General features: G+C 73.9%; 43 protein-coding genes and 1 pseudogene (1 of these 44 running past the window's edge). 10 read left to right on the forward strand and 34 right to left on the reverse strand.

The genetic code is table 11. From position 1 onward, the window contains the following. Positions 1–133: 133 nt before the first annotated feature. The 14 genes from FB454_RS30350 to FB454_RS30415 form a co-directional block, all read right to left on the reverse strand. Positions 134–550, reverse strand: coding sequence for an acyl-CoA thioesterase (locus FB454_RS30350; protein ID WP_013477245.1), 417 nt, complete (start codon positions 548–550; stop codon positions 134–136). Further along, the gene (locus tag FB454_RS30355; protein ID WP_145823995.1) at positions 547–6,396 is read right to left on the reverse strand and encodes a type I polyketide synthase; all 5,850 of its coding nucleotides are present in this window, start codon (positions 6,394–6,396) and stop codon (positions 547–549) included. The genes FB454_RS30350 and FB454_RS30355 overlap by 4 nt, the downstream gene beginning before the upstream one ends. Continuing rightward, on the reverse strand, positions 6,393–7,295 hold the full coding sequence (locus FB454_RS30360; RefSeq protein WP_013285681.1) for a hypothetical protein: 903 nt from the start codon (positions 7,293–7,295) through the stop codon (positions 6,393–6,395). The genes FB454_RS30355 and FB454_RS30360 overlap by 4 nt, the downstream gene beginning before the upstream one ends. 96 nt (positions 7,296–7,391) lie before the next feature. Next, positions 7,392–8,915, reverse strand: a complete 1,524-nt coding sequence (locus FB454_RS30365) for a phosphatase PAP2 family protein (protein WP_071095602.1) — start codon at positions 8,913–8,915, stop codon at positions 7,392–7,394. 51 nt (positions 8,916–8,966) lie between these two features. Next, positions 8,967–9,542 carry a nuclear transport factor 2 family protein gene (locus tag FB454_RS30370; protein WP_013285679.1) on the reverse strand — a complete coding sequence of 192 codons (576 nt, stop codon included), beginning with the start codon at positions 9,540–9,542 and terminating at the stop codon, positions 8,967–8,969. Between the two features lie 187 nt (positions 9,543–9,729). Then, complete coding sequence (locus tag FB454_RS30375) at positions 9,730–10,176, reverse strand: hypothetical protein (RefSeq protein ID WP_013285678.1); 447 nt, start codon at positions 10,174–10,176, stop codon at positions 9,730–9,732. 3 nt (positions 10,177–10,179) lie between these two features. Continuing rightward, positions 10,180–10,650: a hypothetical protein gene (locus FB454_RS30380; protein WP_013477247.1), complete on the reverse strand. Its 471-nt coding sequence runs from the start codon at positions 10,648–10,650 to the stop codon at positions 10,180–10,182. 96 nt (positions 10,651–10,746) lie between these two features. Next, positions 10,747–11,394 carry a hypothetical protein gene (locus tag FB454_RS30385; RefSeq protein WP_013285676.1) on the reverse strand — a complete coding sequence of 216 codons (648 nt, stop codon included), beginning with the start codon at positions 11,392–11,394 and terminating at the stop codon, positions 10,747–10,749. Positions 11,395–11,480: 86 nt separating this feature from the next. Then, positions 11,481–12,704 (reverse strand): aminotransferase class V-fold PLP-dependent enzyme, encoded by a 1,224-nt coding sequence (locus FB454_RS30390; RefSeq protein WP_145823996.1) that lies wholly within the window; start codon positions 12,702–12,704, stop codon positions 11,481–11,483. Continuing rightward, positions 12,701–14,566, reverse strand: a complete 1,866-nt coding sequence (locus FB454_RS30395) for an FG-GAP repeat domain-containing protein (protein WP_071095606.1) — start codon at positions 14,564–14,566, stop codon at positions 12,701–12,703. The genes FB454_RS30390 and FB454_RS30395 overlap by 4 nt, the downstream gene beginning before the upstream one ends. A gap of 69 nt (positions 14,567–14,635) precedes the next feature. Beyond that, positions 14,636–15,613: a DUF1702 family protein gene (locus tag FB454_RS30400; protein WP_030268734.1), complete on the reverse strand. Its 978-nt coding sequence runs from the start codon at positions 15,611–15,613 to the stop codon at positions 14,636–14,638. Further along, the gene (locus FB454_RS30405; protein WP_013285672.1) at positions 15,610–15,855 is read right to left on the reverse strand and encodes a hypothetical protein; all 246 of its coding nucleotides are present in this window, start codon (positions 15,853–15,855) and stop codon (positions 15,610–15,612) included. The genes FB454_RS30400 and FB454_RS30405 overlap by 4 nt, the downstream gene beginning before the upstream one ends. A 28-nt stretch (positions 15,856–15,883) precedes the next feature. Then, positions 15,884–16,747, reverse strand: coding sequence for a class I SAM-dependent methyltransferase (locus tag FB454_RS30410; RefSeq protein WP_071095608.1), 864 nt, complete (start codon positions 16,745–16,747; stop codon positions 15,884–15,886). Positions 16,748–16,826: 79 nt separating this feature from the next. Then, positions 16,827–18,599, reverse strand: a complete 1,773-nt coding sequence (locus FB454_RS30415; protein WP_013285670.1) for a DPP IV N-terminal domain-containing protein — start codon at positions 18,597–18,599, stop codon at positions 16,827–16,829. A 283-nt stretch (positions 18,600–18,882) separates the two neighbouring features. Between FB454_RS30415 and FB454_RS30420 the strand changes: the two genes are divergently transcribed. Together FB454_RS30420 and FB454_RS30425 are read left to right on the forward strand one after the other, a co-directional pair. Next, the gene (locus tag FB454_RS30420; protein ID WP_013285669.1) at positions 18,883–19,464 is read left to right on the forward strand and encodes a nitroreductase family protein; all 582 of its coding nucleotides are present in this window, start codon (positions 18,883–18,885) and stop codon (positions 19,462–19,464) included. Next, complete coding sequence (locus FB454_RS30425) at positions 19,461–20,279, forward strand: class I SAM-dependent methyltransferase (protein WP_071095610.1); 819 nt, start codon at positions 19,461–19,463, stop codon at positions 20,277–20,279. The genes FB454_RS30420 and FB454_RS30425 overlap by 4 nt, the downstream gene beginning before the upstream one ends. Before the next feature lie 27 nt (positions 20,280–20,306). Here the strand turns inward: FB454_RS30425 and FB454_RS30430 are convergent, their stop codons facing one another. Then, positions 20,307–21,161 carry an SRPBCC family protein gene (locus tag FB454_RS30430; RefSeq protein WP_013285667.1) on the reverse strand — a complete coding sequence of 285 codons (855 nt, stop codon included), beginning with the start codon at positions 21,159–21,161 and terminating at the stop codon, positions 20,307–20,309. Between the two features lie 131 nt (positions 21,162–21,292). Between FB454_RS30430 and FB454_RS30435 the strand changes: the two genes are divergently transcribed. Next, positions 21,293–21,904: a PadR family transcriptional regulator gene (locus tag FB454_RS30435; RefSeq protein ID WP_013285666.1), complete on the forward strand. Its 612-nt coding sequence runs from the start codon at positions 21,293–21,295 to the stop codon at positions 21,902–21,904. Between the two features lie 57 nt (positions 21,905–21,961). Here the strand turns inward: FB454_RS30435 and FB454_RS30440 are convergent, their stop codons facing one another. Then, entirely contained in the window at positions 21,962–22,582 is a 621-nt protein-coding gene (locus FB454_RS30440; protein ID WP_013285665.1) for a nuclear transport factor 2 family protein, read from the reverse strand. A 293-nt stretch (positions 22,583–22,875) separates the two neighbouring features. On the opposite strand from FB454_RS30440, the gene FB454_RS30445 reads away from it, so the two are divergent. Next, entirely contained in the window at positions 22,876–23,520 is a 645-nt protein-coding gene (locus tag FB454_RS30445) for a hypothetical protein (RefSeq protein WP_145823997.1), read from the forward strand. Positions 23,521–23,534: 14 nt separating this feature from the next. Further along, on the forward strand, positions 23,535–24,566 hold the full coding sequence (locus FB454_RS30450) for a hypothetical protein (RefSeq protein ID WP_145823998.1): 1,032 nt from the start codon (positions 23,535–23,537) through the stop codon (positions 24,564–24,566). 78 nt (positions 24,567–24,644) lie between these two features. On the opposite strand, the gene FB454_RS30455 is transcribed toward FB454_RS30450, so the two are convergent. From FB454_RS30455 to FB454_RS30485, 7 genes are all read right to left on the reverse strand, one after another. After that, positions 24,645–25,028 carry a VOC family protein gene (locus FB454_RS30455; RefSeq protein WP_013285662.1) on the reverse strand — a complete coding sequence of 128 codons (384 nt, stop codon included), beginning with the start codon at positions 25,026–25,028 and terminating at the stop codon, positions 24,645–24,647. A gap of 127 nt (positions 25,029–25,155) precedes the next feature. Continuing rightward, entirely contained in the window at positions 25,156–26,565 is a 1,410-nt protein-coding gene (locus FB454_RS30460) for a peroxidase family protein (protein ID WP_225319672.1), read from the reverse strand. 215 nt (positions 26,566–26,780) lie between these two features. After that, complete coding sequence (locus FB454_RS30465; RefSeq protein ID WP_013285660.1) at positions 26,781–27,530, reverse strand: SDR family NAD(P)-dependent oxidoreductase; 750 nt, start codon at positions 27,528–27,530, stop codon at positions 26,781–26,783. Next, complete coding sequence (locus FB454_RS30470; protein WP_013285659.1) at positions 27,527–28,999, reverse strand: MFS transporter; 1,473 nt, start codon at positions 28,997–28,999, stop codon at positions 27,527–27,529. Before FB454_RS30470 ends, FB454_RS30465 begins: the two co-directional genes overlap by 4 nt. A 28-nt stretch (positions 29,000–29,027) precedes the next feature. Then, positions 29,028–30,377: a cytochrome P450 gene (locus FB454_RS30475; RefSeq protein ID WP_013477256.1), complete on the reverse strand. Its 1,350-nt coding sequence runs from the start codon at positions 30,375–30,377 to the stop codon at positions 29,028–29,030. A gap of 181 nt (positions 30,378–30,558) precedes the next feature. Next, positions 30,559–31,146 (reverse strand): copper resistance CopC family protein, encoded by a 588-nt coding sequence (locus tag FB454_RS30480; protein ID WP_013477257.1) that lies wholly within the window; start codon positions 31,144–31,146, stop codon positions 30,559–30,561. A gap of 1 nt (position 31,147) precedes the next feature. Further along, positions 31,148–31,726, reverse strand: coding sequence for a hypothetical protein (locus FB454_RS30485; RefSeq protein WP_071095617.1), 579 nt, complete (start codon positions 31,724–31,726; stop codon positions 31,148–31,150). Between the two features lie 240 nt (positions 31,727–31,966). On the opposite strand from FB454_RS30485, the gene FB454_RS30490 reads away from it, so the two are divergent. Continuing rightward, the gene (locus FB454_RS30490) at positions 31,967–33,121 is read left to right on the forward strand and encodes a carboxypeptidase-like regulatory domain-containing protein (protein ID WP_145752205.1); all 1,155 of its coding nucleotides are present in this window, start codon (positions 31,967–31,969) and stop codon (positions 33,119–33,121) included. On the opposite strand, the gene FB454_RS30495 is transcribed toward FB454_RS30490, so the two are convergent. The 5 genes from FB454_RS30495 to FB454_RS30515 form a co-directional block, all read right to left on the reverse strand. Continuing rightward, the gene (locus FB454_RS30495) at positions 33,060–33,440 is read right to left on the reverse strand and encodes a VOC family protein (RefSeq protein WP_013285654.1); all 381 of its coding nucleotides are present in this window, start codon (positions 33,438–33,440) and stop codon (positions 33,060–33,062) included. The genes FB454_RS30490 and FB454_RS30495 overlap by 62 nt on opposite strands. 18 nt (positions 33,441–33,458) lie before the next feature. Beyond that, the gene (locus FB454_RS30500) at positions 33,459–33,701 is read right to left on the reverse strand and encodes a DUF5988 family protein (protein ID WP_013477259.1); all 243 of its coding nucleotides are present in this window, start codon (positions 33,699–33,701) and stop codon (positions 33,459–33,461) included. A 199-nt stretch (positions 33,702–33,900) separates the two neighbouring features. After that, positions 33,901–34,638, reverse strand: a complete 738-nt coding sequence (locus FB454_RS30505; RefSeq protein ID WP_145752202.1) for an ABC transporter permease — start codon at positions 34,636–34,638, stop codon at positions 33,901–33,903. Next, entirely contained in the window at positions 34,635–35,576 is a 942-nt protein-coding gene (locus FB454_RS30510) for an ABC transporter ATP-binding protein (protein WP_013285651.1), read from the reverse strand. The genes FB454_RS30505 and FB454_RS30510 overlap by 4 nt, the downstream gene beginning before the upstream one ends. A 304-nt stretch (positions 35,577–35,880) precedes the next feature. Then, entirely contained in the window at positions 35,881–36,546 is a 666-nt protein-coding gene (locus FB454_RS30515) for an HAD-IA family hydrolase (protein WP_091328771.1), read from the reverse strand. A gap of 199 nt (positions 36,547–36,745) precedes the next feature. Here FB454_RS30515 and FB454_RS30520 point away from each other — a divergent pair, with 199 nt between their 5' ends. Continuing rightward, positions 36,746–38,158 carry an acyl-CoA synthetase gene (locus tag FB454_RS30520; RefSeq protein ID WP_013285649.1) on the forward strand — a complete coding sequence of 471 codons (1,413 nt, stop codon included), beginning with the start codon at positions 36,746–36,748 and terminating at the stop codon, positions 38,156–38,158. On the opposite strand, the gene FB454_RS30525 is transcribed toward FB454_RS30520, so the two are convergent. Continuing rightward, the gene (locus tag FB454_RS30525) at positions 38,155–38,817 is read right to left on the reverse strand and encodes a 4'-phosphopantetheinyl transferase superfamily protein (protein WP_145823999.1); all 663 of its coding nucleotides are present in this window, start codon (positions 38,815–38,817) and stop codon (positions 38,155–38,157) included. The two genes, FB454_RS30520 and FB454_RS30525, sit on opposite strands and share 4 nt — an antisense overlap. Positions 38,818–38,973: 156 nt before the next feature. On the opposite strand from FB454_RS30525, the gene FB454_RS30530 reads away from it, so the two are divergent. Then, positions 38,974–39,471 carry a cold-shock protein gene (locus tag FB454_RS30530; RefSeq protein ID WP_030268717.1) on the forward strand — a complete coding sequence of 166 codons (498 nt, stop codon included), beginning with the start codon at positions 38,974–38,976 and terminating at the stop codon, positions 39,469–39,471. Between the two features lie 42 nt (positions 39,472–39,513). On the opposite strand, the gene FB454_RS30535 is transcribed toward FB454_RS30530, so the two are convergent. After that, entirely contained in the window at positions 39,514–40,890 is a 1,377-nt protein-coding gene (locus tag FB454_RS30535) for an AMP-binding protein (protein WP_013285646.1), read from the reverse strand. Between the two features lie 1,273 nt (positions 40,891–42,163). Here FB454_RS30535 and FB454_RS30540 point away from each other — a divergent pair. Together FB454_RS30540 and FB454_RS30545 are read left to right on the forward strand one after the other, a co-directional pair. Next, a complete protein-coding gene (locus FB454_RS30540; protein WP_013477266.1) occupies positions 42,164–45,019 on the forward strand; it encodes an AAA family ATPase in 2,856 nt (951 codons plus the stop codon). Between the two features lie 513 nt (positions 45,020–45,532). Then, on the forward strand, positions 45,533–48,355 hold the full coding sequence (locus FB454_RS30545) for a helix-turn-helix transcriptional regulator (RefSeq protein WP_030268713.1): 2,823 nt from the start codon (positions 45,533–45,535) through the stop codon (positions 48,353–48,355). A gap of 121 nt (positions 48,356–48,476) precedes the next feature. Here FB454_RS30545 and FB454_RS30550 read toward each other — a convergent pair whose 3' ends face one another. The 4 genes and pseudogenes from FB454_RS30550 to FB454_RS30565 form a co-directional block, all read right to left on the reverse strand. Further along, positions 48,477–49,316 carry an ABC transporter permease gene (locus FB454_RS30550; RefSeq protein WP_013285643.1) on the reverse strand — a complete coding sequence of 280 codons (840 nt, stop codon included), beginning with the start codon at positions 49,314–49,316 and terminating at the stop codon, positions 48,477–48,479. After that, a complete protein-coding gene (locus FB454_RS30555) occupies positions 49,313–50,365 on the reverse strand; it encodes an ABC transporter ATP-binding protein (RefSeq protein ID WP_013285642.1) in 1,053 nt (350 codons plus the stop codon). Before FB454_RS30555 ends, FB454_RS30550 begins: the two co-directional genes overlap by 4 nt. A gap of 87 nt (positions 50,366–50,452) precedes the next feature. Next, positions 50,453–55,933 (reverse strand): annotated as a pseudogene (locus FB454_RS30560) (type I polyketide synthase); the annotation flags it as partial. A gap of 25 nt (positions 55,934–55,958) precedes the next feature. Next, positions 55,959–57,671, reverse strand: partial view of a type I polyketide synthase gene (locus tag FB454_RS30565; RefSeq protein ID WP_145824001.1) — the end only. It continues 7,785 nt past the right edge of the window; 1,713 of the gene's 9,498 nt are visible here — the last part of the coding sequence; its start codon lies beyond the right edge, outside the window; its stop codon occupies positions 55,959–55,961.

The raw sequence follows: 57,671 nt of genomic DNA on the forward strand, positions 1-57,671 counted from the left end.
CGCCCGGCCCGGGGGGGGGCCCGGGGGGCGGTGGCCCCGGCGTGGCTTGGGCGGCGGGGGGGGGCGCGGCGGCGGGGGGGGGCCGCGCCGGGCCCCCCCCCCCCCGCCCGCGCCCCCCCCCCCCGCGACTGTGTCAGGCGGTGAAGGCCGCCAGGGCCGCCCGCAGGTCGACCGGCGGATCGACGGGAACCGGCCCGGCCGGGGTGGGGCGCAGACAGGCCACCGTCTGCCGGCCCCGGGCCACCTCCCGCCCCGCCCGGAGGAACTCGAAGTGCATGCTCAGCCGGTGGCCCTCCCGGCCGTCGGCGCTCATCCGCACCTCGATCTCCTCCAGGCCGAAGCACTCCTCGTAGTAGTCCATCGCGCACGACACTGTCACCAGCGTCAGCTCACCTCGACGGAGCTGGTCCAGGACGGCCGGTGCGTGGTCGGCGAGGAAGCGCTCCCGGCAGTGCCCCTGCCAGTGCAGGAAGTGGGCGAAGTAGACGTTGCCCACCATGTTGGTCTCGTCCAGGGTGACCACGTGCCGGTAGACGTACCAGCCGGTCATGACGCCACCGGCCGGGTCGCCACCGCCACGGCCACCCGCGTCGCCCCGTCGGCCCAGGCCGGCACTGTCACCACGGTCAGGTCCCGGCCGGTCGAGACGAGCAGGCCGTCCGGCTCCGGCTCCCCGTGCGCCAGCACCTGGTCCGGGTCGGCGCCGAGCTTGACCAGCGCCTCGCGGGCGGCCCACAGCCGGGTGGCGGCCACCGCCGGGTCGTCACCGGTCCGCCGGCCGAGCTCCTCGGCGCTCGCCCGCGCGCCGTCGTCCAGCAACCCGGCCGGCGGCCGGTCGGTCACCGGTTCCCAGTCCACCCCGACCGGACGATCGGCCAGCGCGACGAGCACCTGCCCGTCGGCGTAGCTCGCCGAGGCGTACCGGCCCGGCACGTGGAGCGCGCCGGACGGCTGGTGGTCCACGTCCGCCTCGGGCACGGCGAGATGCCGGGCCAGCAGCCGGCGGGCGCCGTCCGCCTCGCGCCGGCCGGGCCCCACCACGAGTTCGACCGCGTCGACCGCGCCGGCCTCGATCAGCCGGCGGGTCAGCCACGGGCCCACCAGCTCCGCGCCGAGCCGGCCGCCGGACCTGGCCACCGCGAACTCCCGGTTGTCGCCGACCGCCCGCAGCCGTAGACCCCGCCAACGGGCCACCGGTACGCCGGCGTGCGCGACGTCCACGTCGAAGACGTACTCGTCGGCACTGTGCCGCACCTCCCGGGCCTCGACGGTGAGCCGCCCCCGCAGCGGCCGCCAGACGACCACCTCCGCCGCGCCCACCGGCAGCACCCTGCGGTGCGGCGCGCAGGCGAGCAGCGCGTGGATCGCCGCGTCGTGCCCTCCCGGGCTGCCCAGCAGCAGCTCCTGCCCGAGGAAGGAGGCGAACCAGCGGTCCCGGTCGTCGGCGTCGACGGTGGCGCGCACCGCGAACGCCGAGACCGGTCCGGCGTGCGTCAGGCGGCGCATCCGTCCCTCGTGGAAGAGCACCGGGCCGTACCACGGATGCGGGGTGGTGGCCTCCCGCCCGCTGTCCACGGGTGACTCCGGCCGGTGCGCGGCATCGTCCGCCGTGGCGGCGGCCGGCGGTGCCGGCGGGTCGGTGACCGTCCCGGCGAACCGGTCCGTGGCGAAGCCGTCGGTGTCCGCGCGGATCGCCACCGCCACGTCCCCGCCGGTCTCCGCGGCCAGTGCCGCCACCCGGATCCGCCTCGTCCGGCGCTCGGGGACGTCGATCGGCGCGGCGAAGCTCGCGTCGCGGACCGCCCAGCCGGCCCGGCTTCCGGTGGTCAACGCCGCCACCTGCGCCATCGCCTCCAGTCCGAGCACGGCGGGCAGCAGCGGCGCGTCGCCGACCCGGTGCTCCCGCAGGTACGGGTCCGCCCCGACGGACAACACCGCCTCGGTCACCGTGGCGACCTGCCCGACCCGGCCGACCACCGACTCGGCGAAGCGCAGCCGGCCCGGCTCGGGGGTGCCGGGCGCGGGCGCCGGGCTCAGGGTGCCGGACTCGGGGAAGGCAGCAGTGCAGAGCACTGTCACCGGAGCGGTCGGATCGGTGAGGATCCGCCACAGCGCCGCGACGCCGTCGTCGGGTGCGATCCCGGCCACCCCCCGGCGGCGCAGCGAGTCGAGCACGTCGAGCCGCACCCCCATGCCGATCCCGGACCAGACCGACCACTCGACGAGGTGCACCCGGGTCTCCGGGTGATCGCCGGCCCACCGTTCCACGTCGTGCCGCAGCCACTCGTTACCGATGCAGTAGGCGGCCTGCCCGGCGAGCCCCTGCCGGCCGATGATGGAACCGAACGCGAGCACCAGCCGCAGGTCCGGTCCGACCGCGTCGAGCACCGACCGGAGTCCGGTCACCTTCCCGCCCAGGTGCTCGCGGAGGTCCCCGGCAGTGACGTCGGTCAGCTGGGCCGGCCGGTTGATCCCCGCCCCGTGCACCACCGCCCGGACCGGACCCAGCCGGCCGGCGCCGAGCACCTCCCGTACCGCGTCGGGATCGGTCAGGTCGACCCGCTCGTAGCGCAACCGGTCGCCGCCGAGGACCGTGCGTAGCCGGCGCAGCGCCTCCCCGGTCTCGGCGTCCTCGGCGGGACGCCGGCCGAGGACCACCAGCCGGCACCCGGTCCGCTCGGCGACGGCCGCCGCGGCGAAGGCGGTGATTCCGGTGGCGCCACCGGTGACGACGCAGACGTCGCCGGGCCCCAGCGGCACCTCCCGGGTCTCCTCGGCGGGCCGGTGCACGGAGGTCACCAGCCGCTGGACGCCGCCGGGCCCGGCCCGCAGCTCCGCGTACCCGGCCGGCACCGCCAGCCCGGCCAGCAGGCCCACGTCCCCGTCCGCGGACACGTCGAGCACCGTCACGGCGCAGCCGGAGATCTCCGCCGCCGCCGACCGGCCCACGGCGGCGGCGGCCGGGTGGTCGTCGTGCACGATCGCCAGCCGGGCCGGCCGCTGCCCGGCGATGCGGGCCAGCAGCGCGGCCACCTGCTCCGGGCCGTCGTCCGGGCCGAGCGCGACGGCGAGACCGTGCGACGTCGCCGTCCCGTCGGGTACGGCGGGGAAGACCGTGTGCAGAGGGTGTCCGGCCGGCGCCTCGACCCGCCACCGCACGGAGCCGGCGGCCGGCGGCCCGGACAGCGGTCCCCGCAGCGGAACCCAGTCGTGCCGGAACAGCCGCACCCACGGCGCGAGGCCCTGCGCCGGCGCCTCGTCGTCGCTGGCGGCGGGCAGTTGCGCGAGCACCTCGGCCGCCTCGGCGACTGTCGCGTCGGCCAGTGACAGGGGCGCGGCCGGGGGTTGCCGGCCCAGGGCCGCGGCGACCGCGGCGACGGTGCGGGCCACCTGCAGCGAGTTCAGGTGCAGGTCGCCGAGCAGCCGGCTGGCCGGGGTGATGCCCGCCACCGGCAGTTCCAGCTCGGCGGCGAGGTGGGCGCGCAACCGGCCGAGCGGGTCGTCGGGACGGGGAGCGGACCCGGCCGGGTCTACCGACCCGGCCGGGTCCGCCTCGGGCGGGGTCGGCGCCGGTCGAGCGGAGGCGGTCCTCACCACCGCTGCTGCGACACTCGACGGCTGCTCGACCCGGCCCGGAGGGGAGTCGCGCTCCGCGTCGGCGGACGTGGAGCGCGACCCCGGCAGCCCGGCGCGAGAGATGCCGGCTCCGCACGGGCTGCTGAGGAACGTCATGGCCGCCCCGGGCCGGAGCGGGCGGTAGGGCCGCCCGTCGTACCAGGCGGCGAGGTCGCCCGCGCCGGCGACCACGACCGCGGCGGTGGCGAGGGCGAGCGAGCGCGGCGGACCGCCGCAGTCCAGGCTGACCGCCGGTACCGGCAGGAACCGGGTGACCAGCCGCGACAGCACGGTCCCCGGGCCCGCCTCGACCAGCAGGTCGCACCGCTGGCCGAGGTCGCGGGCGGCGGCGGCGAAGCGCACCGGGGCGATGAGCTGACGGGTGAGCAGTGCCGCCAGGTCGTCGACCGTCCGCACGTCCGCACCCGTCACGGTGGACGTCACGGACCGCGCCGGCGGGGCGAACTCGACAGTGTTCAGCTCGGCGGCCCACGCCGGCAGCGCGGGTTCCATCGCAGGGCTGTGGAAGGCGTGCGACACCGGCAACCGGATCGCCTCGACCTCGCTGTCGCGCAGCGCCGCCGCCAGCCGGGTGAGGTTCTCGTCGGCCCCGGCGAGCACCGTACGGTCGGGGGCGTTGAGCGCCGCGACCACGAGTCCGTGCTCGTCCGCCAGCCGGATCGCCCGCGTCTCGTCGACGGAGAGGCTCACCATCCCGGTGCCGGGCACACCACTGTGCTCCATCACCCGTCCGCGGGCGGCAGCCAGCGCGACGAGCCGGCCCGGGTCCAGCGCACCGGCCCAGGCGAGGGCGGTCAGCTCGCCGAGGCTGTGCCCGACTGCGCCGACCGGGGCGCAGCCGAGCCGGTCCAGCCAGGCGAGCCCGAGCAGCGACTGCCACACGACAGCCGGCTGTGCGGCCTCGGTGCCGGTGGCGCCGGTGGCCGCCGGCCCCTCGGGCAGGTCGCCGAGCAGCCGGGCCAGCGGGCCGGCGTCGTACCGCACCGGTGCTCCCTGGCCGGGCAGGAGCAGGCCCACCCGGGCGGGCGGTCCGCCACCCAACGCCACCCCCGCCGCCTCGTCCACCACGACGCGCCCGTCCCAGGTGGCGAGCAGGCCGGTCGCCGCGCGGGCCGCCGCCGACAGCTCGTCGGCGTCCCCGGCGACCAGGGCACAGCGGATCCCGGCCGTGCCGCCGGCACCGGCGGCGAGCGTCGCCGCCACGTCGCCGACCTCGGCGTCGCTGAGCGTCGCGCCCCAGCTGCCCAGCAGGTCGAGCCGTTCGGCCAGCTCCGCCGTGGTGGCCGCCTCGATCAGCAGGATCTCCGGTCGTACCGGACGGCGGGACCAGGACCGCACCGAGGGCGGGAGGCGACGGCGACCCACGGCGGCGGGATCGGCGTTCTCCACCACCACGTGGCTGTTGATCCCGCCGAAGCCCATCGCGGACACCCCGGCGGCCAGCCGCCCGCCCGGCCACGGTTCCGGCTCGTCGAGCACCCGCAGGGTGGCGTCCGGCGCACGCAGCAGAGGATGCGGCGTCTCGCAGCCGGTGGTCGGCGGAAGGACCCGGTGGTACGCGGCCAGGACCGTCTTGATCAGTGCGGCCGCTCCGGCGGCCGCCTTCGTGTGCCCGATGTTCGCCTTCACCGAGCCGAGCGCCGCCGCCCCGGGCGCGTGCCGCCGGATCCCGGCCAGCGTCTCCAGCTCGACCCGGTCGCCGACGGCGGTTCCGGTGCCGTGCCCCTCGATCAGGGCGATCTGCTCCGGCGCCAGTCCGGCCATCCGGTACGCGCGCCGCAGCGCCAGCGCCTGTCCCCCGGCGTCGGGGCGGGTCAGGCCCCCGGACCCGTCGGAGGACGTCGCCCATCCGGTCAGCCGCGCGTAGACTCGCAGGCCGCGCCGTTCCGCCTCGTCGGCGCGCATCAGGGCGACGATCCCGCACCCCTCCCCGGGCAGGAACCCGGTGGGCCGCTCGTCGTACACCCGCATCTCGCCGTCGGCGAGCGCGCCGAGGCGGGCGAAGCCGATCATCTCCAGCGGGTCCAGAGACAGGTCGACGCCTCCGGCGAGGGCGAAGTTCAGCTCGCCGGAGAGCAGCGCGTTGGCGGCTGTGACGACGGCCAGCAGACTCGACGCGCAGGCGCCGTCCACCGTGTACCCGGTGCCGTGGAAGTCGAAGTGGTTGCAGATCCGGCCGGCGATGGTGTTGCTCAGGGCCCCGGCCAGCGATTCGTCGCCCGGCTCGGGGAACGCCGCCGCGATGCCGCGCCGGGCCTGGTCGAGAACCTGCGCGGCGACGGCGGGGTCCACTCCGGTCTGCCGCAGCGCCGCCTCGACCGAGCGGCGTACGAACGGCCAGTGCAGCCGTACCAGGCCGGCCCGGGTGAACTCGCCGGTGAGCGAGTTGCCGAGGATCACGCCGACCCGGTCGGCGTCCAGGCCGGCGCCCGAGGGGAAGCCGGCGTCGGACAGGGCGGCCGCCGCCGTCTCCAGTGCCAGCCAGTGCGTGTGGTCGGCCGCCCGCCAGCTCGACCCGGACACGCGGAAGGCTTCACGGTCGAAGTGCCAGTCGCGCAGCAGCCCGGCCCGGCGGACGTACGTGGACTCCGGCGCGTGCGGCGCGCCGAGCCGGTGCTCGGGGTCCAGGCGCGTGGCCGGGATGGCCCGGAACGCGCGGCGGCGGGCCAGCACCGACCGCCACAGCTGTGCCGGGTCGTCGGCATCCGGGTAGCGGCAGGCCAGGCCGACGACCGCGATCTGCCGTTCGCCCGGCCTCATGCCGCCTCCCGCAGCCGGACCCGCCGGGCCCGGGCCGGCCGGCGACGGCCGATCAGGAGCAGACCCGCGCGCAGGGCGCAGGTGATGACCAGGGCGAGGAACAGCCCGTACGACACGTGCGCGAGCACCAGCAGTCCGTAGACCGCCGCGGTGCACAGCCCGAACGCCCACTGGTTGGCGCGGGCACGGGGGGTGGTCCCCGGGTCGGTGATCATGTAGTTGGTGAAGAGGATGAAGGCCAGGCCGGTCATCGGCAGCAGCGCGGCGACGAAGTCGTGGTCGAAGAGGAGGGCACGCAGCAGCGCCTGCGCGACGAACCCGGTCAGCCAGCCGAGGATGAGCGGCATCTTCCCGGTGAGCTTGCCGTTGAGCAGCGTGCCGGCCATCAGGACACCGAGCGGCAGCAGCCAGTCCAGCGCACCGGAGACCCCGGCGGTGAACTGGTAGGGCGGCGCGATGCTGACCCACGGGAAGAGCACGAGGGTCAGCGCGATGCCCGCGTTGGACGGGTTGAGCACGTGCCGGGCACGGCCGTCGATCCGGATCCGCAGGACGTGGCGGGAGCCCACAGCGGCCGCAACGGCGAACAGGTACGGCCAGGGTGAGGAGTTGCCGTACAACAGCATGGCGCAGGCCAGCGCGCCGATGTGCGTGGGCAGGAGATGGTCCACCAGCCGCCGGAAGCCACCGGCGAAGGCGGGCGCGCGGCCCTCGGCCCGGGCGGCGAGCGTCTCCAGTGTCAGGTCGAGGGCGTAGCCCAGCAGGAGGGTCAGCACCGGCGTCACCGGGGCCTGCTCGAACCCGAGGAAGAGGTGACCGAGCACCGTGAGGATCGTGATGGACAGGGCGAAGCGGCGCAGGGCCGTCAGGCGGAGGTCTCTCGCGGCAGCGGACGTCACAGCGGTCACCGTTTCCGTCGGTGGGTGGTCGGGTTGGAGGGCCGTCGCGCCGGCCGGCGCGCTGAGGGGAACAGCAACCGGCCGGCGCGACGGGGCTCAGATGGTGACGGACGTGCCGTCGAACCGGGTCAGGGTCAACGAGTGGTCCTCGTTGAACCAGGACTTCTGGCGCCGCAGGATCTCGATGGCCAGCGCCTCACCGAGCCGGCTGGACGCCGAGTAGTCACTGCGGTAGTGGACGCCGGCGATGTTGCGGCCGACGGCGATGTTCGCGGCGAGCTTGTTCAACTCGCCGCCGACGGTGAGCTGCCCGGCGTCCGCGCCCTCGTACGGCACCAGCGCGGTGCCGGTCGCGTCCGCCTGGACCGGGTCGGCCAGCGGGGCCGTCTCGTCGAACCACGCCTTCAGCACAGTCGCGGTGGCGGCCGCCACTGTGGCGTGACCGGCCGTGTACGAGGGGTGGGTCGGTGCCCCCTCCGGGTACGCCTGCGGGAGCAGGTGGCTCTGGTTGCGGTCGAAGACGCGCTGCACCGCCTCGGACTCCAGCAGTTCCCGGTCGAGGAAGTCGTACCGGTGCAGACCGGTCAGGTGGGCGTGGACCCGCCCGCCGACCGCCTCCGGCCGCAGCCTGCGGTGCACGTACCACTTCTGCCACCAGGCGGTTCGTAGCGCGCGGGCGGCGACCGAGGTGATCAGGTCGAACAGGTGCGGCATGCCGAAGGTCGCGAAGCCGTCCTGGTTCGAGGACCAGTGGTACGGCAGGTTCGCGTCCAGCGGCGCCCGCTCCCGCAGCAGGATCAGCCCGGCGTTCAGGAAGGGCTGGAACGGGCTGGCATCCGCGTCGAAGTGGACGTAGTGGCTCAGGTCGCGGGGCGTACGCAGGTACCGGGTCTCGGTCCGGTTCCGGTCGCCGGGGGCCAGTCCCCGGGACAACCCCCGCTGCACCGCGAGCCAGGTGGGGAACGTGGTGACGTAGTCCCGCCCCGGCTGCACGGTGTCCTGCCGCTGGGAGTAGTGATGGGTGCCGAACTGCACGTCGCGCAGGAGGAACTGCGAGATGTACGGCCCGATCCGGTCCTGCGGGGTGTCACCGCGGAAGAGCGTGCGGGTGGTCACCACCCCGCCTTCCTTCGGGCCGCGGAAGTCCGACATCCGGGACAGGTCGGCGGCGGCCGACGCGACCAGCGGATCGGTGTCGAACTGGTCGAACGGCACGTCCCGGGTCAGCGCCATCCAGTAGAGCTCGGCCATGTCGCCGGAGTTCTCCGGACTGTCGAGCCGGGGCGCCGGCGGCGCGGTGAAGGAGGTGGCGTCGATGCCGTCGGCGTTCGCCGCCAGCCCGCCCTGGGGATTGGTCAGCTTGCGGGCACCGGCCGGGTCCAGCGGGATCGACTCGAAGTCCGCCGGGTCGGCGCTGTTGACCGCCCGCAGCAGCCGCCGGTACGCCTCCGGGTCCACCTCACCCGTGTCGTCGTGCGGCAGCCCCTTGCTGTAGCAGGCGACGTATCCCGGGTAGATGTTCTCCTCTCCGTTGTTGACGTGCTCGGTCGGATCCGGGCCGGCGGTGCGGCCGCCGGTCACCGGCGGCTGCCGTCGCGAACTTCCTGACGAGGTACTCACTGCACACACCTTTCTGCTGCGGCTTCGGACGAACAGCCGCCGGCGGACACGTCAGTCCGCGACCGGGGTGCCGGTCGCCGGGGCGCCATCGAGCGGGATCCGCACGCCGTTGGCGTTGACCCGGAAGCGCGGGGCGGCGGCCGACATGTGCCAGTGCAGCCACTTCCAGCCCTCGGCCGTGCGGATGGCCACGGCCGAGGCGCGCAGCGGCTGGTGCTCGAAGGTGCCGTCGGTTCGGGCGATGACGACGTCGCCGTCCTCGCGGGTCAGACCGATGGTGGAACTGGCCAGCACCTGGCTCACCGAGACCGACTTGTTCTGCGTCTCGCCGTCGGCCGGGAACAGCGTGTCGAGGTACTCACGCATGGCGGCCTTCTCGGTGATGGTCACCGCGTGTCCCTCGGCGGAGGTGAGTTCGTAGGTGGTGAATTCCTCGGCCAGGCTGTCGACGATGGCGTCCGCGTTCTTCTCCGCGAAGGCGGTCTGGAGGTCGTTGAGAAGCTGCCGGACCTCGATCTCGGCCTGCGGGTCGGGCCGGAAGACACCGGCTCCGCCACCCGCGGCGTCGGCGAAGACACCGCCGAGGAAGTCGCCGAGCTGGCGGCCGAAGTTCTGTACCTCTGTCATTTCTGCGCCATTCCTCTCTGGATGTTCTCGGGACGGATACCGCCCGCCCGTGAACAGTGGGAAACAATCGGTCCGGTGCGACCGTTCTCGTGCGGCGATCGGTACGTCTGTTGTAGATCGCGCGGGTGGTGGGGAACTTCTTCCGCCTTGCGGTGCGCCGGGACCGGCGCCCGGGCGGGCCGGCCGGTCAGTCCCCGGCGGACGGGCCGGGACGGTGCCGGTCCCGGACGGCCTGCACCTCGGCCCGCAACTGCACGATCTGCCCGCGCAGGTCGGCGATGACCAGCTGGGCGCTCTCCCGGACGCCGGCCACCTCGTCCCGCGTCTCCTGGCGGACCCGGGCGAGCTCGGACCGGTGTTCCTGGAGCAGGCGCTGACGGTCGTCACGGGCCTCGTCGAGGGTGCGCTGCCAGCGCTCCAGCAGCTCGTTGCGCTCCATGATGATCGCGGCCTGGGCCTGTTCGTGGGCCGTGGACAGGGCCTGCTCGACGACGAGGGCCTCGTCCCGTGCCGCCTCGGCGAGACGTGCCTCCTCGCGGCTGCGTTCGACCCGGGCGATGTGCCGGGTGCCCAGGTAGGTCAGGATCGCGGTGCAGACGGCGGCGATCGGTGTCCCCACGGACTGCCAGTCCACCGGTCACCTCCCTCGCGCCACGCTCGACAGGCCCGTGGCCTCCGCGCGGGCGACGATCCGCAGGCAGTTCATCGCCAGCCAGGCGAGGGCCAGCTCGGTGAGCCAGACGGAGGACCGCCAGTCGGCGAGCATCGACTCGACCGCGGCGAACACCCACCAGGCGGCCGCCGCGGCCACGATCCGCCGCTGATGCCGGCGTAGTCGGCCGAACAGATTCATGACCTGCGCGGCGAGCAGGAGGGTGGCGAGGCCCGGGGCGAGCACACGGAACACCTCCCGCAGTCGCTGTGGCATCGCCCCGAGTTCTGCGATCACCAGCCCGGGTTCGGCCCAGAGCACGGCGGCCTGCACGGCGACGGCGACGGCCAGCACCAGGCCACCGGGCAGCCGGCGGAGGTGGTCACCACCCCGGGCGGTCCGTGGTTCGCGCTCCGGTGCGAAGCGGCGGCGGTCTCGGACGTGTGAGGTGGACATCGGTGCCTACCACGATCCGTGGTCATCGGAACTCGACCGCCCGGACGGGCACGGCAGGGTTGCATACATGGTGGATCCCTCTCTCTGGCTGCGTTGTCACGCGTACGGCCGGATCTCCCACCTCCCGACGGACTCCGCCTCCCGGACCCCGACCACCTCTCGCGCGCTCAGGTCGACCGACGCCTGGCCGAGTCGTACCGGCCGGTCGGTCGCCGACCAGAAGAAGAACGTGTAGAGGCGGTGGCCCCGGCGCGGGTGGCCCGCGCCGATCGCCGCCCGGGAGATCCTCGGCACCACGACCCATCGGCTCGCCTCGGCGAGCGGGCCGAGCCGGCCGGCCGCACGGAGCAGGTCGAGCGCCTCGGCCCGCTCGGACCGGGTCAGTGGCGGACGGGCCCGGGCCCGTCCGGTGACCGCCGTGAGGCGGCCGGACGGCAGGTCGAGGAAGAACTCCAGCAGCAGGTCCGAGTCGTAGTCGTAGAGCCGGATCCGGGCCGTGCCGGCGTGCCGCCGGGACGTCCGGAACCACGAACGGGCCGGCGCCGGCACCACCTCCACGTCGAGCAGGTGGTGCCGGACGCCGGCCAGTCTGGTCCGGGCCGCCGGGTGGGCGTACAGCAGACGCACCAGGCGGGTCTTGAGCCGGTCGGCGGCGGCGAGCAGGTCCTGTTGGTCCCGCTCACTCGTCCGTACGCCCGCGAGCAGATGCCGGGCGCAACGGCCGAGACGTGCCGAACCGGTCATGGGCTTCCTCCGTCATCGGGGGGGTGGGTTCCTCCTTTCTATGCGTCGGCGTGCCGGGGCGACTTCTCGCGGATTGCCCTACCTGATCAAGGGCGGGACGCCGCCGCGAGCACCGCCACGACCAGGTCGGTGTCGTTGCCGGCGGGCACCGGGCGCAGGTCGAGCAACAGGTGTCCGTCCCGCAGCTCGCCCACCACGGCCGGGTCTCCCACGCGCAACCGGCCGGCGAGCCGCTGGTCGACCGCCACCGCGAAGCTGTGCAGCCGGGTGCTGGCGCCGCTGAGCACCGTGACGTGGGACTCGACCAGCTCGGCGGGGACTCCCCCGGCCCGCAGCGCGCCGACGAGCGACTCGCCCCGGGCCCGCAGGTCGTCGGGGGCGGCCCGGACGGCGGCGAGCGTCGGTGTGCCGCCGTTAGCGACCGTCGCACGGAGCGCGGCCAGGGCCAGTTTGTCCGCCTGCATCGCCCGGGCGAGCGGATGTCGCCGCACCTGTTCGATCACCGCCCGGTCGCCGAGCAGCAGCCCGGTCTGCGGACCGCCCAGCAACTTGTCGCCGCCGGCGGTGACCAGCGTGGCGCCCTGCCGCAGGGCGGTCTCCGCGTCCGGCTCACCGGGCAGCGCGGGCTCGGGACGCAGGAGGCCGGAGCTGATGTCCGCGATCACCGGGACGTGCAGGCCGGCCAGGGCCGCCACGTCCGGCCGGTCCGCCGGGGCGTCTGTGGCGGAGCGGCCCGGCACCAGGGTGAGCACGCACCCGGTGCCGGACCACACCGCCTGCCGGTAGTCCTCCAGCACCGCACCGTCCGCCGTACCGACCGGGCAGAGCCGGGCACCGGTCGAGGTGAGCAGTTCGGGCAGGCGGAAGCCGTCCCGGATCTCGTACAGCTCCCGCCGGCTGATCACCAGTTCCCGGCCGGGCGCGAGCACCGTCGCGGCGAGCACCAGCGCGGCCGGGTTGCTGTTGACCACGTAGGCCGCCGCGGCCGTCGGCACCGCGGCGAGCAGGGCGGCGACCGTCTCCCGGCCGCGCCGCCCCCGCTGCCCGTTGTGCAGGTCGTACTCCAGGTCGGTGCAGCCGGAGGCCACCGCCACCGCGCGCCGGGCCGAACCGGAGAGGACGGCCCGGCCGAGGCCGGGGTGCACCAGGACGCTCGTCGCGTTGATGACGTGGCGGGGCGTGTCCCCCGCGGCCGGCGGCCCGCACGGCAGCGGGTCCTGGTTCCGTTCGCCGGGTGGGCGGGCGGCGGCGGTCCGCGGCGGGTCGAGGAGGGCCGGTGTCGCGACGGGCCGGCTCGTCCGGGCCCTCATCGCGTTGTCACCCGGCCGTCGTCGTGCATCACCAGTTCGTGCCGGCCCGGCGCCAGCCGCACCTCCGCCGTCCGCACCCCGCCGGCCGTACGCCAGGACAGCGTGAACGGGGCTTCCCGGTCGACGGCGAAGAAGAGTTCCGTGCTGGAGGCGCCGGCGTGACCGTTGCTGGGGTAGAGCTGAGCGCGAAGGGCCGGCCGGCCCTCGCCGGGCCGCACGACCACCGAGGCGCCGAGCGCGGGAGTGGGCTGCCGTCCGTCCGCGCCGGCGCGCAGCAGGACCAGCGTGGCCCGGCCGACCGACCGGGACCGGTTCATCAGCAGCCGGCTGTCCTGCCACTGGTTCGCCACCAGCGCGTCCGGGCGGCCGTCCGCGTCCACGTCTCCGACGGCGATGCCACGGCTGACGTCGAGGTGACCGAGACCGCTCCGGGCGGCCACGTCGACGTACCGTCCGTCGGGCCCCCGCGTCCAGAGCACGTTCGCCTGGTGGCCCGACACGTCGTCACCCGGGCGGAAGTGTGGCCAGGCCCACGGGTGCTGGAGCACCTGGTCGTTGGCCATCGCGAGTTCCTGGAGTTCGGGCCAGCGCCACCGGTCCCCGGCCATGAAGCCGGTCGCCTGGAACAACTCGTCGGTGCCGTCGCCGTCGAAGTCGACGGCCTTGACGTCCCAGCCCCAGCCGCTGCGGGACAGGCCCAGGGGTTCACTGCGGTCCCGGTACGGCAGCCGGCCGTCGAGCAGGTCGGAGCCCTTACCGGTCGGGGTGAAGGCGAAGTTGCTCTCCTGCAGCCCCCAGGGTGTCGTGATGTTGCTGACCACGATGGTCGGCAGGTCGGCGCCGTCCGGGTAGGTGTAGGCCACGCCCATGCCCTTGAACGAGTCCCGGCCCAGCACCTTCGACTTCGGCGTCGACGCGGTCCGCTCGCCCCGGACCGGGCGCAGGTCGAGCCGCCCCGGCCGGGAGTGGTTCACCAGGAGGTGGTCCGGGCCGAAGTCGTTGGCGAGGTATACCTCGGGCCGCAGGTCCCCGGTCAGGTCCTGCATCCCGATGGCGAGCGTCCAGGAACGAGCGACCCGGTCGGGCACTCCGGTGGACGCGTCGAGCCAGGCCGGCGCCGTGTCGGGGGCACCGGGGCGGGAGAGGAAGGCCCGGTTCGTGCCGCCGTTGCCGGCGTCCGCCATGCCCGCCTGCATCCGCATCCGCCCGTCCCCGGCGGCCTCCGGATCGAGCACCCGGGCACCGTCCGGGAAGTAGTTGCCGACCAGGATGTCGGCCGCGCCGTCACCGTCCAGGTCGCCCACCGCGAGCGCGGTGGTGTTCCACACCTGCGGCGGCTGGACCAGTTCCACCGGGCGCCATCCCTCGGCGACCCGCAGGAACTGCACCGGGGAACGGCCCCAGTAGTAGACGACGAGATCGCTGTCGCCGTCCGCGTCGAGGTCCGCCGGGACGCAGCCCATCGGCGCGACGCGGTCGATCGGGCCCGGCGGCGCGACGAGCGACGCCGGCGGATAGCGCTCCCCGGTGCCTGGTGCCGGGAAGACCCGCGCCGAGTCGTCCCGCGGATCGACGAGGCACACGTCGTCCTGGCGCCGGTTGCCGTCGGCGTCGAGGAGCGCGACCGCGGCGCCCACCGCGGAGATCCAGGACCGGATGCCCGACAGCTCGGGCGCGACGTCACGAACGTTCCTGGCCCCGGCAGGGGCGGTGTTCAGCGGGCGTACGTCGAAAGCGAAGCGGGCGGCCAGCACGGCGGCCTCGCGAGGGCTCGGCGACGGCCGGACGGTGAGCACGCCGAGGACGGCGACCAGCACGATCACCAGTGCTCCGGGCAGCATGCGACGCGGTGACAAGGACATGGGGTTTCTCCCTGCTCGTGGCGGCGGGCGCCGCCGGCGGGTGCGGATCGGGACCGGTGGAGCCGAGGCTCAGCCGGCCGCCGCGGTTGCCCGGCGGCGGATCTCCCGCTGCCACCACCGGTAGGAGTCGATCTCGGGGCCGAGGGCGAGGGCGGAATCTCGGGAGTCCCGTGCCCAGTTGGCGGCCGTGTCGGCCGGTACGCCGGTGAGCGCGGCCACGGCCGCCGCCGTGTGCGCAGGCACATGACCGGCGGTGCGCCGGGCCTCGGCCGCGAAGGCGGCGCCCTGGGCCAGCGCGGCGCGCTCCTTGCCGTCCAGCGTCTGGAGGTGTTCGAACTGGCGGTCCGAGCAGCCGCCCGCGTAGCAGACGGCAAGGCCGACACCGGCCCACAACTCGGGCCGCAGGCCCGGTGGGAACCCTTCTATCTGCCGGCCGATCGCCGGGACGTCACCACACTCGACGAACCACAGGCTGCGGCCCAGCCCTTGCCGGAGCACCGTCTGGACGGGATCGTCGCGGTCCGGCCGGCGGGCCAGCCGGCGGATCGCGCCCGGCCCGCCGAAGAAGCCGCGGGCGAACCCGGCGCCGTCCAGGGCGAGCCAGCGCAGCAGCGGGTCGAGCGGCAGCCGGCGGTGGACGGTCCGCCAGGGCAGCACGGCGGCCGCCCAGCCGGCCCCGACGTGGACGAGGTGGACGAAGCCCGCGCCGGGGCCGTCGAGCAGGTGCCCCAGCCGGGTCTGCCGGCCGTCCCGGCTCCCCGGTGCCGGGGCCCGGCGCGGCGTGGCGAGGTCGGCCAGGGCCGCGGCCAGCGCGGCCCCCTCGTACGCGAACCCGCGGTTGACGGGTTCGATCAGTGCCAGTTCCTCGTGGATGTCGCGGCGTCCGGCACGCCGCAGCCGGTAGCCCTCGACGAAGGCGAGCGCGCGGGTCTGCAGGAGCAGCCGGCTGGTCACCTCCCCGCGCCGGTGTCGCCGCCCGGCGAGTTCGACGAGCGCCGGCGACAGGGGCGGCACGAGCAGACGCCCCTGTCCCCTGCCGCTTGTCACCGGTAGGACCGATCGTCGTCCGGCCCTCCGCCGGCGGGGGCGAGCCGCCGGCCGTGCGCGTCCCGGGGGTCGCTCAGGGGCGTCACCAGCCGGCGGGTGATCACCCCGAAGGCGGCGGCGACAGCGGCGTTCACGGCGGCGATCTGGGCGCAGGACCACCCGATCACCCCGAACGCGGCCAGGAGGTTGAACAGGGCGAAGAGTGCCACCTGGAGGATGACGGGCTCACGCTTGAAGATCATGTCTGCTCCGTTCGTTGTCGAGGGCAGGTCAGGCCGCCTGGCGGGCGGTGGCCCGACGGGGCCGACGGGCGAGCCCGTGCCAGTACGTGAGCTGCCCGCTCCGATAGGCGTCGAGGTAGAAGTCGGTGGCCGTGCGCCACTCCGCGAGTTCCTCCGCCGTCACCACTGCGGCGAGTTCGCCGGCCCGCTCGGTGGTCGCGTCGGCGATGGTCTGGAAGCAGGCGACGGCGGTGTCGGTCGCGTCGACCAGGTGCACGTCCACCAGGCCCGCCGCGGTGAACAGGTCGTCCGACCGCGAACCGCCGGGCAGCGGGCGCAGCCCGTCGAGGTCCCAGGCGCGGCGTTGCGTCGCCGCGGTCATCTCCGGCCCCGCCAGGGTGTCCGCGAAGACCAGCCACCCGGCCGAGCACAACGCCCGGCGGGCGTTGCGCAGTGCCGCCACCGGGTCCGACAGCAGGGACAGCGAGTCGACTACCAGCGCCAGGTCGTAGAGCCGGTCCGGTTGCCACCTGGTCACGTCGCCCTCCACGAACGACACCCGGGCCATCCCCGGGCCCGCGTCGGCGCGTGCCCGGCGGGCGCAGGCGAGCTGGGCGGCGTTCAGCTCCACGCCGGTGACGGCGCACCCGGTCCGCTGGTTGAGGTACCGTGCGACCGCGCCGGTGCCGGAGCAGAGTTCGAGCACATGGGTCAGCGGGCCGACCCGGAAGGTCGCCGCGACGTCGTCGAGCAGGCGTGCCCCGGCGATGTTGGTGAACTCCCACCCGGCGTGGACCGGCTCGTAGACGGTCGTCCGCCAGAGCGGGCCGGTCACGGTGTCGTAGATGCGGTTCTTGTCGTCCTCGTCCGGGGCGGCGTTCTCCCGCGACGCCCCCGGCGGTGCTCCGGTCATCTCCTGCTCCTCCTGTCACACGCGTCGGCTGATCGCGCGGTCATCGCCCACCCGACCGGATGGGACGGCGTCACATCCGTCATCTGCGGCGGGTGTCGACGGGGCTGCGCACCGGACCGAGCGGCGGCTGCTCGATCACCCCCGCCGGCGCGGTCGCGGCGACCAGCGGGCGGCCGAGCGGCGCGAGCGGCGAGTCGGCGGCCCAGACGTTCTCCGCGAGCCAGTACTCGACTGTGGTGCGGGTACGGGTGAAGAGCACCTGCTCGCCGTCGGCGGACGGCACGGGGTAGCGGACGCCCGGCCCCGCCTCGGTCACCACCCGGCCGGTGCCGTCGGGTAGCTGCTCGTACAGTTCCTCGACCTTCGAGGCGACCATCGTCGACAGGATCCGGCCGTCCGCCGTGGACCGCGGGTTGTTCCGCTCCACGTAGTCCGGACCGGCCAGCGTCAGCAGTTCGCCGCTGTCCAGGTCGATGCGGTAGAAGCCCCAGGTCCAGTTCCCTCCCCGGGTGGACATGAAGACGACGCCGCGCCCGTCGGGGGTGAAGGCCGGCGCCTCGTCCCACCAGCTGTCCTCGGTGAGGTTGGTGATCCGGCCGCTGTCGAGGTCGAGGACGAGCAGGTTCGCCTCGAACGGCTCCGTCTCGCTGCGGAACACCAGGCGCCGCCCGTCCGGCGCGAAGGAGACGGGCGCGTGCAGTCCCCGCAGGTCGTCACGGTCGGCCGTCCAGACGCGCGGCTGCCCGCCCGCCACGTCGACCGTCGCGATCTCCCATCGCGAGGTGGGGTCGGGCCGGAGCGCGCAGGCGATCGTCCGGCCGTCCGGGGACCACGAGGGGAAGGCGGCCTCGCCGGCCGGCACCGGCTGGGACACCCCGGTCGCCAGGTCCAGGATGCGCAGCGCCGAGCGGCCGTCCGCCTCGGTGCCGTACACGATCCGGCGGCCGTCCGGCGCGAAGGACGCGTACCGGGGCTTCTCCTCGGCCGGCACGAGTTCCCGTACCGCCTTCGTCCGCCGGTCCCACACCGCGATGCCCGCGCCCTCGTCGACCAGCCGGTGGAAGAAGAGGTGGTTCCCGTCCCGGGTCCAGGTGGGCCACCGGTCGTCCGCGCCGGTGACGACGAGCGGCCGGCCCACCCCGTCGGCGAGCCGCTGCACCCAGATGACGGACCGCCCCTCGTCGCTGCGGGAGAAGGCGACCGCCGGCCGGGTCGGGCAGATGGTCGGCTTGTAGTCCCACGAGGAGCCGTCGGTGACCGGGATCGCCTCCCCGGTCCGGCTGTCCAGCAACCACACCGCTCCCGCGCCGGTGTCGTACGAGTGGCAGACCAGCCAGCGTCCGTCCGGCGCCCAGGAGCAGGCGCCGGCGCGGCCGGGCTCGGTGGTCACCCGGCGAGGCGCGCCGCCGTCGGCGGACACCACCAGGAAGTGCCGCCTGCCCCAGGGCCCGCCGACGTAGGCGACGGTCCGGCCGTCCGGTGACCAGGAGGGGTACTCCTCCTCGTGTCCGGCCGAGGTCAGCTGGCGGGTCTGGCCGTCGCTGAGCCGGTACAGCCAGATCGCCTTGTGACCACCGCGGGAGGAGGTGAAGGCCAGCTGCTCGTTGTCCGGCGACCACTGCGCCTCGATGTCGTCACCGGTACCCCAGGTGCCCTGCTGCCATTTCCCCGTACGCAGATCGAAGAACCACAGATTGACCGATCCGTTTCGCTTGGAGGAGGCGACGAATCTGGTTCCGTCGGGCGATATCGCCCCGTCCCCGGAACCGTTCGGATCGGCGGCGAGAAGCCGGAGGCGGAATCCGTCCGTTCCCGCTCCGGCGATTCCTGCGCCCCGGGCCGCCCGCTTCACGACACCGGCCGGTCACGACGGACCGAACCATCGGATCGGCGACGGGCCGCTGAACTGAATCGCACGCCAAACCTCCCTGAATCACACGTCACTGGCTTGCGGCGGCATCCCGGCGCAGCGATCAATTCGTACCGGGGCGACGCGAGCCCGAACTTCTCGGATCTTGCTCGTATCGACGGACGACGCTTGAGCAAGATGCGAGTGGAACGCCGTTGTCCGGCGGCCTTGAATGGTGCGGAACCGCCGGGCGTCCGGCCGGCCGACCAGGGAGGGATCTCCACGCGTGAATGGACTTTCGGCCACGAACGGCGTGGTGCACCCGTTACTCACGCCCCCGGCCAGCACGCAGATCTTCGACGGTTCGGCGCTGCCCTGGACCCGGTTGGCGGGACTGCTGGAGGCCGCCCGGTGGACCGCCTCCAGCTGGAACCGGCAGCCCTGGCGCTTCGTCGTCGGGCGCAACGGCGACCGCACCTTCCAGGAGATGCACGGCGCGCTCACCCCGGCGAACCGCACGATCGCCGGCGACGCCGGGGCGCTGGTCCTGGCCCTGCGTCAGGTCCGCGGCGTCGACGGCGCTCCGCTGATCGGCACCGAGTACGAGCTGGGCCTCGCGGTCGCCCGGCTCAGCGTGCAGGCACGGGCCACCGGCTGGCACACCGTGCAGCTCGGCGGCTTCCGCCGTCGTGCCCTGGTGGCGGCGTTCGAGGTGCCTGCGGAGTTCGAGCCGTTCGTCGTACTCGCCGTGGGGCGGGCCACCGCCGACCCCTCCCGGACTCCCGTGCCCCGCTCCCGGCTGCCGCTGGCGGACATCGTCTTCACCGGCAGCTGGGGCGCGCCGTCGGACGGAGAGGGGCTCTCGTGACCGGCACGCCCGACCCGGCCGCACCGGCCACCGCCACCCCGGCCGCCTGCGCGCCGGCCTGGCCCGGCGACTGGGCCACCGACGGCCTGTGGCGGCTGGTCTGGTTCGGGCCGGCCCACCAGGGCTGGGAGTTCGGCTCGTACGCCGGTCCGGCACTGCTCGACCGGGCGGTCGAGGAGCTGCCGCTGCACGCCTCGGACCGGGTCCTGCACCTCGGCTCCGACGGCGGGGAGACGTCCCGGTACCTCGCCCTGGGGACGGGCTGTGCGGTGACCGCTGTGGAGCCGGACCCGGTCCGGCGCGGTCACGCCCGGCGCCGCGCCCGGGCGTTGCCGCCCGACGTCGCCGCGCGCGTACGGATCGCCGGATCCACGTCGGAGGGCGCCTCCGGCCCACCCTTCGACCGGGTGCTGGTGCTGCAACCGGCCCGCACCGGGGACGACCTGGGGGCAGTGCTTCGTCAGGCCGCCCTCGCGGCGCGCCCCGGGGGACGGATCCTGCTCGGCGAGCTGGTCCACCATCGTCCCGGCCGGCCCCGCGGCGCCGCCCCGAACGGGTTGGAGGTCCGGCTGCGGCAGGCCGGCTTCGCCGGACCGCGGTCGGTCGACATCACGGACGAAGCGGTGGACGCGCTGCGCACGGCGCAACTGACCCTGATCCGGCGCCGCCACGAGGTGCTGCGTCACCTCCCGCCCGCCGCCGCCGACCAGTTCCTCGCACTGATCCTCACCGCGCAGGCCGACCTGCGCGAGGGCCGGTCCCGGTTCTGGGCGGTGAGCGCGACCCGGACGTCCCCGGTACCCGGCCGGGTGTGACCCGTCGCCGTGCGGGCGGGCGCCGCGTCAGCCGACCGGCTCGTCCTGCCACACGCTGCGCTGCCAGTCCTGGCCGGACGCGAGCATCCGTTGCAGGTCGATGAGGAAGTTCTCCCAGCCGATCTGGTGTCGATCGGCCGGGCGGCCGCCCAGGTCGTGCTGCACCCGCACGGTGGTGCCGCGCCCGCAGGGACGCAGCGTCCACCTCACGACGCTGTCCCGGTGCCCACGTTCCCGCCAGGTGTACGCCAGCGACCGGGAGGGCTCCAGGTCGACGATGGACCGGGGACCGAGGTCGTCCCCCCAGCCGAAGTCGTACCGGCCGCCGACCCTGGGCGAGACCACCGCGGTGGCGGCGATCCACCGCTCCAGCTCCGCCGGCACCGTCAGCGCCGCGTACACCCGCCGGGCGGGGACGGCCAGTGTCGCCTCTGCCCGGGCCGTGCCGCGCCGGGGCCGCGCGAAGTCGTGCCGGACGACCGGGCGGCCCTCCAGGTGGTTGGCGAGGTTGCCGGCGGCCAGGCACCAGAAGTCCAGGGCGGAGGGGTCGTCGGGGCCGCCGCCCGGAGGCGACCACTGGACGAACCGGACGCCGGTGCGCCCGGTCGGCACCGACACCAGCTCGATCTCCACCGGCGAACCGGCGCCGGCCTCCCAGCAGAGCGCCAGCCGCCGGCCCGGTTGCGCATCGATCGTCCGCAGGGCGCCGCTGGCCCATCTCGGGGTGAAGCTTCCATCGGTACGGAAGCAGCCCGCGTCGGGCTGCGTCTCCACCCGCTCGGCGAACCAGCCGGCCAGCGCCTCGTGATCGGTCAGCGCGGCGTAGACGGCCGACCGGCGGGCGTTGACGGTCGTGGACACCATCAGACGTGCCGGTGCCATGGCAGCTCCCTCCACCGAGCGGTCCGACACGAGGTGGGAAGATCCTCCGGCAACTTCGCATCCCGCCGAGCGCCGCACTAGGACTAATAGTCATAGTGGAAGCCGCAGCCGCCCACCGCAAGGAGGACATCGTGGCAGATCCCCATCGGCCCGGGGCGCCCGGCCTGCCGGCCACCGCGTACGCGGTTCTCGGTCTGCTCTCCTTCGGGCGCGAACTGACCGGTTACGACCTGCGCAAGTGGTCCATGAACATGCGCTTCTTCTACTGGAGCCCGGCGCAGAGCCAGGTCTACAGCGAGCTGCGCCGGCTGCTGGCCCAGGGCTACATCAGCGAGCGGCAGGAGACGCAGCGCGGCTCGCAGACCAAGCGCCACTACCGGATCACCGACACCGGGGTGGCGGCCCTGCGGGCATGGCTGAGCCGGGACGAGGTGGATCCGCCGGTGATCAAGCACAGCGTGATGCTGCGCCTGTTCTTCGGTCACCAGGCGGACCCGGAGGAACTGCACCGCGCGCTGCACGGCTACCTGTCCTGGCTCCGGGAGCAGCGTGCCGACCTGGGCGAGGTCGGGCGTGGGCTGCTGCCCGACTTCCGGTACCCGCATCTGGTGGCCGTGTGGGGCCAGGCCTACTACGCCGCGGAGACCGCGGCGGTCGAAGCGGTGCTGGCCGAACTCGAACGTCTCCGGCCGCCGGCGACGCCGGCCGGGCCCCCTGCACCGCCGGGACCGCAGGACCACTGAGACCCTGGGCGCGCGACCGGGGCCCGTCCGTCCGGACGGGCCCCGGCGGGTCCGGCGTCAGTCCCGGGCGGATGCGCCACCCGATGCCGGCCGGGAGGCCGCCGCGCCGGCGGACGAGCCGGCGGTGCCCGACGTCGGCGGCGCAGTGGCCGGGCCCCCGGCGGGCGCGGAGGACCCGCCCGCCTCGGGGCCCAGCAGCTGCGCGGCGAGCGCCGCACCGTCGTAGTAGACGCGCCACCGGAAGATCCGCCCGTCCCGGAACTCGAAGGTCTCGGCCACCTCGGCCTTCACCAGCCGGTTGGTCGGCGGGACAGTGCCGCCCGGCACCTCCAGCGGGCCGGTCTGCAGACCTCCGCCGGCGTGCTCACTGGCCACCTTCTCGCCGTCGGCGATCAGGTTGGTGATGAACAGCCGCGCCTCGGGCAGCGCGGTCTTGGAGATCGAGAACCAGCGGCGCAGTCCGTCCGGCCCGCGGTAGATCTGCCCGGCCGGCACGTCGTGCAGTTCGAAATCGTCGGTGACGCTCTCCACGATGGAGTCGAGGTCACCCTGGTTGTACCACTCGAAAATCTGGTGGATGAGTCGGCTGTTGCGCTCCGGTGCGCCGGGGTCCCCGAATCCCAGCAGCCCACTGAGCAACGTCCGGAGTTGTTCGCCGAACACGCGCAGGTCATTCACGTGGCTCTCCTATTCTGCTGTGCCGCTCCTCCATTCGTACGGCCGCCGCGGTCATCGAACTTCTCGCAGCTTGCCGCGCTTTCCGGGCCGGACGCGGACGGCCGGCGGACGGCCGCGCAGCAAGGGGGAAGAAGCCGCACGGGCGGTGCGCACCTACCAATGGATGGAGATCGGTGTGCCACGTCTCCGAACGGAGATCGGTAAACGATTCTTCAAGTCGGCTGAGGAGCGGCCCCGCCGATCTTCCTGGGGAAGCGCCCGCCCACGGCCGCACAACTGTGAGGAAGGACAGAATGCCTGCACTGCTGCATTCCCACGAAGTCAGCCAACTTCTCGAACTGGTCCAGGACCAGCCTGGTTCCACCTCCGTCTTCCTCGACCTGCTCGGCCAGATCAAGGACCGGGTGGCCGCCGCCATCGACGCCGACCCCCTGGTCGCCGAGCGTCTGGGCGGCAACCGGCACCGGCTGATCGACATCGAGTTCCGCGAGGAGGAGCAGAAGGTCGCCGACGCCCAGGTGTCGGTCCGCCTCGCCGAGGCGGTCATCTACGACTACGACCGCAGCGTCCTCATCATCGCCGTGCTGGACCTGCGGGCCGGCGTGGTGGAGGCGATCGTCGAACGGCCGGGCATCCAGCCCGCGCTGACCGCGGAGGAGCGGGAGGAGGCGTACGAGCTGGTCGTGACCGACGACCGGTACGAGGCGCTGCGTGCCCGCGGCCCGGTCGACATGGTGGCCCTGCCGGCCCGGGCGGCCCAGATCGAGGAGAACCCCCGCTTCGGCCACCGGCTCTTCCAGCTCTACTTCTGGTCCCGCGGTGACGCGCCGACCCGGGTCGGGCAGGCGGCGGTCGACCTGAGCACCCGCGAGGTCGTCCCGACCGACGAGGCGCGGGGCACCGCGTCGGGGCCGCAGACCCAGGCTCCCCACAACTGACGAGGAGACAACCAATGCCTGGCGGTTACATCACCCACGCCAACTGGACCTTCGGATACTCGATCAACACGATGCAGGGCACCGGGCTGCGGCTCGCCCACGCCCACTTCGACGGCCGACCCGTCCTGTTCCGGGGCGAGCTGGCCTTCACCCTGGTCGACCACGGCCCGACCCACGGCGTGGCCAAGAACGGCCTCGGCGCCCGGGGCGGCGGGTCGCCCCTGGTGCCGCTGCTGCCCACGGCGCCCAACGCGGCCGGGAGCGACCTGCCCCCGACGGCGATCGCCACCAACGACAGCCAGTACGACGCCGCCGCCAATCCGACCGGCGCGGTCCACGTCGAGCGGTACGGCCCCAGCGGCATCGAGCCGGCGAAGGTCGCCTTCTGGGCGAAGTTCCAGGCCGGTGACTACCAGTACGTGCACCGCTGGGAGCTCTTCGAGGACGGCGTCATCGCCGCCTCGGTGGGTGTCGGCGGGCGGCCGGCCGCCGGCCCGGTGGCGGGTCTGCCGCACACCCATCACCACTACTACCGGCTCGACCCGGACGTGGCGACGATCGGCGGGAACACCGTCCAGCTCGGCACCCGGGGCGGGGCCGCCGCGACCCAGTGGAAGAACGTGGCGCGTGGCGCCCACACCCTGGAGCCCGGCTCCCGGCTGCGAGTGGCGAGCGAGGCGCCCAAGCCCAACGGCCTGCTCCGTTCCTACGAGCTGCTGCCGGGGTCGAACATCGGCCCGGACGGCCGCACCAGCAGCGCCGACCTCTGGGTCGCGCCCTACCGGGGCAACCTGGACGACGGCTACGAGGTCGGCACCGACGACAGCGTTCTGACCTCGAGGTACGCGGCTGAGACGGGCGCCTCGGTGGGCGAGGAGAACGACGTCAGCCTGTGGTACGCGCTGCGGCAGCACGTCGAGCCGCGGACGGCGGGCGAGGAACACCGGATCGTGCCCTACCGCTTCACGGGCTTCCGGCTGGACCCGCGCGACTTCCTCGACGACACTCCGAACCGGCTGTACCGGACCTCACCGCCCTCGCCGTGAGGCGGGCGGCCTGATCCGAGGTCGAAAACAGGGGTGGGGCCCTCGGCGGCCCCACCCCGTCGTCGCGTCCCCGGACGGTCAGCCCGTCGGCGGCTTGAGCCGGTCGGGGGCCGGCTCCCACAGCTCGATCCGGTTGCCTTCGGGGTCGATCGCCCAGCCGAACCGGCCTTCCGGATAGTCCTCGGGCTCGGGGCTGACCTCCACGCCGGCGGCCCGCAGCTGCGCGAGCATCGCCGCCATGTCCCGGACGCGGAAGTTGAGCCGCACCGCCTGCCCGGTCTCCTCCTCGACGTCGGCGCCGTACGGCGCGAAGACGGTGGGGCCCTGCTCCTGCCACCAGTCCCGGTCCTCGTCCGGAGTGGGCGGTGGCGTGAGGCCGAGGTGGTCGACGTACCACTTCGTCATCGCCGTCGGGTCCTTGACCCGGAAGAAGAGACCACCGATGCCCGTCACACGTTCCACAGGGAACCTCCGTCTGATCCGCCCCGCACCCGGCGGGGCCGGGCGCTCACGTCTCGTGCACTATGACTGTCAGTCATAGTGCACGAGACGCACGATCCACGCCAGCCGGACACGGGTGGGCGGGCCGTCAATCTCCGGAGCCGCGCCCAGCCGGCACCAGACCGGCGAACCGGAGCAGTTCCACCATGCCGAAGACACCGTTCTGACCGGCCAGAGTGGGTCGCCAGGCGGGGTAGGCGGAGCAGTACGACATCGGGTCTCCCTTCAGGATTCCCAGCAACACCTCCGCCACCAGCCGCCCGCCGACCGGGCCGAGCCGGTGCCCGCCGGTGAGCACCTCCGCCTCCTTCAGGATGTAGTACCAGAGGTAGGCGGGACCGTCGAAGTCCAGCAGCTCGTCGGAGAGCGGCACCTCTCCCATGGCGCGTGCGACGTCCTGGCCCGACGGCAGCTGCTGCGCCTCGCTGCGCAGCATGTTCCGCACGGCCAGCGAGCCGAGCGACTTCGCGAGCGCGCCCTCCTTCGCTCCCGGCACCGCGCTCACCGGCAGGTTGAGCAGCGCCGACGTGAGCGAGGCGCCGAACGCCTTGGCCCGCTGGGGTACCCGGTTCGGGTCGGTCCGGAAGAACAGCGACCAGTCGATCGAGTGCTCGGGCAGGATCCGCCCGCCCCGCAGGTCCGCCCGCGGGCTCGGGGGCGCGTTCCGATCGGCCGGGAACAACGGCGCGCTGAACTTCTCGTTGATCTGGTAGCGGGGCAGGATCGTCGAGTGCATCACCCGGAACGCGGCGACCGCGAACTCCACCGGGATGTACGGCACCGGACGGGGGTCGTAGAAGCGCAGGCCGTTCTCGAAGATGTCGTCGACGATGTGCTGCCCGACGAAGAGCGGCAGGTACTCGTGCACCACGATCCACTGGAAGTGCCAGCGGACCAGCTGCTGTGCCTTGTAGGTGAGTTCGTTGTAGTAGTTGTCGAGGGAGAGCAGATCGTCGAGCCGGCCGGCCGGCGCGTCACCCGGGGCCGCCGGTCGTGACCGGACCCGGTCGCCGACCGCGTCGGTGAGGCTGCCGTCGGCCAGCCCGTCCACCACGCGGTTGTGGAACTTGATGAACGCGAGGTGGATGTGGGCGATCAGCATGTTCTCGTCGTTGCGCGGATCCCCGATCAGCGGCACCCCCTCGGCGGTTCGCGCGAAGTCGGTACCGCCCGGCCCGAGTACCAGTTTGGTGCCGTGCGACGCCTGGTCGTAGAGGTAGGGGTCGACTGTCGGCCCGGCGCCGTAGAGCGCGTCGAGGTCGAGCCGCGGCGGCCGGAACGCCTGGATGGCCTCCGGGTCGACCTGCTGGTTCAGGACGGTGGTGGGGTCGAAGGTGATGTTGTGGTCGATGAACTGGGCGAGGTAGACGAAGCCGGTGTCGACCGGGCCGAGCTTGTCCGGGGTGATCTCCCCCGCGTCCAGCCGGCCTCCCGGAAGCCCGTACTCCTCGGCCAGCGGCAGGCCGGTCGGGCGACGGGGCGGCAGGTTGGGAAACATCCGGCCGAACCGGCCGTGCTGTGCGGTGTTCCCCGGGGGAACGTGGAGGCCGCGGTGCTGTGTGACGCCGTGACGCATGGCAGTCCCTTCATGAGGCTGACGCGAAGGGGCGCGACACCTGGTCGCGCCCCTTCGCCATTGATAGCCACCGTCGGGTGCCGGGGTCTTCTCCCGGCTTGCGGATCCGCCACGCAGCCGCGGACGCGCCCGGCCGCTCAGCCGGCGAGGAAGCCGCCGTCCACGGCGAGCACCGCGCCGGTCACGTAGCTCGCCTCGGCCGAGGCGAGGAAGACGGCCGCGCCGACCAGGTCCTCCGGCTCCGCCACCCGGCCGATCGGGATCCGCTGGGCCAGCATGGCCTGGACCTCGGGGGCCTGCAGGAGCGGCTCCATCATCGGCGTCCGGGTCGCTCCGGGGATCAGCTCGTTGACCCGTACGCCCTGCGGGGCGAACTCGGCGGCCCAGCTCACCGTCAGCATGTGCAGCGCCGCCTTCGCGGCGGCGTACACCGCACCGCCCGGAGAGCCCCGGTGGGCGCCCGCGGTGGTCACGTTGACGACCGACCCGCCGCGCTCCACGAGGGACGGCAGAGCGGCCCGGGTGACGAACAGCGGCGCCTTGAAATTGATCGCCAGGACCTCGTCGACGTTCTCCTCGGTCACCTGGCCGGCGGTGCCCATGCTCATCACGCCGGCGTTGTTCACGACGACGTCGACCCCGCCGTGGCTGTCCAGCACCGCCCGCACCAGCCGGCCGGCCTCACCGGGCCGGGACAGGTCCGCGAGGACCGCCTCGGCCCGCCCTCCGGCGGCCGAGATCCGCTCGACCACGGCGTCGGCGCGTTCCTTGTCCCGGCCGTGCACGACCACAGTGGCGCCCTCGGCCGCGTATCCCGCGGCGATGGCCCGGCCGATGCCGGAGGTGGAGCCGGTGACCAGCGCTACTCTTCCCTCGAGACGGTTCATGACGGCACTCCGATCGACGTGTGGTCCGGGCTGTCGGTCCGGTCCGGCGACGCAGCGGGTCGCGGCGGCCGGATGACGAGGGTGAGCAGCGCGGCGGCGACGAGGATCACGGCCGCGACCTGGAAGGCGAGCACCGTGCCGCCGATGGCGGCGGCGTCCTCGCCGGCGCCGTCGGAGACCATCTGCCGCGACCTCAGCCCCGCGAGACTGACCAGCAGCGCCAGGCCGACGGCACCGCCGATCTGCTGGGCGACGGTCAGCATCCCCGAGCCGAGGCCGGCGTCCTCGGCGGTGGTGGCGGACATCGCGGCGGTGGCGAGGACCGGCACGGCGAGCCCGGCGCCCAGCGCGACGAGCACCATGCCGGGCAGGATGTCCGGCAGGTAGCGTTCGGTCCCGTCGATCCAGGACAGGTAGAGCAGTCCGGCCGCGGTGAGCAGCGGTCCCACGAGCAGCACCGGCCGGGGGCCGAGGCGCCCGACCAGGCGCTGCGAGAGCGAGATGCCGATCAGCAGGCACACGGCCATTGGTACGTACGCCAGGCCGGTCTGCAGCGGCGACCAGCCCAGGCGCTCCTGGACGTGCAGGGTGAGCAGGAAGAACATCGCGAACAGGCCGGTGGTGAAGAGCATCATGGTGCCGTTCGCCGCGCTGCGCGTGCGGTTGGCGAAGAACCGCAACGGCACGAGCGGGTACGCGACCCTGCGTTCCTGGAGCACGAACGCCGCGAGCAGCACCACGGCCACCGCCAGCGGAACGAGCGCGCGAGGGCTGCCCCAGCCGGCGCCGGGCGCCTCCAGCAGCGCGAACACCAGGGCGGCGAGGCCGACCGTGGCGGTGACCGCGCCCGGGATGTCGACCCGTTGGCGAGCGGCCGTCGCGGCGGGCGGAACCAGTGCCGGCACCAGCGCGAGCACGACGACCGCCACCGGCAGGTTGATCAGGAAGACCAGCCGCCAGGAGACCAGGTCGGTGAGCAGACCGGACAGCACGTAGCCGACGATTCCGCCGAGGGCGGCGATGCCGCCCCAGAGGCCGATGGCCTTGGCCCGCTCCGCGCCCTCCGCGAAGATCAGGGTGATCAGGGCGAGCGCGGTCGGCGAGGCCAGCGCGCCGCCGACGCCCTGGAGGAACCGTGCCGCCACCAACTGCCAGGGCTCCTGCGCGACGCCGCAGGCGAGCGATGCCACGGCGAAGACGGCCACACCGGCGAGGAACACCCGACGGTGCCCGACCAGGTCCCCGGCACGTCCACCGAGCAGGATCAGGCCGCCGAAGGCCAGCAGGTAGCCGTTGACGACCCAGGCCAGGCCGGTGGCCGAGTAACCGAGGTCCTCGCGGATGGACGGCAGCGCGACGTTCACCACCGTGTCGTCCACGACCAGCATGAACTGCACGAAGCAGAGCAGTGTCAGCGCCCACCAGCGCCGGCGTACGGGTGAACGGGGCTCATCGGCCGCAACGGCCATGTCTCCTCCTGGGTTAGTGCACGACGTCTCACGCGCGGCGTGACTCGACGACCATGGGCAGGCTGTTGGGCAGGCCGCCCTTGGCGACCGACGGCTTCACGACGTGACCGGGCACCGGCCGCAGGCGCAGCCGGCGGACGAGCGTGGCGAACACGACGAGCATCTCGGTCATGGCGAACTGCTCGCCGATGCAGATGTAGCGGCCGGAACCGAACGGCAGGAACGCGTTGCGGGGCACCTCTGCCGCACGTTCCGGCAGCCACCGGTCCGGGTCGAACCGGAGCGGATCGCGGTAGATCCGGGGGTCGCGGTGGATCGCCTGCGGGCTGAACATGATGGTCGCGCCGGCCGGCAGGGCGTACCCGCCGAGTTCGACGGCCCGGGTCGTCTGGCGGGTCAGCACCCACATCGCGTACAGCCGCAGCACCTCGCTGAGGAAGCGCCGGGTGTACTCGAGCTTCGGCAGGTCGGCCGCGGTGACCGGCCGGTCGCTGAGCACGTCGGTCAGCTCCTCGTGCAGCCGGCGCTCGACGTCCTCCCGCTGGCCCAGCTCGTACGCCGCCCACACCAGGGCACCGTTCGTGGTCTCGGTCGCGGCGGTGGCGATGGTCATCACCTCGGCGTGGACCTGCAGGTCCGGCATCGGCTCGCCGGTGTCCTCGTCACGGGCCGCGAGCAGCATCGACAGCACGTCCCCGTGGTCGACACCGTCGCGCCGGTACGCCTGGATCATCCGGTCGATGATCTGGTGCAGCCGGTGCAGCGCCCGGTCGAAGCGGCGGTTGCCCGGGGTGGGAAGGGCCGCGAGGGCCGGCATCATGGTGCGGACGGCCACGCCGCTCACCGCGATCGGGATCGACGTGCGGAACTCCTCGACCGCCTCGCGCCCGATGTCGGAGGCGAACAGCGCCTTCGCCGCGACGGTGAGGGCGATCTCGCGCATCTCCTGTTCCATCACGATCCGGTCGCCGTCGCGCCAGCCGGCGATCCGCTCGCCGGCGATGGCGCGCATGACGTCGACGTAACCCGCGACGCGTTCCTTGTGGAACGCGGGCTGCATGAGGCGGCGCTGGCGGTGGTTGAAGTCGCCGGTCGAGCACGAGATGCCGTTGCCGAGCACGAGCTTCGCCTTCTCGACCAGAGGGCCCTTGCCGGCGAAGGCCGGGGCGTCGGTGACCAGCACGCGGCGCAGCAGGTCGGCGTCGTTGACCACGTAGACCGGTTTGCGGCCGAGGTAGATCCGGACCACCGGCGCGGTGTCCCGGGCGCGCTCCATCAGCCGGAGTCCCTGGCTCATCAGCAGCGGTGCGTGCCCGGCTATGGGCAACCGGCCGGGCAGCACCGGCACCTCTGGCTTCGTCGTGTCTGCGGCGACCATCGGATCCTCCCCGGCGGTTCGCGCCCCACCCGGCTGGCAGCGCCGGCCGGGATGCACCGCGGGCGAGCGGCGATCAGCCGACGGGACGGCGGCGCACGGAATCCGTCGCCGCCCGACGCCCTCTATGACTAACAGTCATAGTGGAGTATGACTATCAGTCAGTGCAACCCCGGCGCGCCGTTCACCTGCCGGGCGAGGGGTCGTCCCGCCGGCGCCGGTGGAGCAGCCGCAGTCCGACGACCAGCAGCACCAGCAGGTCGGCCCCGAGCAGCACGAGCACCCACGGCTCGGCCGACGCGCCGTGCGAGTGCCCGCCCCCCGCCGGATCGACCTGGACACGCGGATCGGGCCGGTCGCCGACGACTGCCGGCGGCGCGTCCCCACGTACGTCGAACCGGATCGTGCCGGCCAGCTCACGGCCGGCGCCGAACTCCGCGTGATAGGCCACCAGGTACGTCCCCTCGCCGGCCGGCGGCACGGCGATGCTGACCTGGCGTCCACGAACGACCGGGCGGCCGACCTGCGGCGCGATCCCGGGCGCGGCGACCGAGAGGTGCGTCCCGGAGCCGGCCGGCGGACGGTCGAAGGTGAGCGTGACCGAGGACGGCGGCCGGCCGACGACCGCCCGGTCCGCGGGCGCCGCGGAGACCATCCGGACCGGTGCCGCGGCGGACAGGATGCTCAACAGCGGTACGCCGAGCGCGAGCGCCGCCACCGCCGCACCGGCCGCCCAGCCCGTGCGGGCCGGCCGGGCGGCGGGGACGGGCACGTCAGGCCCCCGCGGGAGCGGGACGACGACAGCTGCACCGCATCAGTGCCCGCTCGTGCCACGTCGGACGCAGGTGCAAGCCGATCGCGATCACCATCGGCGCGAAGACCACGGCGTTGTAGAACAGGTGCAGCTCGACGCGCGGGAACACGACCTGGGCGAGGCTGGTCGGCACCGGGCGACCCAGCAGGTACTGACCGGTGAGCGACTGGACGAGCAGCAGCAGGTGCTCCAGGTGGTGCCACACCTGCACGCCGAGGGCGATGCCCCACCACAGCCGGGCGCGGCCGACGAAGCCGTCCCGCAGCAACCAGAAGCCGGCGAGCATCACCAGGGCGTATCCGTAGTGCAGCCACTCCGACTCGATCAGCCACGGGAAGGGCATGCCCAGCAGACCACGGGCGTCGGGCCGGCTCCAGCCCAGGATCCAGATCTGCGCGGCCTGCACGAGGTGCTCGGCCCAGTGGGCCAGCACGACGAACGTGAACACGTTGATCGCGGCGCGGTGCCAACTGGTGTTCCACGTCGTGACGAGCGACGTGGGGTTCACCGGCTGGAGCCGCCGAGGACGGTCGGACATCGGGCCTCCGGGGATCGGCGCTGACGGCGTGGCCGTAGCGGTCGGACGGCTTCGACGGTAGGAGCGGACCGGGTCCGGAACCTCTTCCCGCTTGCGGTCCGTCCCGGCCGGACGGTCCCGGCCCGTGCGGGCTGCCGGCCGGCCGCCGGAGGCGGGTCGCGCGGCCGGCGCCGGACCGGGCATAGTGGGCCGCGGCGCCATCGACCGGCGTCGCCGGCTCGGGGGAAGAGGTGGTGGGGTGTGACGACGCGCTCACGTGTCCGGCTGGCCCGGGCGGCCGCACTGGTGGCGCTGGCCGGAGGGACGCTCGTGGTGGCGGTGGCGGTGGCGGCGGCACCGGCGACGGCCGCGCCGGAGACGGTGAGCATCCTGAGCGTGTCGGCGGAGAACGTGAAACCCCGCGAGACGGTACGTGTGCAGTTCCGCGTCACCAACGACGGACGCCGCGCCGAGACGGCGATCGTGGTGGTGGGCGGCGGCCTGCGGTGCGCCACCGGCTGCCGGGCGGAGCCGAATCTCCGGCCCGGTCAGAGCCGGACCTTCGACGCGACACTCGTGGCCCCTGACGCTCGCCCGGGCGAGACCACCGGCCTCAACATCTCGGTCGGCGTGCGGCTCGCCGGGCAGAACAGCTACGCGTACAAGATGGTCTACGTCCACGGGCCGGGCGCCTCGCCCTCCGGCGAGGCCGAGCCGGCGGCGGGGGTGAGGGGGGTCTCCGGCCGGGTCGGCGACGCCGACGAAAAGGCCATCGGCGGGGCGGATCTGACCATCCGGGACAGTGCCGGCCACGAGTACCGGACGACCAGCGACCGCAGCGGCCGGTTCTCGATCACGTCCAGGGCCGGCAGGACGATCGCCGAGGGATCCATCACGGTCCGCGCGACCATGGACGGCTACCGCACCGCCCGCGCGACCGTACGGGGCCGGGCCGGTGACGTCGCGACCGTACGGTTGACCCTCTCCGCGGTGCCGGCGCCGACCACGACGTCGCCGTCGCCCACCGCGGAGGCGAGCCCTCTCGCCGAGGCGGCTGACGACGACACCCCCGCGGCCGCGCCGCCCACACTCACGGCCACCGGCGACGAGGGCGGCAGTACGTCGATGTTCCTGCTGGGCGGCCTGCTGGTCGCCGCGGGCCTGGGCGCGCTCGCACTGGTGATGGTGCGGCGCAGGAGCGCACCGGGCGCGGCGGCGGAGGCGGCCGCTCTCCCGGCGGCCCGGCTGCCGGCCGGCGGAGACCTGGCCGACGCGCCGACCGCGATCCTGCACATCGGGCCGGCCGGCGGAAGCCCGGCTGTCCCGGGTCCGCCGGGGCGCGCGAAGGCTCGCCCTACGCCGTCCGCTGCGGGCCGACGACGCTCCAGCAGAGGCCGGCAGGGTCGCGCAACATGACCTGGTGCGACGGGGCAGCCGGCGGCTCGAGGTGGGCGCCCGCGGCCACCGCCCGCCGCAGCACCGACTCGGGGTCCGTCCGCTCGATGGTCAACACCTCGTCACGGTCTGCGGCCACCGACGGGTCGCCCGCCTCCCACCACTCGCTCACGGTCAGGTGATGGCCGCCGACGGCCAGTTCCGCGTGCACGACATGCCCGTCGAGCAGGCACTCCCGTTGGATGGCCACGGCGTCGAAGACGTCCGTGTAGAAGGCGATCGCCTCGCTTGTGTCGCTGACCGTCAGGTGCGGTCCCGTACGCTGGTCCTGTGCCCGCATGAGACTGCTGTCCCTTCGCTACTCGGCGATCCGGGTCCGACCGGTCCAGCGGAAGACCACCGGCTCGACCGCCGCGGCGGCGTTGCCCCGCTCGAAGTGCTCGTACCCGCCGTAGTACAGGATCTTGATCTTCTTCTCGGCCGTGGACACCCGACGGCTGCGCAGGTCGGCCGGCAGGTCGGCCGGGCCGCCTTCCAGGACGACATCGATGACGCCGGCGGCGTCCCGGGCGACCGGATCAGCTTGCGAAACGTCCTTCATGGCACGACCTCCGTCGCATTCCGCACACCTTACGAGCCGCTACAGGGGCGACGGCGGCTCGGTCCACACAGGTCCAACGACACCCGATGCCGGGTGAACCGAACGTAGTGCAGATCACATTTCGCCGGCACCCTTAGCGCACCCCTAGATACGCCCTGGGCAGCGACGATGCCCAGACCAGCCCTGTCGGGCGGCGGGCTCACTCCCAGCGGAAGAAGCGCGTCGCCCCCAGGGAGGCGACGGCGGCCGTGACGGCCAGGGCGATCAGCTGCGGCAGTTCGGGGTCGGCGCCCGCCCACGCCGCGCCGATGGTGTCGACCGTCGCGCCGAGCGGCGAGTAGTCGGCGACGACGGCCAGGGCACTCGGCATCCGGTCGCGGGGCAACCAGGCACCGGCCAGGAAGAGCAGCGGGAAGAACAGCGCGGGGCCGATCGACTGTGCCGCCCTGGCCGACGGCGCCAGCGCCGCGATCAGCAGGCCGACGGCGAACAGGCACGCGACCCCGAGGAGGAAGGCCAGCACGAACCCGGGCAGGTTGGCCGGCGCCCGCTGGTCCAGCAGGAACCGCACGGCGATCGCGGTGACCACCGCACCGAGCACGCCCATCACGAGGTTGACCACGACCTGGGCGACCAGCAGCAGCGCGGGCTGCACCGGGGTCGTCGCCAGACGGCGCAGGATCCGGCGTTCCCGGTAGATGCCCAGCGCCATCGGCAGGGTGAAGAGCGCGAGCATGCCGATGGTGAGAGCCAGCGCGAGCGACGGCAGGAACGTCTGCTCGGCGTGCTGCCCGGTGTCGGCGGCCGTACCGGCACGCTGCGGCAGGCCGAAGACGAGCATCAGGCCGATCGGCAGGGCGAAGACGAAGAACAACGACACGGGCTCCCGGAGGAACAGCTTCGTCTCGACGGCGATCAGCTTGGACAGGGCGCTCACGACGACCTCCCGTCGGTCGGGGACTGCGCGGCGGTCCGGCCGCCACGGCCGGTCAGGGCGACGAAGGCGTCGTCGAGGCTGGGCTGCTCGACCCGCAGGTCCGTGTAGGTTGTTCCGCGCCCGTTGAGCACTGACAGGACCGACTGGAGCACGTCCTTCGTGCCGGTCACCGTCACCTCCGCGCCGTAGCGGCTGACCCCGGTCACGTCGGGCGAGGCGAGCAGCAGGGCGTCCTCGACCGGCTCCGCCGGGCGGAAGTGCACCCGGTGCTCGCTGCCGACGCGGGCGAGCAGGCCAGCGGGGCTGTCGATGGCCACCACCCGCCCCTTGTCGATGATCGCGATCCGGTCACAGAGTCGTTGCGCCTCCTCCATGAAGTGAGTGACCAGCACGACGGTGACGCCGCGGTCGCGAATCCGCTCGACGAGATCCCAGGTGTCCCGGCGGCCCTGCGGGTCGAGGCCCGTGGTCAGCTCGTCGAGGATGGCGATCTCCGGCCTGCCCACCAGCGCCAGGGCCACCGACAGTCGCTGCTTCTGCCCGCCGGAGAGCTTCTGGAAGTAGGTGTTGCGCTGCTCGGCCAGGCCTAGGTCGGTCAGCAGCTCGTCGATGTCGGCCCGGTTGCGGTAGAAGGACCGGTACAGGTCCAGCGCCTCCCGCACCCGCACCTTGTCCGGCAGCTGGCTCTCCTGGAGCTGGGCGCCGACGCGCTGGCGCACCTCGGTGCGGTCGCGCACCGGGTCCAGCCCGAACACCCGGACGGTCCCGCCGTCGGGACGGCGCAACCCCTGCACGCACTCCACCGTGGTCGTCTTGCCGGCGCCGTTCGGGCCGAGGACGCCGAAGATCTCGCCCTGCTCGACGGTGAAGGAAACGTCGTCGACCGCGACCTTCTCGCCGTACCGCTTCTGCAGATGATCGACCTCGATGACCGGCATCTGGGGTGGTCCTCCTTCATGTGCGGTTTGCCGTCGGAAAGGGCGGACCCCTCGGCTGATCGCGGCGTCGGTTCGCGGGAACGGGCCGGACCCGGGCCGACCGACGCCCGACATCATCCGCGCAACCGATGCGCCGATCAACTGATCGGGTGACGAATCGGGGGTGTCGATGTCGGGGAACGATCCTCCACAGGGGTGCCGCCCGGCGACAGGGGTGTCGCCCGGTCACGCCAGGTGTCCGTGCGTCCGTCCGGGCGGGCGGCGGCTCCGGGCGGCTTCTCGCCCACGGATCCGGTGTGGCTCGTCACCGCCGTGCCGGGCACAGCGGCAGCAACTCGTCGAGCCGGGTCAGAACGACGTCCGGGCCGGCCGTGCGCAGCGTCTCCTCGTCGGACTCGCCCCACAGCGCGGCCACCGCCGTCACCCCGGCCGCCCGCGCGCTGGCCAGGTCGCTGGGCGCGTCGCCGACCATCAGCGCCTCCGCGGGCCGGGCCCCGAGCAGGTGCAGCGCCCGCCGTACGATGTCGGGCGCGGGCTTCGGGCGGGGCACCTCGTCCGAGCCCACCACGTGGTCGACGAGCGGCAACAGGTCGAGCCGGCCGAGCAGGTCCCGGGCGCGTACGCCACTGCGGCCGGTGGCCACGGCGAGCCCGATCCCCCGCCGACGCAGGGTGCGCAGCAGCTCCGCCGCGCCGACGACCGGGCTGACCCGGTGTGCAAGGCGGTTGCTCTCCCGCACGAACGGCTCGGCGAGCGCCGCTGGCAGACCCATCAGCTCCAGCACCTCCGGCAGGTACCGGCCCGGGTGACGGCAGTACTCCTCGACCGGGGCCATGCCGTCGCCGACCACCTCGGCGTAGGCGAGGGCGAACGCCTCTCTGGCCACGGCGAGGCTGTCGACCAGCACCCCGTCGAGGTCGAACACCACCGCCCGGACACCGTCGGGTGCCGCCGTCGCCCTCGCGACCACCGATGTCACCTCCCCGCCCGCACGACCGCCACGGCCGGTAGGGGTGGCAGGCCGCGGAGGCCCCCGACTACGGTCAGGACCGTTCTCCCGGCCCACCGGCGCGGCGCACTCGCCCACCCGGATCCGGCGGTACCCCACGACCCTACCGGCGTCGCGGCCCCCGGCAGGGCTCGGACCGGGCCGCTGAGAGGATCGCACCATGCCGCTGCTGGGCTGGCTGACGAAGGGCACCGACGAGCACCCGGACGCGATCCGGGTCGACGGCCGGGCGGTGTCCTGGGTGGAGCTTCGCCGCCTTGCCACGGCGGTGGCCGACGAGCTGCGCGGCGTCGACCGGGTGGCGATCGAGGCCACCGCCACCCTGGAGACCGTGGTCGGCGTGGTGGGCGCGCTGACGGCCGGGGCGGCGGTCGTGCCGATCCCGCCGGACGCCGGGCCGATGGAGCGCGATCACATCCTGCGCGACTCGGGCGCGACGGCGCTGCTGGCCCCGGCCGGCGCGGAACGCACCGTCGGTGACGCCGGCCGGCCCGTCGTACCCGTCGACCTGACCCGCCGGTCGGACACCGTCCACCCCGAGCCGGATCCGGCCTGCACCGCGGTGATCCTCTACACCAGCGGCACCACCGGCGCCCCGAAGGGCGCCGTGATCTCCCGCCGCGCGATCGCCGCCTGCCTCGACGGGCTGGCCGACGCCTGGGCATGGACGCCGGACGACCTGCTGGTGCACGGCCTGCCGCTGTTCCACGTGCACGGGCTGGTGCTCGGCGTGCTCGGACCACTGCGGCTGGGCGGCCGGCTGCACCACGTGGGCCGCCCCCGCCCCGACCGGTACGCCGCCGCCAACGGCACCATGTACTTCGGGGTGCCGACGGTGTGGTCCCGAATCGCCGCCGACCCGGACGCGGCCCGGGCGCTGCGTCCGGCGCGGCTGCTGGTCTCGGGCAGCGCGGCGCTGCCGGCGGCGGTCTTCGCCGACCTCGCCACCCTCACCGGTCACCGGGTCGTCGAGCGGTACGGGATGACCGAGACCCTGATCACTGTGAGCGCCCGGACGGACGGCCCACGCCGGCCCGGCACCGTCGGGCTGGCGCTGCCCGGGGTCCGTACGCGGCTGGTCGGCGACGACGGCACCCCGCTCCCGGCCGACGGGGCGACGATGGGCGAGCTTCAGGTCACCGGCCCCACGCTGTTCGACGGCTACCTCAACCGTCCGGACGCCGACGCGGCGAGCCGTACCCCGGACGGTTGGTTCCGCACCGGGGACGTCGCCACCGTCGACCCGGACGGCTGGCACCGGATCGTCGGCCGGGCGTCGACCGACCTGATCAAGAGCGGTGGCTACCGGATCGGCGCCGGCGAGGTGGAGGACGCCCTGCTGACGCACCCGGGGGTCCGTGAGGCAGCCGTGGTGGGCACCCCGCACCCCGACCTCGGTCAGCAGGTCACCGCGTACGTGGTGGGCGACGGGGTGGGCGAGGCCGAGCTGATCGACTTCGTGGCCCGGCACCTTTCGGCGCACAAGCGACCACGCGAGGTGCGCCTTGTCGACGCCCTGCCCCGCAACGCCCTGGGCAAGGTGCAGAAGACGCGGCTCAGCGCAGACGGTTAGGACGCGACCGCCGGGATGCTGATCGCGGTGACCACCAGCCCTTGCTCGACCAGGAACCTGCCCGCGAACGCCCGCACCTCGGCCCCGCCGAACACCGGACCGGGCACCAGCAGCCGGGCCTCGAACGTGCCGGCCGGGTCGAACACGATGTCCGCCTCGGAGAAGTCCAGCCACTGGCCGGTGAGCGGGAACCACGCCTTGTACACCGCCTCCTTGGCGCTGAACAACAGGCGGTCCCAGCAGACGGCGGGGCGGACCGCGCCCAGCGTGACGGTGCGCGACCGTTCGGCCGGCAGGGCGATCGCTCCAAGCACCCCGTCGGGCAGCGGGGCGTGCGGCTCGGCGTCCACCCCGAGGCTGGCGAACGCCGCCGTACGGCCGACGACCGCCGCCCGGTAGCCATCGCAGTGCGTCATACTGCCGACCACGCCGTCCGGCCAGAGCGGGGCACCGCGTGCGCCGGAGACGATCGGCGCCGGGGCGAGGCCCAGCTCGCCGAGGGCCAACCGGGCGCAGTGCCGCACTGTGGTGAACTCCCGGCGGCGTTTCTCCACCGACCGTGCCACCAGCGCCTCCTCCTCGGGGAACAGGGTCACGCCGGCGGGATCGGTGAAGGACTCGGACACCGCCACGGTGGGGGGCAGGATCTGCTCGATCACGTTGGCCGATGGTAGGCGCTGCGGCACCCCTCGCCGCGGCGGGCCTCGGCGATAGGTGCACCATAGGGGTCGGGTACGGGTGCCGGCCTGCACGGGACAGGTGCCACTCTGGGCGCCGTCCCGGTCCTGCGGGCGGGGCACCTGGATTTGGGGCGGATGGACGCGGGAATGGCGATGCTTACTGGCAAAGTGGTGCGGTTCGACGAGGTGCGGGGCTACGGGTTCATCGCCCCGGACGACGGCAGCGACGACGTGTTCGTGCACGCGAACATGCTCGACGGCGACAAGTGGGCACTGACGCCCGGCGTCCCGGTCGAGTACGACGCGGTGGAGACCGAGCGCGGGCCCAAGGCCGTGCTGGTGCGGGTGTCCGGCGTCGCCCCGGGTGCGGATCGCGTCCCGGCGGCCGGTGCCGGGCTGTCCGCCCGGGCCGGCGTCACGGTCGGCGGCGGGCGCAGCAGGGACAGCGGGCAGGCCACGGGCGGCGCGGAGGACGACGAGGGCCTGTGCGACGTCCTCTCCGAGCGGGCCTTCTCCGCGGAGACCACCGAGGCGCTGGTGACCTCCGTGTCGGACCTGACCGGAGCGCAGATCGTGGCGGTACGTGCGAGGATGCTGGAGCTGGCCCGGCGGCACGGCTGGGTGGAGGGCTGACCGTGGCGGGGGCGGGTCACCGCCGCCCGCTGTCCGGCCGGCTCAGCCGCGGGCGATCAGCAGGGACTTCCTGATCCGCCCGAAGGCGCTGCGCGGCAGCTCGTCGACGAAGTGCACCCGCCGGGGGCGCTGGCCCGCCGAGAGGTACCGGCCGACGTGGTCGATGAGCACCTGCGCGGTCACCCCCTCGGCGACGACGTAGGCGGTGACCTGCTCGCCGAGCGCGTGGTGCGGCGTGCCGACGACGGCGGCGTCGCGCACGCCGGGGTGACTCAGCAACGCCTCCTCGATCTGCCCGGTGGGCATTCGCCGGCCCCGGCTGTGCACCACGTCGAGCCCGCACCGCCCGATGATCCGGTACGTGCCGTCGGGGGCCACGCTGGCCAGGTCCCCGGTGGCGTGCCAGCGACCGGCGGCGAGGCTCCGCCCGCCGACGTACCCGCTGAACAGCGTCGGCCCGCAGACGCTCAGCTCGCCCGCCGACTGGCCGTCGGCCGGCACCGGCCGGTCCTCGCGGTCCAGCACGCGCGTCTCGACGCCGGGCAGGGGGGTGCCGACAGCGCCCGGAACCGAACGGTCGCCGGCCCGCCCGGTCAGCGCGACGAGCGTCTCGGTGGTGCCGTAGGCCTGCACCGGCCGGTGCGAGGTGAGCAGTCGGAGCCGCTCGGCCACGGCGCGGGCCAGCGGACCGTCCGCGGAAACGAGGATCCGCGCCGCGGACAGCGGCCGGGCCCGGTGGCCGTCCAGCGCTATCCTCGCCCACTGGTCGGGCGACGCCAGGTGCATGGAGCCGACCGGCCCGGCGGTGCCGGCGTCATCGAGGTGGACGAAACGGCTTCCGGCCCGCAGTGCGCCGAGCAGGCCGACGACCAGACCGTACGCCCGGAACAGCGGGGTGCCCTGGACGACCACGTCCTCCTCGCTCCAGTGCCACGCACGGGCCAGAAGGTCGAGGTCGGCGGCGATGGCGCGGCGCGAGATGCGCACCCCTCGTGGCGGCCCTGATGCGCCACCGGTGTAGAGGATGACGGCGTCGCTGCCCGGGGCGGGCTCGGGGTGCCGCGTCGAGGCGTGTTCTCGCAGGTCGACCGGGATCGTGGACAGGCCGTCGGCCCCGGACGGGGCACGGCCGAGGATCACCGTCGCTCCGGACTGCCGCAGGATGCGGCGGCGTTCGCGTTCGTCGGCGCCGGGAGGCAGCGGTACGAGCGGCGCCCCGGCGAGGAGGGCGCCGAGCATTCCGACCACCGCTTCCAGCGTCGGTGTGCCGTCGACCGCGACCGCGGTCGCGCCCCTGATCCGATCAGCGACGGCGGTGACGCAGCCCAGCAGGGCCTCGCTGGAGAGGGCTTTTCCGGCCACCGTGACCGCGTCGGCCCGATCCGCACCGAATCCACGCAGCACCGGCAGCAGTGTCATCTCCGCTATCCCCTGCGCGGGGCGGCAACGAGTCGCGGCGGCAGCTGGGACATCACGACGGCCACAGAACCCTTCAGGTCTCGGGCCTGCACGGCCCCATGTCCGGCTATCCAGACGGTGGAGACCGGGTGCCCCGAAATTAGGGCCGGGCTATCGTCGGGCACAACCCCTAGCCGCCGAGTCCGAATCCCCCTGTCCGGGCCTACTGGCCAGCTAGGACCGGATCCCGGCCGTCCGGACACAACGGCCGGCCCGAGCGCTCACTCCGGCTCGGCGAACAATACAGAGACCGCATTTGTCTTCAGCGAGCGAAAACCGATCGGAAAACGTCTTTCTCAATGCCCGGCAACTCGCCGTCACGACTTTATCGCATTGACGCGTCCCGCATGAGATCAGCCTTCAGGCCGAATGGGACCGCAGACCTCCGCAACCAACAGGACACTCGGACGCATAATTCCTTTTCATACATAATCGCAGAATCTCCCAAACGTCCGAATCGTGGCCCACCGACGCACACCAAGCCTCGACCGCCGGCAGGATCGGACAGGCATCGATCGCAGTTCCGGCATCGATGCCTTACATCGCAACAATCGAGCGCCTCCGGCAATTGCCGGAGGCCCGACCAGACCCCGCAGCCCCACCCCGGGGGCGGACGACACCTCCACACCAGCTGCCGGCACCAGGCCCGCCCGCGCCGGGATCGGCACGGGCGGGGTCACGAACGCCGAGTTCAACGACGATGACGCTCAGCTCGACGTCTCCGCACGCCGCAACCGCGGGCGGCTTCGAACACCTCGGCGAGAGCGACCGGCAACGCCCGGACGCCGGATTAGCACGGAAAAGCCCATTCGCCAATCAGCAGGCGGGCCGAATAAGCGGAACCATCGGCTCATGGGAGCGCTCTGTCACGGTACGGGACCAGCCGGCGACTTTCCGTCGCCACCCCCGGTCCGGGTCACCCGAGACAAGTAACCCATGTTTGCTCATCCTTTACACAACTCGGCTTGCCGCCCAATTGCCCAACTGCCATACTCCCACCATCAAGGAGGTCGATAGGAAGTGTCGACCCCGCGAGAGCTGGGAATTATCGCCGACGCACACGGGAACACGGCTCGCAGCAGCCAACCGGTCAAGTCGGTCGATGGCGCACCGGCAAAGCTCGACACCCGTCGATACTTGCCGATAATGGAATGGGTCAAGAATTGCCGGTCTCCAATTTGGTCGAGCTGTCGGGCCGCACCGGGCACGCGGCCCTCCCCCGGAGGGGGCGGTGATGGAGCTGACCGAGCGTTCAAGCCAGCTCGGCCTGCTGGAGCGCCGACTCGCAGACCTGCTCCGCGGCGGCACCTCGCCGACCGACCGGCCGGTGACCGTGCTGACCGGCCCGGTCGGCTCCGGCAAGACCGCGCTCTCACAGACCTTCGCCCGGCGCGCCTGCGACGCCGGAGCACGGGTCATCGGCGCGAGCGCCTCCCGCGCGGAGCGCAGCGTACCGCTGGAGGTCGTCCGGCAGCTCGTCCGCGCGGTGCCGTCGTGCGCCGCGGACGCCCCCGACATCCGGGCCCGCCTCGCCCGGCTGCTGGACGCGGGCGCCCTCGCATGGAGCGACGCCGATCCGGCGGACGCGGAGAACGCCCGGCTCACCGCCGCCATCGGGCGCGCCCTGCTCGAACTGACCTCGCGGGGGCCGCTGGTCATCGTGGTGGACGACATCCACCACGCGGACGTGCCGTCGCTGCGCTGTCTCGATTACGTGGCCCGGCGGCTCTCCGGCCTGCCCGTGCTGATGGTCCTGACGGAGGCGCCACGCACCCGGCCGTGGCAGGCGGACGTGCACGCCGAGATGCTGCAACCGGCGAAGCTGCACCGCATCCGCCTGCCGCTGCTCACCGCCGAGGGGACGTTCCAGCTGCTCGCCCAGCGGCTCGACATCCCGCTCGCCCGCAGCATCGCCGAGGAGAGCCACCGGATCAGCGGCGGGAATCCGCTCCTGGTGCATGCGCTCGCCGATGACCAGGCAGCCGCGCCACGGTCCGCCGACGCCCCGGCGGTCGGCGAGTCGTTCCGGGAGGCCGTGCTGAGCTGCCTGTACCGCTGCGACCGCCTGGTGCTCAACGCCGCCCGGGTGCTCGCCGTGACCGGCGAGCCGCTGCACGGCAGCCTGCTGCCGCATCTCGTCGACGCCCGGTTGCACCCCGCGCTGGGCGCTGTCGACAAGTCGACCAGCGCGGGGCTGATCGATGAACAGGGGTTGCGCCATCCGGCGGTGACCCAGGCCGTGATCGACGGGATGACCGCCGAGGAACGCGTACGGCTGCATCTGGGAGCAGCCCGCCTGCTGCACGACGACGGCGCGCCCCCGGCCCGGATCGCGCCGCACCTGGTGGACATCGGCGAGCTGGCCGAACCCTGGATGGCGCAGACCCTGCTGGACGCCGGCGAGCAGGCGCTGCTCGACGGCGAGGTGGAGACCGCCCTACGGTACCTGCGCCGGGCGCACCGCAGTGGCGTCGGCGAGTGTCTGCGGGCGCGGATCCGCTCCGCGCTGGCGCGCGCCGAGTGGCGACTCGACCCGCAGGCCACGATCCCCCACCTGGTCAGCGTCGCCACCGCCATCCGGGCCGGGCACCTCGGCAGCCAACAGGCCGCCGGCCCCATCCAGTACCTCCTCTGGCACGGTGAGATCGACAAGGCCGTCGACCTGGTCAGGCACCTGAGCGAGCGGTCGGATCCCGCCGATCCGCAGTCCGCGGCCGAGCTGCTCGTCATCACCGGCTGGATCTCGACGCTCTATCCCGGGGTCATGGTCGACCGGCCCGCGCCCGCCGTGGCCGCGCGGGATCCGCTCACGCTGGCCCGGGTCAAGCACGGGCTCAGCGGAGTCATCCTGCTGTCCGGCGTGCTGGCCCGGGGTGACGCGGGCGTGGTCGAGGCGGCCGAGCGGACACTGTCGACCACCGGGCCGGACGACGAACCGCACATGTGGAGGGTCATCTGCGCCCTCATCGCCATGATCTACGCCGACCGGCTCGACCTGGCCGACGACTGGTGCGACCGGCTGGACCGCCACCTCGCCACCCCACACCACCCCACCCCCTCGGCTACGCTCACCGCCCTGCGGGCCGCCGTCGCCGGCCGGCTCGGCGACCTCCCCCGCGCCGGCAAGCTGGCCGACGAGGCACTGGGGCAGCTCTCGCCGAAAGGCTGGGGGGTGGTGATCGGGATACCTCTCGCCGTCCGGATACGGGCCCTGACCTTCATGGACCAGCTCGACACGGCGGCCGCCTGCCTTCAGGTGCCGGTGCCGCCGGCGATCTTCGAGACCCCGCTCGGGCTGCACTACCTGCACGCCCGCGGGACGCACGCCCTCGCCGCGGGAAGCCCCGAGGCCGCGCTGGCCGACTTCCAGCTCTGCGGGCAGCTGATGCAGCGGTGGCGGCTGGACTTCTCGGGCCTGGTGCCGTGGCGCACCGAGTCGGCTCGGGCACTGCTCCGGATGGGCCGCCGTCAGCAGGCGCGCAAGCTGGTGCGCGACGAGTTGGCCCGGCTGCGGCCCGTCCATGTCCGGTACCGGGCCGCGGCCCTGCGGGTTCTGGCCGCGACCGAGGAGGGACAGGAACGGATCCCGCACCTGCGCAGCGCCGTACGGCTGCTGCGGCAGTGCGGCGACCGGATGGAACTGGCGCACAACCTTGCCGACCTCGGTCACGCCTACGAGCAGGCCGGCGACCGGCGGCAGGCCCGCGCCGCGACCCGGTCGGCCCGGGCTCTCGCAGAGGAGTGCGGCATCCCGACGTTGTGGCCCAGCGCCCTGTCCACCAGAGACGGTGCCACCGGCGGCCGGGCGGGTGCGGCGGTCGTGGTCCAGGGCCTGACGGACACCGAATCCAGGATGGCCACCCTGGCCGCCCAGGGTCACACCAATCGTGAGATCGCCGAGAAGCTCTTCCTGACGGTCAGCGCGATCGAACAGCGAATGACGCGCATCTACCGGAAGCTGGACGTCAACTCGCGCAGCGAACTCGCCGGACGGCTGCGGTTCGACCGCCCCGGTACGACGGTGCTGGATCCGCTGACGCGGGGCACGGACCCCCCGGGCGGCCGTCCGTCCGGCCCTCGGCCGCGCTGATCCCGATCGGGCTTACGCACGGAACAGCCACCGGGTGTCACGCGACCGTCGCCCTCGCCGGCCGTCGCGAAGAGTCTGCTCACCACCACTGTGGGTACCACCAGGCGTGCGCCGGGAGTCGCGGTGTGGCACCATCAAGCCGTACGCCCCGACACCGGCCGCTCACCGGCGTGTCGCCTCCCCCGGGCCGATCGGCTCCAACACCCCTCACCCCGAGTCGCGCAACCCCTAAATGCCTTCTGGGGCCGCAGGTTTGGGTGCGAAACGATGGGGTCTCACGCCCGTTGTCGCACCATCATGCCGGTGCCAGACTCGCCTCGACACGCGGACCGTACGGCAAGAAGACCGGTCCGACGAAGGATTTCAGGTCCACCCGGCGTGGCCGCCCGGCGCGCTCCACCCCTACCCGTCGAGACGCGGGCGGAGGGGCGGCTGTCTCCGGCAGGGGTGGCGGTGTCGGGCCGCACCGGCGTTTCCAGGCCCGCGCCGCGTACAAGGAGGGCTTACGCGCAGGTGTTGGTTCAGCAAGAGGAACAGATCACCCGTCTGCGGCGCGTGTTCCACGCGTGCGAGGAGCAGCAGCGCGGACACGTCGCGCTGGTCACCGGTGCCGTGGGCAGCGGCAAGACCAGCCTGCTGGAGTCGTTCGGCGAGTGGACGGCCGGCTCCCGCGGGCAGGTGATGAGCGCGACCGGCTCGCGGGCGGAGCGCGGTCTCCACCTGGGAGTCGTCGGGCAGCTGTTCCACAGTGCACGACTCGCCCCGGAGACCGCCGCCCACGTCGAGAAGCTGCTGCGCGACGCCACCTCCGCGGTGCCGTTGCCCGAAGTCGGCGGCGAGGCGTCCGACGGAGACCGGGCCTGGGCACCCCTGCTGCACGGCCTCTTCACCACCCTGATCGACCTGACTGCCAACGGGCCCCTGGTCCTCCTCGTCGACGACGTGCACCACGCGGACCCGGCCTCGCTGCACTGCCTTCTCTACGTGACCCGGCGGCTGCGCCACGCCCGGATCATGGTCGTGTTCGCGGAGGCGTCGACGCTGCGCCCGCCGCACCCGCTGTTCCGCGCCGAGCTGCTCAGCCAGCCGCACTTCTCCCGGATCGGCCTGCCACCGCTGACCGTCGACGCCGTCGCCCGGCTGGTCGAGGGCGCCGTCGACGACGCCGACACCCGCGCGACCGCGGAACACTACGTCCGGATGACCGGAGGCAATCCGCTGCTCACCCGGGCGCTGCTCGACGAACGGGCCGGTGGCGAGGGCAGCGACCACGACGTTCCGTCCGTCGGTGACGCGTTCGACCAGGCCGTGCTCGGGTGCCTCTACCGCCACGAGCCCGGGGTACGCCGGGTGGCCCAGGCGCTCGCCGTGCTCGACCGGCCCGCGTCGACCGAACTGCTCGGCCACCTCCTCGACGTGATGCCCGCGACCACGGTCCCGGCGGTACGGGTGTTGCGTACCTCGGGCCTGATGGAGTGCGACCAGCTACGCCACTCGCGCATCCTGCGCTCGATCCTGGCTGACATGTCGGCCGACGAGCGGCGCAGCCTGCACCAGCGGGCCGCCGAGGTGCTGCACGACCGCGGCGCCGAGGCGAGCGTGGTCGCCGAGCACCTCGTTGCCGCCGGTGCGGCGGTGACCGGCTGGAGGGTGCCGGTGCTCCAGGACGCCGCCGGTCACGCGCTCTCGTCGGGCCGGCCCGACGTGGCGACAGCCTGCCTGCGGCTGCTCGCCCGCGCGCCGGTGGACGAGCAGCAACGCACCGCCACCACCGAGATGCTGGTGAATGCCCGCTGGCAGATCAACCCGTTGACGGTGAACGGGCAGCTGACGGAGCTGGTGCAGACGGCGCGGGCCGCCGGCTGGTCCACCGATGCGAGCCTCTCCGCCGTGCCGTACCTGCTCTGGCAGGGCCGCATCGATGAGGCTGCCGAGGCCGTCAGCGGCTTCTCGGCGGACGAGGAGCAGGGCCCGGCCGCCCCGCCCGGCCGCCTGCGGATCATGCAGCTTCTGATCTCCCTCTCCCACCCGGACCACCTGGCGAACGTGCGGCAGACCCCGGCCACCTGGAGCCGCGCGGCCGGCGCCCCGACCACCGTCAGCCCGCTCCTGCAGGCGGTCACGGTGCTCGGCGCCGCGCTGACGCCGACCGCCGACAACGACACGGTGACGACCGCCGAGCAGATCCTGCAGCGCCACCACACGGACGACGGCGCCCTCGGCCTGCTGACCGCGCCCCTGCTGGCGCTGCTCTGGGCCGGCCGGTCGGACCGGGCCGCGGTCTGGGGCGACGTGCTGCTCGACCGGCCGGTGGCTCAGCACGCGCCGGGCTGGCGGGCCGTGATCCGGGCGATCCGGGCGGAGGCGGCCCTGCGCGTCGGCGATCTGCCCGGTGCCGAGCACCACGCCCGTGCGGCCCTGGAAGACATGCCCGCCCCCGCCTGGGGTGTGGCGATCGCCGGACCGCTGTCCACCCTGATCGCGTCCGCGACGGAGTCGGGCCGGTTCGCCGAGGCCGACCGGTGGCTGGCCCACCCGACCCCGCCCGGCATGTTCCGCACCCCGTTGGGCCTGCACTACCTGGCCGCACGCGGCCGGCACCACCTGGCCGTACGCCGGCCGCACGCCGCCACCACCGACCTGCGGCGCTGCGGCGAGCTGATGCGTACGTGGGGGATCGACGCGGCCGGACTGGTGCCGTGGCGGCTGGAGCTGGCCCGGGTGCAGCTCAGCGTCGGCAACAAGACGCAGGCGATGCAGCTCCTGCAGGAGCAGTTGCGGGTGCCGCACGGGGTCGACGACCGGACCCGGGGCCGTACGCTGCGCCTGCTCGCCACCACCGCCGCCCAGGACCACCGGCGCAAGCTGCTCTCCGAGGCGGTCAACCTGCTCCAGTCCAGCGGCGACCGGTTGGAGCTCGTCCGCGCCCTCGGCGACACCGGTCAGACACTCCAGCGCGCCGGAGACTCCGCCCGCGCCCGGCTGCTCGTCCGCCGCGCCTACCAGCTCGCGCAGGACTGCGGGGCGTCGGTGCTGGCTCAGCGGCTGATCCGCCGGGAGCCGGGCAGCGGACTGCCGGCGTACCCGGCCGCCGCCGAGCTCCAGGAACCGGACGACGGGCTGAGTGACGCCGAGCGGCGCGTCGCCGCGCTGGCCGCACAGGGCCACACCAACCGCCAGATCTCCAGCCGGCTCTTCATCACGGTGAGCACTGTCGAGCAGCACCTGACCCGGGTCTACCGCAAGCTCGACGTGAAGCGCCGGACCGACCTCCCGTCCCGGCTCGTCATGTACGCCGAGACACTGGCCGACGAGACACAGAGCGCCACGTCCTGACGGCTGTCGCAGGGGCGCGGTGGAACCGCCCCCTGCGACAGCCACCGCGACCGGCGACGACGCAGCGAGGGCCCGAACCGCAGAAGCGGTTCGGGCCCTCGGCGGACGCATCCCGGGCCGGTCAGTCCATGGCGCGGCGCATGAAGCCACGCATGCCGATCGCCGAGAACGCCACGAAGACCCCGGTGAGGACACACATGCACAGCCAGAGCGGCAGCGACTCGACCCCCGGCGGGCCGACGAGCGACCGGGTCGCCTCGCTGATGTAGGTCAGCGGGTTCAGCGAACAGATCACCTGATACCAGCGCAGCGAGTCCAGGCCGAGCAGCGGGAACTGGGTGGCACCGGTGAACATGATCGGGGTCATCACCACTGTGAACATGATCTGGATGTGCTGCGTGGGCACCAGGGTGCCGAAGGCGAGACCGACCGCCGCGCCGACCAGCGCGCCGATCGCCAACACCCCGACCACCTTGAGCACCACCGCCCAGGGCCAGGTGACACCGAGCATGAGCATGCCGACCGGGATCAGCACCACGCCGGCGATCAGGCCGCGGATGCCGCCGAAGACGATCTTCTCCAGGGCCACCAGCGGAATCGCCATGGGCGACAGGAGGCGGTCCTCGATCTCCCGGGTGAAGGAGAAGTCCATCATCATCGGCAGCGCGGTGTTCTCCAGGCCGATCAGGAAGGCGTTCAGCGCGATGACGCCGGGCAGCAGCACGTTGGAGAAGTCGTCGCTGGCGTAGCCCAGGTCGCTGAGCACCTTGCCGAAGATCAGCAGCATGAACAGCGGCTGGATGAAGACCTGGAGCAGGAAGCCGACCAGCTCCCGGCCGGTGACGAACAGGTCCCGCGAGAGCACCGCCCGAAACGTGGCGAACTGGTCCAGCGCGCGCACCGGCGGCGGCGACGAGGCCGGCGACGGCGCGGACGGGGGGGCGGGGGCGGCGACGCTCACCGAAGTTCCCTTCCGGTCAGGTGGATGAAGACATCTTCCAGGCTGGGCTGGCCGATGTTCAGGTCACGGACCTCGCAGCCCAGGTCGGCGAGGATCTTCATCGCCATCGGGATGGCGTTGGCCGGCTGGCCGCTGGTGTAGACCCGGAAGGAGAGCGGGGCATCCGGGTCGGCGGGGGCGTCGGGGGCCGGCGCGGGCATCGGCATCGCCGGCATGCCCGGGAACGCCGGCGCGGCGACGGGCGCCGGGGCGGTCACCTTGAAGTGTTCCACCTGCTCCACGTCCGGGATCGCGTCGAGCGCGGCCCGCACCTGCTCGGCGGGGGCGCCGGGGGTCACCACGAGGGTCAGGGTGCTGCTGCCCGGCAGCGTACGGGTCAGCGCGGACGGGGTGTCCAGGGTGAGCAGCTTGCCGTGGTCGACGATGCCGACCCGGTCGCAGAGCTTCTCCGCCTCGTCCATGTCGTGCGTGGTGACCACCACGGTCACCCCGGACCGCTTCAGCTCGGCGACCCGGTCGTGCACGAAGAGCCGGGACTGCGGGTCGAGGCCCGCGGACGGCTCGTCGAGGAAGAGCACCCGGGGCGAGTGCATCAGCGCGCGGGCGATCATCGTGCGCTGGGCGAGGCCGCCGGACAGGAAGTCGGTGCGGTGGTTCGCGAAGTCCTTGAGCCCCATCTGGTCCAGCAACTCGTCCGCCCGCCGGATGCGCTGCGCCCGGGGCACCCGGTGGTAGGCCGCGTGGAACAGCAGGTTCTGCCGGACGGTCAGCGCCCGGTCCAGGTTCACCCGCTGCGGTACGACCGCCAGCAACTGCCGGGCGACGGCGGGCGAGCCGATCACGTCGGCGCCGCACACCTGGGCCCGGCCCGAGGTGGCCCGCACCCGTGTGGTCAGCACCCCGATCGTCGTCGTCTTGCCCGCACCGTTCGGCCCGAGCAGGCCGAAGACCTCACCGGCGGCGACGGAGAAACTCAGCCCGTCCACCGCCGGTGGCATGTTGGGCTGGTACCGCTTGACCAGCTCCGTGACCACCACTGCCTCGTCCACGTCGTCATGCTCCGTCCTGGAACGTCGGTCCGATAGATGTATGTGCGCCGATAGGGGGCGCTAGGGGCACGCCAGGGGCGGAACCGGTCACAGGCCCCGCGCGACCAGCCAGCGCTGGACCGTGCCGGCGAGTTCCGGACCCCGGTCGGCGACCATGCTGAAGTGGTCGCCGGCCGCGTCGACGGCCTCGTGCGGGTAGGGCCAGCGCGACCGCCAGCCGTCCGGTTCGCCGTCCCACTCCCCCAGCGGCTCGGTGGCCCGCACCAGCAGGGTCGCCGCCGCCGTCTCGGTCGGCTGCCAGTCCAGGAACAGCGGCAGGTAGCCCGCCCACGCCGTCGTCCGCCAGTCGTCCATCGGCGTGTACGCGGTGTCCCGGTCGATCATCCCGTCGAGAAGCTGCGGCACCCACCCGCCGAGCACCTCGCTGTCGGCCGGGTAGGTGTCCATGAGCACTACCGCGTCCGGCGGGCGGCCCTGGCGTTCCAGCTCCCCGGCGAGCAGGTTGGCCACCATCGCACCACCGGAGTGACCGGCCAGCACGAACGGGCCGGCGCCGACGGTACGCAGAACCGTGTCGGCGTGCACCCGCAGCAGCGCGTCGAGGTCGGCGGGAAGCTCCTCGCCCGCGCCGAACCCGGGGTTGGGCAGGGCCCACACGTCACGTACGCCCCGGAAGCCGGCGGCCAGCCGGGCGTACTCGTGCGCGCCGGACAGCAACGACATCGTGCAGCAGCACACCAACTGCGCCCGGGCGCCGCCCTCGGCCAGCCGGAGGATACCGGCCGGGCGGGTGAGCTGCGCCGGCTCGCGGAAGCTGGGGCGGAACTGGGCGAGCTTGACCAGCAGTTCGGCATACCCGGCCGGGTCCTCGCGCGCCTTCGGCTGGTTGAACAACCCGCCGAGCAGTCCGCCGCCGGCACCATTCCCGGCAGGTCCACCGGCGTCGTCCGCGCCGTCCCCGGCCGCCTCCGCGCCGAGGAGCTGGCCGATCAGGTGAACGGCCAGCGCCGTAGGCGTGGGGTGGTCGAAGAGCAGGGTCGTCGACAGCTCCGCCCCGGTCTCCTGGCGCAGCGCGTCGCGCAGCTCCAATGCGGTCAGCGAGTCGAAGCCGAGTTCCAGGAAGTCCCGGTCGGCCTCGACCGCGTTGGGCGAGGCGTGCCCGAGGACGGTGGCCACCCGCGCCCGGACCAGGTCCAGCAGGATCCGGTGCCGGTCGCCGGCCGGGACGCCGGCCAGCCGCTCGCGCAGCGCGCGAGCGGGATCGGTCGCCGCGGCATCGCCGGCCTCCGGCTCGGCACCGGCCGTCGCCTCGGGCACGCCGCGCAGCAGCGCGCTGGGCCGTACGGCGGTGAAGGCCGGCACGAACGCGGGCCAGCCGAGGTCGGCGACGGCCAGTTGGTCGTCGCCGCGGACCAGGGCCTGCCCCAACGCGGCCAGGGCCACGTCGGCGGGCAGCGGCCGGACCCCCCGGCGGCGCAGCTGCGCCGCATCGGTGACCTCGTCCGCCCAGGGCACCCACGCGACGACGGTGGCCGGGCGGCCAACGGCACGCCAGCCGGCGGCCAGCGCCTCCAGCCCGGCGCCCACGGCGGCGGCGACCGCCGCTCCCCCGCTGCCCCAGACGGCGGCCGTCGAGGTGAAGACGACGAACTCGTCGATCGGTAGGCCGGCGCAGGCCCGCCCGAGCAGTTCCACCGCGGTGGTACGGGCGGCCACGGCGTCGGCCAGGTCGTGCGGATCCAGCACCCCCACCGGGTCGCCGGCCCCGTCGGAGTCGGCGACGTGCAGGACGGTACGGATCTCGCTGCCGGTGGCGGCCAGCCGGTCAAGCGCCTCGGGCAGCCCGTCCAGGTCGTCGACGGCGGTGACGGTGACGTCCGGGCCGAGCGGGTCGGCGTCCGCCACCGGCCCCACGAGGACGAGGTGCGACGCGCCCCGCTCGGCGAGCCAGCGCAGCAGGTGTGGGGTACGCACCTGCGCGGAACCGTGCACCAGGACCGCGCCGCGGGGCCGCCAGTCCGTATCGGTGGCGCCGGCCGGGGCCCGGTGGAGCCGCCGGGCGTACACCCCGCCGGCGCGTACCGCCACCTGGTCCTCGTCGCCGCCGGACGCGACGACCCGGGCGAGCGCGGCGAGCGCGACGTCGTCCGGCTCCGCCGGCAGGTCGACCAGCCCGCCCCACGAGCGCGGCTGCTCCAGCGCCAGCACCCGGCCCAGCCCCCAGACGTACGCCCCGGCCACGCCGGGAGCGGCGTCGTGCGCGTCGACGGTCACCGCGCCCCGGGTCACGGTCCACATCGGCGTACCGTTCCCCGCAGCGGCGAGGGCCCGCACGAGCGCGGCTGTCCCGGCGAGCGCGCCGGTCCCCGTGCCGGCCGCCCGTTCCTCCGCCGCCAGCAGCGAGACCACGACCGACCAGGTGCCGTCGGCGAGCAAGGCCCGGGCCACGGCGTCCAGGTCGTCGCCCACGGTGACCAGCGTCGGGTCCAGGCCCTCGGCGCGCAGCACGGTGAGCACCGCGGTGGCGTCGGTGCCTGCCCCGGCCACCAGCAGGCATCGACCGGCCGACGTGGTAGGGGCTGACAGGTCGACGCGTTCCCAGTCGGCGCGGTAGCGCAGCCCGTCCAGTTCCGATCCGCGACGCCGCCGGTCCCGGTAGGAGGCGAGGGCTGGCAGCAAGTCGGCGAGCGCGTCCTGCCGGTCGGCGGGCAGGCCGAGCGCGGCGGCCAGCTCGGCGGGTCGTCCCTGCGCCACGGCCGCCCAGAACTCCTCGTCTTCGCCGGTCGCGGCGGGCGGGACGAGATCCACGGTGGGCGGGTCCGGCCAGAAGCGCTCGCGGTGGAAGGCGTAGGTGGGCAGTTCGACGCGCGCGGCGTCGCTGCCGTCGAAGGGAGCCGCCCAGTCGACTCCGGCACCGCGCAGGTCGACCGCGGCCAGCGCGGCGAGCAGCGTGGTCGCCTCCGGCTGGTCCCGGCGGGCGAGCGGCACGAAGGCCGCCGGTTCCATGTCGGGCAGGCACTCCCGGGCCAGCACGGTCAGGGCGCCGTCGGGGCCGAGTTCCACGAAGGTTCCGACGCCGCCGGCGGCGAGGGTGGCGACGCCGGCATGGAAGCGGACGGTGTCCCGGACGTGGTCGACCCAGTAGCCCGGGTCCGTGGCCTGGGCGGCGGTGAGCGGCTCGCCGGTGCGGTCGGAGACGATCGGAAGGTTCGGCGGGTGCCAGGCGACCTTCTCCGCGACGATCCGGAAGTCGGCCAGCATGGCGTCCATCCGGGCGGAGTGGAAGGCGTGGCTGACCCGCAGCCGACGGGACCGCCGGTCCTCGGCAGACAGCCGCCGCCCCGCCGCGAACACGGCCTCCTCGTCGCCGGAGAGCACCACCGACCGGGGGCCGTTCACGGCGGCCAGGGACACCCGCTCGTCGAGCAGCGGGACCACCTCCGCCTCGGACGCCTGTACCGCCAGCATCGCCCCGCCGGGCGGCAACTGCTGCATGAGCCGGGCCCGGGCGGCCACCAGCGTCGCCGCGTCGGCCAGCGACAGCACCCCGGCGACGTGCGCCGCGGCCAGCTCGCCGACCGAGTGGCCGAGCAGGAACTGCGGGCGTAGCCCCCAGGCGGTGACCAGCCGGTATGCGGCGACCTCGTAGGCGAACAGCGCCGGCTGGGTGAACTCGGTACGGTCCAGCAGATCCGCGTCGGGCGAGTCGGCCCCGGCGAAGACCACCTCCCGCAGCGGCCGGCTCAAGTGCCGGTTCAGCTCCCCGGCCACCTCGTCGAAGGCGGCGGCGAAGACCGGGAACCGGCGGCACAGCTCGGCGCCCATGCCGAGCCGCTGGGCACCCTGCCCGGTGAAGAGGAACGCGACCTTGCCGGCCCGGCGGGCCACGCCGCGCACCACGCCGGGGGTGTCGCGCTCCTCGGCGACCGCGTGCAGGCCGGCCCGCAGCTCGTCGCGGTCCCCGCCGATCACCGCTGCCCGGTACGGCAGGGCCGCCCGGGTGGTGACCAGCGAGTACGCCACGTCGGCGGCGGTCAGGTCGGGGTGATCGGCCAGATGCGCCAGCAGCCGCCGCGCCTGCCCGGCCAGGGCCGGCGCGGAGCGGGCCGAGACGATCCACGGTGCCGGCGGGGCGGGCGTACCGGCCGGCCGGACGTCGTCGGTGTCCGTCGCGACGGCCTGCTCGATGACGACGTGTGCGTTGGTGCCGCTGATCCCGAACGCGGAGACCCCGGCCCGGCGTGGCTGCCCGGTCTCCGGCCAGGGCTGCGTGCCGGTCAGCAGGGACACCGCCCCGGCCGACCAGTCGACGTGCGGGGTGGGCTCGTCCACGTGCAACGTGGGCGGCAGCACCCCGTGCCGCATCGCCAGCACCATCTTCATCACCCCGGCCACACCCGCCGCCGCCTGCGTGTGCCCGATGTTCGACTTGATCGAGCCGAGCCAGAGCGGCCGGTCCGCGGACCGACCCTGCCCATACGTGGCGATCAGGGCCTGCGCCTCGATCGGATCACCCAAAGTGGTACCCGTGCCATGCGCCTCGACCACGTCCACCTGGTCGGCACTCAGCCCCGCGTTCGCGAGAGCCTGCCGGATCACCCGGCGCTGCGACGGGCCGTTCGGGGCGGTCAGCCCGCTGCTCGCGCCGTCCTGGTTGACGGCACTGCCGCGCAGCACGGCGAGGACCGGATGGCCGTTGCGGCGGGCGTCGGAGAGCCGCTCGACGAGCAGCATGCCGGCCCCCTCGGACCAGCCGGTGCCGTCGGCGGCGGCGGCGAACGACTTGCACCGGCCGTCGGTGGACAGGCCCCGCTGCCGGGAGAACTCCACGAAGACGGTCGGGGTGGCCATCACCGACACCCCGCCGACCAGCGCCATCGTGCATTCGCCCAGCCGCAGCGCCTGGCAGGCGAGGTGCAGCGCGACCAGCGACGAGCTGCACGCGGTGTCCACGGTGACCGCCGGCCCCTCCAGCCCGAGGGCGTACGAGATCCGGCCGCTCGCCACGGCTGCGGCGCTGCCGGTGCCGAGGTAGCCCTCGACGCCGCCGGTGACCCCGGTGAGCAGAGCCGCGTAGTCACCCTGACTGCTGGTGGCCGCGTAGACGCCGGTCGGCGCGCCGCGCAGCCGGGTGGGGTCGATGCCGGCCCGCTCGAACGCCTCCCAGGCGGTCTCCAGCAGCAGCCGCTGCTGCGGGTCCATGGCGAGTGCCTCGCGGGGGCTGATGCCGAAGAACGCCGGGTCGAAGTCCCCGGCGGAGTAGAGGAACCCGCCCTCGCGCACGTACGACGTGCCCCGGCTGTCGGGGTCGGGGTCCGGGTCGTAGAGCGCGCCCAGGTTCCAGCCCCGGTCGTCCGGGAACGCCGACATCGCGTCGCTGCCGGCGGCCACCAGGTCCCAGAGCTGCTCGGGTGACCTGACACCGCCAGGGAACCGGCAGCTCATGCCGATGATCGCCACCGGTTCGCTGAGCGCGGCGGTGAGCTGCTGGTTCTGCTGCTTGAGCTTCTGGTTGTCGAGCAGGGACGCACGCAGCGCGCCGACGACCTCGTCCAGGGAAACAGTCATCGGGCGCTCCTCAGGGCCGGCCGGGTCACGAGTCGGAGCCTTCCAGGGCCATCCGGACCAGGCCGGCGACGTCGAGTTCGCGGATCTGGGTCTCGGGTGCGGGCGACGTGACCGGGACGGCGGGCGCCACGGCCGGCGTGCCGGCACTCGTACGGGCCAGCTGGAGCAGCTGGTCGAGCAGGCCCGCCTGCCGCAGCTCGTCGAGCGGGATCGCGGCGAGGGCCCGGCGCACCGACTCCTCGTCGCCGCCGTCGCCGCCGTCGCCCTCGCCGTCAGCGAAGAGCTGCTCGTACAGGTGGCCGGCCAGGCCGTCCGGGGTGGGGTAGTCGAAGACGACGGTGGTGGGCAGGTCGTGCCCGGTCGCCGCGGTGAGCAGGTTGCGCAGTTCCACGGCCGTGAGCGAGTCGAAGCCGAGGTCCAGGAAGCCCCGGTCGGTCTCGATCGCGTCGGCGGAGGGGTGGCCGAGCACCTTCGCCGCGTCGACCCGCACCATCTCCAGCAGTGCGGCCCGCCGCTCGTCGTCGGGCAGCGCCCGCAGCCCGGCGAGCAGATCCCGGGAGCCGGGCGCGACCGCGTCCGGCGCCTCGGCGGGGGTGGCGGCCAGTCCGCGTACGGCCGGCAGGTCGGCCAGCAGCGGACTGGGCCGCAGCGAGGTGAACAGCGGCTGGAAGGTGGCCCAGTCGACATCGGCGACTGTGACGCAGCTGTCGCCGGCCGCCAGGGCGTGCCGCAGCCCGGCCATCGCCACACCGGGTGGCATCACCTGCAGGCCACGGCGACGCAGCTGCTCCGCCGCACCCTCGGTGTACATGCCCGACTCGGTCCACGGTCCCCAGGCGATGGAGGTGGCCGCCAGGCCCCGGCCGCGTCGCCGCTCGGCGAGCGCGTCCAGGTAGGCGTTACCGGCCGCGTACGCGCCCTGTCCGCCGCTGCCCCACACCGCCGAGATGGACGAGAAGAGCACGAACACGTCCAGTTCGGCGTCGCCGAGCAGCTCGTCGAGGTGTTCGGCGCCGCTGACCTTCGGGGCGATGACGTACGCCAGGTCCTCCAGGGTGGTGTCGGCCAGCGGCACCACCTCGCTGACCCCCGCGGCGTGCACCACCGCGCGCAGCGGCGGCCCCTCCCGCCGGAGATCGGCCAGGAGGTCGGCCACGGCGGCGCGGTCGGCGGCGTCGCAGCGGACCACCCGGCAGTCCACGCCGAGCCCGGCCAGCTCGGAGAGCAGCTCGGCGGCGCCCGGGGTGTCGGTCCCCCGCCGGCTGGTCAGCACCACCCGTTGCGCGCCCTCGGCGGCCACCCAGCGGGCCACGTGCCCACCGAGCGCGCCGGCGCCTCCGGTGATCAGCACCGTGCCCCGGGGCTGCCACGGCGTGAGCTCCCCGTCGGTGGTGGCCGGTACGAGCCGCCGCACCAGCACCCCGGACTCGCGGACTGCGAGCTGGTCCTCCACGCCGCCGCCGGTGAGGATGCCGCCGAGACGCATCGCCGTCCACGGCTCCAGGTCGGTGGGCAGGTCGACCAGCCCGGCCCAGCGGGCGGGCTGCTCCAGCGCGGCCACCCGGCCCAGGCCCCACAGCATCGCCTGCCGCGCGTTGGCCGGGGCGTCGCCGTCGCCGAGGCCGACGGCGCCCTGGGTGACGCACCAGAGCCGGACCGAGGCGTCGAGGTCGACGAGCTGCTGGAGCAGGTGCACGGTCGCGGCGAGGCCGCGCGGCAGCGCCGGGTGCTCGGCGTG

This window comes from Micromonospora sp. CNZ297 (assembly GCF_007827625.1).

What these genes read in the sequence shown, in the direction of transcription:
- FB454_RS30350 (WP_013477245.1), bottom strand. Translation starts at nt 550, where the DNA reads ATGACCGGCTGGTACGTCTACCGGCACGTGGTCACCCTGGACGAGACC.
- FB454_RS30355 (WP_145823995.1), bottom strand. Translation starts at nt 6,396, where the DNA reads ATGAGGCCGGGCGAACGGCAGATCGCGGTCGTCGGCCTGGCCTGCCGC.
- FB454_RS30370 (WP_013285679.1), bottom strand. Translation starts at nt 9,542, where the DNA reads ATGACAGAGGTACAGAACTTCGGCCGCCAGCTCGGCGACTTCCTCGGC.
- FB454_RS30380 (WP_013477247.1), bottom strand. Translation starts at nt 10,650, where the DNA reads ATGTCCACCTCACACGTCCGAGACCGCCGCCGCTTCGCACCGGAGCGC.
- FB454_RS30385 (WP_013285676.1), bottom strand. Translation starts at nt 11,394, where the DNA reads ATGACCGGTTCGGCACGTCTCGGCCGTTGCGCCCGGCATCTGCTCGCG.
- FB454_RS30390 (WP_145823996.1), bottom strand. Translation starts at nt 12,704, where the DNA reads ATGAGGGCCCGGACGAGCCGGCCCGTCGCGACACCGGCCCTCCTCGAC.
- FB454_RS30395 (WP_071095606.1), bottom strand. Translation starts at nt 14,566, where the DNA reads ATGTCCTTGTCACCGCGTCGCATGCTGCCCGGAGCACTGGTGATCGTG.
- FB454_RS30405 (WP_013285672.1), bottom strand. Translation starts at nt 15,855, where the DNA reads ATGATCTTCAAGCGTGAGCCCGTCATCCTCCAGGTGGCACTCTTCGCC.
- FB454_RS30410 (WP_071095608.1), bottom strand. Translation starts at nt 16,747, where the DNA reads ATGACCGGAGCACCGCCGGGGGCGTCGCGGGAGAACGCCGCCCCGGAC.
- FB454_RS30430 (WP_013285667.1), bottom strand. Translation starts at nt 21,161, where the DNA reads ATGGCACCGGCACGTCTGATGGTGTCCACGACCGTCAACGCCCGCCGG.
- FB454_RS30445 (WP_145823997.1), top strand. Translation starts at nt 22,876, where the DNA reads ATGCCTGCACTGCTGCATTCCCACGAAGTCAGCCAACTTCTCGAACTG.
- FB454_RS30450 (WP_145823998.1), top strand. Translation starts at nt 23,535, where the DNA reads ATGCCTGGCGGTTACATCACCCACGCCAACTGGACCTTCGGATACTCG.
- FB454_RS30460 (WP_225319672.1), bottom strand. Translation starts at nt 26,565, where the DNA reads ATGTTTCCCAACCTGCCGCCCCGTCGCCCGACCGGCCTGCCGCTGGCC.
- FB454_RS30465 (WP_013285660.1), bottom strand. Translation starts at nt 27,530, where the DNA reads ATGAACCGTCTCGAGGGAAGAGTAGCGCTGGTCACCGGCTCCACCTCC.
- FB454_RS30470 (WP_013285659.1), bottom strand. Translation starts at nt 28,999, where the DNA reads ATGGCCGTTGCGGCCGATGAGCCCCGTTCACCCGTACGCCGGCGCTGG.
- FB454_RS30475 (WP_013477256.1), bottom strand. Translation starts at nt 30,377, where the DNA reads ATGGTCGCCGCAGACACGACGAAGCCAGAGGTGCCGGTGCTGCCCGGC.
- FB454_RS30485 (WP_071095617.1), bottom strand. Translation starts at nt 31,726, where the DNA reads ATGTCCGACCGTCCTCGGCGGCTCCAGCCGGTGAACCCCACGTCGCTC.
- FB454_RS30495 (WP_013285654.1), bottom strand. Translation starts at nt 33,440, where the DNA reads ATGCGGGCACAGGACCAGCGTACGGGACCGCACCTGACGGTCAGCGAC.
- FB454_RS30500 (WP_013477259.1), bottom strand. Translation starts at nt 33,701, where the DNA reads ATGAAGGACGTTTCGCAAGCTGATCCGGTCGCCCGGGACGCCGCCGGC.
- FB454_RS30510 (WP_013285651.1), bottom strand. Translation starts at nt 35,576, where the DNA reads ATGCCGGTCATCGAGGTCGATCATCTGCAGAAGCGGTACGGCGAGAAG.
- FB454_RS30520 (WP_013285649.1), top strand. Translation starts at nt 36,746, where the DNA reads ATGCCGCTGCTGGGCTGGCTGACGAAGGGCACCGACGAGCACCCGGAC.
- FB454_RS30530 (WP_030268717.1), top strand. Translation starts at nt 38,974, where the DNA reads ATGGACGCGGGAATGGCGATGCTTACTGGCAAAGTGGTGCGGTTCGAC.
- FB454_RS30535 (WP_013285646.1), bottom strand. Translation starts at nt 40,890, where the DNA reads ATGACACTGCTGCCGGTGCTGCGTGGATTCGGTGCGGATCGGGCCGAC.
- FB454_RS30540 (WP_013477266.1), top strand. Translation starts at nt 42,164, where the DNA reads ATGGAGCTGACCGAGCGTTCAAGCCAGCTCGGCCTGCTGGAGCGCCGA.